Below are 57,671 nucleotides of genomic sequence, written 5' to 3'. Positions count from 1 at the left end.
TTTATCACCTCGCGGGCGAAACAATGCCCATGGGCCTTTTCGCGCCATCTTTATCTTTTCGTTATTAGTGCTTTTCATTGCCACCGCGAGCCGTATCGCTTTAGGGCTGTGGCAAGCCGATCGCGTGGCCGCTGTTGATGGTTGGTCGCATCTCTTAATCCAAGGTTTACGCGTCGATATCGCTACCCTGTGCTGGTTATGGGGTATTGCCGCCTTAGGGACTGCATTATTTTCAGGTGATCATTTTATTGGCCGTCTATGGCAGCCGATTCTACGGGTGTGGTTAACCGTCGGCTTGTGGATCATACTGTTTTTAGAAGCATCGACCCCCGCCTTTATTGAAGAATACGGTTTTCGTCCGAATCGTTTGTATGTGGAATATCTGATCTACCCGAAAGAAGTGCTTTCTATGTTGTGGGCGGGTCGTAAGCTTGAGCTTATTTTCTCAATATTATTAACCATAGGTACACTCTGGGGCGGTTGGGTTCTCAGCGGTAAACTGACGAGAAACCTGCGCTTTCCACGCTGGTATTGGCGTCCAGTATTAGCGTTAATTGTTATCGCAATTACGATATTAGGTGCCCGTTCAACCTTGGGTCATCGTCCGCTTAACCCCGCTCTGGTGGCCTTTGCTGACGATCCATTAGTGAACTCTTTAGTTATTAACTCTGCTTATTCCTTGGTGTTTGCCATTAAGCAGATGGATAGTGAAGAAGACGCTTCTAAAGTGTATGGCAAGCTAGATAACACGGAGATTATTGCAACGATTCGTCAGGAAAGTGGTCGCCCTGAAAGTGCCTTTACTTCAACGGATATCCCATCACTGAGCTTTAACCAAGCCAGTTATACTGGTAAGCCAAAGAACTTAGTGATCCTACTGCAAGAGAGCTTAGGCGCACGTTTTGTCGGCAGTTTAGGTGGGTTACCCCTGACCCCGAATATCGATGCCTTGTCTAAAGAGGGTTGGTATTTCGATAACTTGTACGCTACTGGTACACGATCTGTGCGCGGAATTGAAGCCGTGACAACAGGTTTTACGCCAACGCCAGCTCGTGCTGTGGTGAAGCTAGGTAAGAGCCAAGTTGGCTTTTTCAGTATTGCTGAATTACTTAAAAATCATGGTTATACAACGCAGTTTATTTATGGTGGTGAGAGCCATTTCGACAATATGCGTAGCTTCTTCTTGGGCAACGGCTTTAGTGACATCATAGATCAGAAAGATTACAAATCTCCGGCCTTCGTGGGCTCGTGGGGCGCGTCAGACGAAGATTTAATGCGCAAGGCCAACAGTGAGTTTGAGCGTCTGCATAGCGAAGGTAAGCCTTTCTTTAGTTTAGTGTTTAGTTCGAGCAACCATGATCCATTTGAATTCCCAGATGATCGTATCGAACTTTATGAACAACCTAAGCAAACTCGCAACAATGCGGCGAAATATGCTGACTATGCGGTTGGTGAGTTTTTCAAATTGGCGAAAAACGCGGACTATTGGAAAGATACGATTTTTATCGTGGTTGCCGACCATGACAGTCGAGTGGGTGGTGCGGATCTGGTGCCAGTATCGCGTTTCCGTATTCCGGGATTAATTCTTGGGGATAATGTTGCGCCAAAACGCGATCATCGTATTGTGAGCCAGATTGATTTACCGCCAACACTGTTATCATTGATTGGTATTTCAGATTCTTATCCTATGCTGGGCCGTGACTTAACTCAGGTCAGCGATGATTGGCCAGGGCGTGCTCTGATGCAATACGATAAAAACTTTGCGCTGATGGAAGGTAAAGATGTGGTCATTCTGCAACCAGAGAAAGAGGCACAGGGTTTCGAATACAATGAAAAAACTGAGCAGTTAACGCCTCATCCACCCGCTGCTGCCGCGCTAGAGAAGAAAGCCTTAAGTTGGGCATTGTGGGGCAGTTTGGCCTACCAGCAAGAGCTGTATCGTTTGCCTAAATAAGCGTTAAACAGAATGGAAAATGCCGCTATTTTTAGCGGCATTTTTGTTTATCACTCATGCTAATTTTGTGCGCAAACGGATTCATACGATTGGAATAGGTTAAATCCACGTCGACATAATAGATTCTTGTTCTGGCTGAGTCTGTTGTTGATAGAACTGACTAATGCGTTGCCCAAGTTGTTGATAAAATTGACTCGATTCGCCTTGAAGCGATTGCCTTGCCGTACTGCTGGTATTCGCTTTGGCGTTACTGCTGGCATAACTTGTTGCACCTTGACTGACCTTTAAGCGTATATCCTTACGTTGCAGCGCCGCTTGGCCTCTTGCTGCAATTTTTAGCGTTTTAGGTAAAACACGCTCGGCCACTACAAGGGGCGCTTTTTTCTCTTGCTGTTGTTGGTTCTGTTGCTGCGAGGATTGCTGTTGCTGCTGTTTTTCTTGAACTTGCTGCTGATTATGCTCGAGCGTTTTCGCCTGTTGTTGGGCTTGATCCGCTGTGCGTTCATTCTGTGGATTAAAGGCGCGTTCTTCGTGACCTTTAGTTGCCGCTTGTGGTGGGATGACCACAGGTTTCAGTTGGTTGTCGACCCGAGCCGAGTCCGTCGCGACATTACTGGTCGCTAGCGGGACTTGGGGGTAGTTACTGACAACTAACATGGAAAATTCCTTGGCACATTAATGGTTAAATACTAGTCATTAATCGCTCAAAGATAAAGCGTTAACGTGTCTGTAACGTTAACCAAGGCATAAATACCTGCAAAAACTCCTGCTGATGGGAAATAAAGGGCGCGTGAGAGGCTTTGGCGAGCATCACATCCTCACTTTGAGCTGTGATGGGCATTTTAGGTGGTACGCGTTTGGGCACTAGCCCGTCGAGTCGGCCCCAGATCCTTAGCCAAGGTTGTTGCAACTCTATCAGTTGCTGCCTTAAGTCGACGTCGGTTAGCATATTTAGGCCTTGAGTTAAGGCTCTGGTATTGGGTAAAGGACGTGCGAGGACAAGATCGCGCAGTTGTTTGATATCTTCCTTGGCGGTTTCGCTACCCATGGCTTGAATTGCCAGAAATCTCTCTATAGTTTTAGGTAAATTTTGGCCGAGTTGTTCTCTAAATTGATGAAGGACTTGTGGCGGAATGCCCGGCCATGCTTCGTCTTCCCTTGCCATAAAGCAAGGGGATGAGGCAATGGTAATCAAGCCTTTGATTTTTTGTGGATAACTTAACGCTGCCTGAGTCGCAACGAGCCCACCGAGTGACCAGCCGGCCCAAATAGCGTGTTCAGGCAATGCAGCGACTAAGGTATCTACCCAGGTTGATAGGCCACCTTCAACCATTTGGCTATGGCCGAAGCCCGGCAAGTCTACATAGTGCACCCTATACTGAGACAGTGACTCATGTAATGGCGTAAACACAGCGCTATTCACTCCCCAACCGTGAAGCATCACCAGATCTGGCCCTTGGCCGCTGATTTCAATATGCAAATTTGCTTGGTTTGTGGATGTCACTTTGCTCACTTGAGTGCCTCAAAAATGGATTAGGTGAATGTATGCCGCACTTTGTCAAAAGGATTTGGCCGCAATCTGCTTTGCGGATAATGCGTTTAGGCTATCAACTCGGCACAAGGTGGTTGGCGGGCAGTTTACCTAACCGTTGCCTGCTGTGCCACCAATCCATATCACTTCCCGAGACTGGCATTTGTGCCGTTTGTCTTCAATCTGGCTTATATCATGGGTCTATTTGCTTAGGTTGCGGTAAGTCGATGCAAATAGAAGTCGATTATTGCGGTGAATGCCAAAAGCGCCAGCCACGTAAAGTTATTGCACCTTGTAGTTATCATCAAGGTTTGGGGGCTTGGGTTGGTGCGATTAAATATCAAGGTCAACTTGCCGCTTTGCCCGTTCTGTGTCGCGCCTTAGTGGCACGACTTAAGGTATTAGAACAGCAAGGATTAATCTCGCTGCCTCAAGCGATAGTGCCAGTTCCATTGCATCCAAAACGTTTGCAACAACGGGGATTTAATCAGGCGTGGTTAATTGCCCATGAGTTATCACAGCTCTTGCAACTGCCGTTAGTGAGCGAAGGGTTAATACGCCAACAAGACACTCGACCGCAGGCGGGGCTTTCGGGGGCACAGCGACGACGCAACTTACATGATGCCTTTATGTTAGCGGATGATTTTGCGTTCCAGCGTGTTGCATTGGTGGATGATGTGGTGACCACTGGCACTACAGTCTCTGAAATTGCTCGCTTATTCGAAGCGCGTTATGTGCATGTTCAAGTATGGTGTTTGGCAAGGGCTGAAGCGCCAGGCTTGTTGGATGACATTTAAAAACGGTTAAAAGCATTGCTCCATTATATCTTTGTGTATGTCAAAATTATGTCAAAAATACTGAGTAAAAATGAATAAGTTTTAATTTTGCGACAAGATGTAAGTATCTGTATCAATGGGTTTTGTTTATTTTCTGTATTGAGATACCTTCCTATGTTATTTCGTTTGGAGGGTATTTATGGACGCTAAACTGGCGCGATCAAATGCAGATACGGCATCAACGCTGAAGGACGTTATTCAGGCGATAAACTACTCTTTAAAGCTACATGGTTTTTGTGGTTTCTGGTTTCAAGGAGTTCCACATTGTGCGTATGAAAATTATCACTTTCCAAAAGATACCAATCTGTTCTCTCCTACGGCACTAAGAAAACCTATCGCCAGCATAGCTTCTTCCCCTGTTACGGCTGAATTACAGCGTTTTTATTTAAATCAGATAGCCTCCCATGATTTCAATTTTGGTTTTTCATTGGATACTTCAAAATCTTATATGTATAGATTCACGAGTGAAAAAAATGATAAGACCAGCCTACTGTTTAGTAAGCATAATATTCAAAGTGTTTTGAGCTGGCCCATCTCATGCCACTCTAATCGTCATTGGACAGGCCGGTTTATACTACTTAGCCATCTTAGTGCTTCGGAGGTGGTGTTAGAGGGATTGGCAGGCACTTTAAAGGAAGCTCAAAACAAGTTTTTTGAATGTAATAAACAATTGTTCAATCCATTTCTACAAAGCTCTCTGCTTAAAGATAATGCGAGAGATATCCTACTTATGGTCGCAAACGGTCTTCAAAACGACGAAATTTCAACTCAGCTCCCGATAAGTGTCAGAGGAGTTGAATATCATATGGAATCCATGCGTAAGAAATTTGGGGCTACAAATAGAGCAAATTTAATCCATTTAGCCCATCAATATGAGTTGATTTAAAAATGTTGATATTACTGGTTGAAGATAATCGACTTCTTTCTAACAACATCATTCAATATCTTGAATTGAGTGGTATAGAGTGTGATTACGCTTTCAACTTGGCACAAGCGGATATGCTCATTAGTCAGCAGCAGTTCGACGCTATTATTCTCGATCTAAATTTGCCGGATGGTGATGGGATTGAAGCCTGTGAACGCTGGAAAGCACAGTGCATTACCTCACCAGTAATCATGTTAACTGCACGTAGTAGTCTGAATGATCGCTTGAGTGGGTTTGCTGTGGGCGCGGACGATTATTTAGTAAAACCCTTTGCAATGGAGGAACTGGTCGCGCGATTGAAGGTGGTTGCTCAGCGTCGTCCCGCACCCCAAAGGTTGACTATTGGCGACCTAGAAATCGATTTTGCAAACCACATGGTGTATCGGCAAGGGCAACAGCTGGCTTTGTCTAAAACCGGATGGCATATCCTGGCTTTATTAGCTAGGCGTAGTCCAGAAACGGTGAGTAGAGAAGAGATTGAGCGAATGCTTTGGCCCGACAGCGTACCTGATAGTGACAGCTTGCGCAGCCATATTCATCTTTTACGTCGAGTGATCGATCGCCCCTTTGAACGGCAAATATTACATACGATTCGTGGTGTCGGTTTAAGCCTTAGAGATGATACCAATGCAAGCGCCTAAACTTAGCCTCAAGCGTAGCTATCAAGTGTGGGGAGTTATTTTTCTATTAATAACTTTAGGTGTAAATAGTTTTATCCCGCTTTGCATGATGTGTGCAGGTATGATTTCTATGCATGAAGTCACAATGCACAATGCAGGGCAAGCGGCCGAAGCATTACTGAAGCTGGCGGAGCCAACTCAGCAATCATTAGTTCATCAACCACTTCTAAAAACCGATAACTTAACTGTCTATCCTCATTGGCGAGATATTCCGCTGCAAATTCGTGAGTTAAGTAACAATGAAGTCTTAACTGATGCGAGCAAAATTCACTATGAGCATGCAGAAGGTCCCATTGTTAACGCGTTAAGTGTGTACTACACCCAAACTGGCCAGCCGCTATATGTTTGGCTGCAGTTTAGTGTTACCCATGATTTGCAATTTGCCCCTAAAAATATGACGGCGATCTTGCTGCTTGTCTTGATAACCTTTTGTGCCAGTGCAAGTTTAGCGTTTTATATGCAAAGTAAAGTGATTACGCCTGTTCATCAAATTAGTCATGCGATTAAACAACATGATTGGGAAGGAGGAGGAAAACTGAGTTTACCAGAACAAGAATATGCTGAATTAAAAGCTATTGTTGATGCTTTAGATAACTCGATTTTACAACTTCAGGAGGCTCAGCAGCGAGAACTCAATTTTTTACGTTTTGCTAGTCATGAGTTACGTACGCCAGTCGCCATATGCCAATCTTCATTTGAAATCCTCGCATTACAACAAGGTGAGCTTACGGGGGCAACTCTGTATGCTTCCCAAGCGACCAATCAAATGAAGTCACTCATTGAAACCCTACTATGGTTAACTAATAAAGAGTGTTCAAACCTAGAAAAGGAAAACGTAGCATTATCGCCTTTACTTACCAGTATTATCGAGGAGCAGCAACGGGTACATGGTTATGAGCAAAAAATTCAATTATTATGTGACTATACTTGCTTGCCAGTTCAGCTTCATCCGCTAAAAATCATATTAAGCAATTTATTAAGGAATAGTATTGAGCATGGTGGGATGGATATTAGTATTACTCAAGATGCTTGTTGTATAGCAATAACCAATTCCTACAATAGTAAGGGCCGCCATGGATTTGGTTTAGGGCTTTTACTGGTGAAACGTCTCGCGAATCAACTGGGTTGGATTTTTACTAGCTCATCTGCAAATAATTTATTTACTGCTAGGCTGGTAATATCTAATAACTAAAGAATGGGAACTATAGATTTACTGCATTAAACCACACACTTTTAAAATGCAAAAGCGCCGTTGGGCTTAGATCACATAGTCATCATGCTATTCGTAGTAACTTTATTATATAAAGTTTACTGGTCGATAAGTATTTTAAAATACTTCCTAGAATACATGGTTGAGAGGGACTCTATGTGTAAAAAAAGTGTGGCATCTATTTTAGTCAGTGCAATTATTTTTAGTGGTTCAGTATATGCTGATGTGAATAAAACGAGCGTGGATTTAGGTTATAAGTTTTATACCAGTGAAGCAAAAAATGATAACCCGGGTGTTTTTAATCAACCTTTTGTAAAGTTGAATCATTTAGGTATTGCTGATTGGGGTACTTACTTTGCTAATCTTAAGCTCGAAAACCCTGCTGAAATCGCGGAAAATCAGAAGAACCTTGATGGTAAAACTACCATTAAGTCATTATTGATACTTGAAAATAAGCTGGGAGAGTCGCAGTTCAACTTTTGGACTCAGAACTTTATCTCTGCGAGTGAAACGCTAGTTGAAGATAATCTTTACTTAGGTATTACCCATAATGCAAAAATTCAAAATTTATCAGTAAACTATGGTGTCGGTTTAAATTATACCATTGGTAGCTTTTCCCCCACATCAGAGAAGTTTAATGATCTGTCAGGTTATGCCGTGGTTTTAAATGCAAAGTACCCATTTGAGTTACTAGGGTTAAAACATAGTTTAAGTTTGAATTATGAAGCACAAATTGATAGAGATGAAGCGCATCAATCATTATTTTCATATGACAGCTATGGCCATCAGGTAATTACAACGTTACAAACAAACCTCACAGATTCAATATTTTCAAAGTTATATATCACCCATTATGATAGCTGGGGCTCGCAATATAACGATGGGATTGAATACGGTATATCTGTTGGTTATCAGTTTTAACGGTTTATCAAATAGGTTGAATTTTTGATAAGTAGAATCTCATTTAATTTGATGCTGTTCTAGTTTTCATTAAAAATAATAAGGGAATTGTAATGCATTATAAAAAATCCATTATTGGTATTGCTGCCACGGCAACAGCAATTATTGTCGGTTGCCAAGTTACCCATCAAATAGTAAAAAGCCAGGGAACCGCTCAAGGCAAGCATGGCGAAGTGCAGGTCGAAACCACATTCAAAGACGGACACATTGTGGCGATTGATGTACTAAAGCAAAAGGAAAATAAGGTCCTTGCTGGTGCCGTATTTAAAGATGTTAAACAGGCGATTATTGATAATAACTCTATCGAGGTTGACGGTATTGCAGGCGCAACCGTAACGTCTAAAGCGCTTAAAGAAGCTGTGGGTAAAAGTATTGAAGCCGCAGGTGTTACGTTAGTTGCTGTCGCTTCAGCTAAAAAAAATGAAGCATTAACACCAGCAGAATATACCTATGATGTGGTGATTATTGGCTCGGGTGGTGCAGGTTTCAGTGCTGGTTTAGAGGCTATGGCCGCAGGCCGCTCCGCCGTTATTATTGAAAAAATGCCAATTATTGGTGGTAACTCATTGATCTCGGGTGCTGAGATGAATGTGGCTGGTAGTTGGGTACAAAAAAATATGGGTGTTACCGATAGCAAAGACCTGTTTATTAGCGACACGCTAAAAGGCGGCGATTTCAAAGGTGACCCTGAAATGGTTAAGACCATGGTCGATAATGCGGTTGATGCAGCTGAGTGGTTAAGGGATTACGTCAAAGTAGAATTTTACCCAGATCAATTATTTCAGTTTGGTGGACACAGCGTGAAACGAGCGCTAATCCCTAAAGGTCATACCGGAGCAGAGGTGATCAGCAAGTTTTCTATTAAAGCTGAAGAAGTTGGCTTACCAATTCATACCAATACTAAGGCTGAAAAGTTAATTCAAGATCAAACGGGCCGAATTGTGGGTGTAGAAGCGACTCATAATGGCAAAACGGTAACCTATTATGCAAAACGCGGTGTTGTGATTGCCACGGGTGGCTTCTCGTCTAACATGGAAATGCGTAAAAAATATAACCCAGAGTTAGATGAACGTTATGGCAGTACTGGTCATTCAGGTGGTACTGGTGACGGTATTGTGATGGCAGAAAAAATACATGCAGCAGCTAAAAATATGGGATATATCCAGTCATATCCCATTTGTAGCCCAACCTCGGGTGCGATTGCCTTGATTGCAGACTCTCGCTTCTTTGGTGCGGTGTTAATCAACCAGAAGGGTGAGCGCTTTGTTGAGGAATTGGAACGCCGAGATGTGATTTCACAGGCCATTCTAGCCCAACCAGGCCGTTATACTTATGTGCTCTGGAACCAAGCTATTGAAGATGTTGCCCATACTGTTGAAATGCATCAAGGTGAACTGAAGGAATTCACAAAAGACGGGCTAATGTATAAGGTCGACACCCTAGAAGAAGCCGCCAAAGTCTTTAATATTCCTGAAGACAAGTTGTTATCAACGATTAAAAACGTGAATCGTTATGCCGCAACAGGAAAGGATGAAGCCTTTAATCATCGCTCAGGATTGGTTGATTTAAGTAAAGGACCTTATTGGATTTTAAAGGCTACACCTTCTGTGCACCATACAATGGGTGGACTAGCGGTTGATACACGTACTCGTGTACTTGATGAACAAGGAAAAGTGATTCCGGGCTTGTTTGCTGCGGGTGAAGTGACTGGTTTAACCCATGGAACCAATCGACTCGGTGGAAATGCTTACACTGATATCATTGTCTTTGGTCGTATCGCGGGACAAGAAGCGGCTAAATAGTTTGTATTTTATGTCTGGCTTAAAGCGACCCAATTGGGTCGCTTTTGTTTGTAAATGATGCAGTTCACTCGCGTACAACACATTCGTTTAAAGCTTGTTTATGATGAATAAATCGTGATCGCTATGGCAAAAATCCATAAACTTGCTATCCAAAGGACTACAAAGCGAAGGTGAGTCGGAGTATCATACGGCTAATTCTTACTAAAACACTCAGGTATCCCCTGACGGAGCAGGTTTTCATGATTACCATTTCCGATGCGGCTCAAGCCCATTTTGTTAAGTTGTTAGCAGATCAACCTGAAGGCACTCATATTCGCGTATTTGTGATCAGTCCTGGAACCTCGCAAGCCGAGTGTGGTGTGTCTTATTGTCCACCGGATGCAGTGGAAAGTGATGATATTGAAATCGAGTTCACTGGCTTCAATGCTATGGTCGATGAGAAGAGTGCACCTTTCCTTGAAGATGCCACTATCGATTTTGTGACTGACCAATTAGGTTCACAACTCACGCTCAAAGCGCCTAACGCAAAAATGCGTAAAGTGTCTGGCGATGCTCCATTAGTCGAGCGTATCGAATACGTGATCCAATCTGAGATCAACCCTCAGTTAGCCGGCCATGGTGGTAATATCATGCTGGTTGAAATTACCAAAGAAGGTGTAGCTGTACTGCAGTTCGGCGGTGGATGTAACGGTTGTTCTCAAGTTGATATCACCCTGAAGGATGGTATCGAAAAACAACTGTTAGACATGTTCCCAGGTGAGTTGACTGGCGTACGTGACGTGACAGATCACCAACACGGTGAACATTCTTACGCTTAATCTTGTTGGTTGAGCGGAATAAAAAAACGCGATCTTAGAGTCGCGTTTTTTATATTTGGCTTTAGCTTAAACTGCTGTTGTTCAGTTATAACTTTGGGTTGAGATTATCAGCTAAGAACTTATCTAAAGCTTTAAACGTCGCGAGTCTGTTGTCGTTATTGCTCAGGTAATGATCGCCATTTTCCAGCTCAATATACTCCACCGGTTTTTTCAGTGATTTGAGTTCGTCATACATTTCTCGGCTATGTTGAACCTTCACCACTCTGTCCTTATCACCATGTAGCAGCAATACTGGGATGTTAATTTTATCGGCTTTACTGATCGGGGAGCGGTCATAGAGCGCATCAAAGTCATCCCCTATTTGCTCTTTAACCACTTTGTAGTTAGTAAATCTTCGGCTCGATTTAACTAGATAGGCCACATCGGTCACACCAGCTACACTGATGGCGCAACGGTAAAGATCGGGAGTCATGGCAGCCCCCATTAAGGCCGCGTAACCACCATAACTCGCACCGGCAATACAAATGCGTTTGGGATCGCTAATCCCTTGAGCTATTAGGTAACGAGTCCCGTCTTCTACATCGTTTTGCATTTCGAGTCCCCAGCTTTTTAGGCCAGCCTTCATAAACTCATAGCCGTAACCTGCCGACCCCCTGAAATTCATTCGAAATACCGCATAACCCCGATTAGCGAAAAACTGTGCCCAATAGTCAAAGCCGTTACTGTCGTAACTGATCGGGCCGCCATGGGGGAAAATAATCGTCGGTAGCTGTTTAGCTTCGAGTCCCTTTGGCACTGTTAGGTAAGCATCGATTTTGAGCTTATCCCTTGCTTCGTAAGTTAGATGTTGGGTGTTGGCGAGTAGCTCACTATTGAGCTTGCCGTATCTGTTCGCGATGGGATATAACGTTTTTTCGTCCCTATCGCCGAAATAATAAGTGCCAGGCTCGGTCGAGCTGGTGGAATACACTATGTAGCGGCGTTCATTTGCACTGAATTGAGTAATATAGTTGTGAGCATCGGGTAATACAGCCTTAAGACCATTTTGTAGTCCGACATATTCTGTTTCCCAGAAGGTGTATTCCTCGCCGTCGCCTTCACTGATACCAATGACTTTTTTCTTTAATTGCGAGTAGAGTAAATCCCCTTCGACGTCAGTTGCTTCATTGGCGTAAACTAACTCTTTTCTAAGATTAGGGTCGGTCAGGTTCACTTTAAAAATGGCTTCGAAACCTTGGTGATAGGCGCGAACGTAGAGGATATTAGGGTCTGCATCAAAACCTAATGGCCAAACCGTGTCCTCAGAGAAGGCTTTAAAGGTCCAAAGCAAGCGTGAATCACTCTTTTGCTCGGCCTGTTCATAAATACGGTACTCAGTATCATCGTTGTAGATAGAAATTCGGACTTTGTGCTGCCTGTCGGTAATCCAACTTATAATCTTCTTTTTAGCATTTTGGGTGTAACTGGATTTCCCCTGCGCTAAATTGACTTTCAGAACGCTGTCTTCGCCTACGTTTTCGCCCATTCCGTCTAATGACAGTAAAATATTATCGGGATCATCTGGCATAAGATCGATAATTTGCCCCTGATGTTGCGGGATCCAATTAAGACGGTCTAAGACGCTGCGCGGAAGGACACTCGAGGTCTTTTTCGTGGTCAAATCATACTTAACAAGGCGGGTTTCGGTTGTAGGTGTACCGTAACGGTTAGCCGGAAACTTAGCACTAATCAGTAAGATATTATCGTTTGCCCACTGCAGAGACAGGATGACAAATTTTTGGTTATCTGTGTGTAGCGGAATGCTTTTTTCGCCTGTTTCTATATCTTGGATACTAACGACAGTACCTTTGAGTTTGGCTTGATCGACCCGTACAACAGAAGCGATTTTTTTGCCATTAGGCGAGAGCTGCACAGAGCTAACATCTGGGATGCTTGCAAAGGCTTCAACGGGTAATTGTGGCGCAGTGTCGGCAACCGTATAGTTACATAGCCACAGCAATAGCAGCGGTAAAATCCTTTTCATTATCGATTCACATCTTTGTTACAATTGTAAAATCAACATAATAATGATTTTGAGATTAGTAAACTACTGTCTTTACAGATTTATTTATGTAAAAAGGCCTGACTGAAATAATAATGCCCCGCGAGCGTTAGGCTTCTGACGATCATAAAGACACTCATCGCGGCCCAGAGGGCATGGTTGCCTTGCTCTGGTAGTAATAGCAGCTGCAGTAAATACCAGGTCGGGAAAAACGCGCCAAAGGTGGCGAGTATCATGCTATTGCGCATCACTTTTCCTTTAGCGGCACCTATGTAAACACCATCGAATAAATACGAGCTAAAGGACCATAAAGGCAAGAATATTAGCCAGATAAGATAGGTTTGCGCAGTGGCTCTGACCTCATTAATGCTGGTCAATAACGCGATAATATTACTGCCAAAAAGACTAAATACAGCGCAGAATCCTAGTGCCGTTATGGCCGACCAGCACCAAGCTAAGATCACAGCTTCCCTTAATTGTTCTGCCTGTTTTTGCCCATAAGCTCGACCGACTTCTGCCTCGGCATAATAGGCAATGCCATCTAGAGCGTAGGAGATTAATAGCAGTAAATTCAATAACACGGCATTGGCCGCAACGGTATTATCACCTAGACCTGCACCATGGAATGTCATAAAGGCAAAAGCTGCCTGCAAGCAGAGGCTACGGACAAAAATATCTGTGTTGAGCCTCAGTAATTTGCCATAACCAGTCAGGGTGACATGGGGGAATAGGTGGGATAAGTGAAACTCTGGTGCGCGCTTGAGTTGTTGCAACACCATAGTGAGTGCGACTGAGAAAGCGGTGATATCGGCAAAGACTGAGGCGAGGGCAGCGCCTTTAACGCCCCAACCCAAGCCGAGGACAAACACCACATCGAGAATAATATTGGCAAGGTTGGCTAAAATCAGCTGCCACATGGCGGCTTTAGGTTGTTGTCGCCCTAAGAGCCAACCTAACATCACTAAATTGAGCAGGGCGAAGGGCGTTGACCAAATCCGTACCTGAAAATACTCGCGGCAATAACGTTCGACCTCGCTACTCGCTTCGGATAATCCTAACGCTAAATTCAATATCGGGACTTGCAGTGCGATAACGCCTGCGCCCAATAACATCGCTAGCATAGCGCCTTGGACTAAGAGCTTGTGCTGGGCGTGAAGATCGTCAGCACCAAAGGCTTGCGCGACTAAACCTGTCGTCGCCATACGCAAAAATCCCAATAACCAAATGATTAATGTGATAATCGTTGACCCGACAGCGACTCCCCCTAAATAATAGGCCTCACTCAGATGACCTATAACAGCCGTATCGACTAAGCCCAACAGCGGGATAGTGATATTGGAGAGTACCATCGGCAGGGCGAGCGCTAGTAACTGGCGATTTTTCGCGCCGTTGAGCATGAGGTCGAGCCAAGTTGATTTAGCAGTATTCATTAATTTCAGAGGTGTTCACATTATGGTTAAACGTGTGCTGTTGGCACTCATAGGGCTAATGACGTTTTCTGCCCATGCCGTGGTCATTCTGCAATATCACCATGTGTCAGAAACCACTCCGGCGGCAACCAGCGTTACGCCCGCGCAATTTCGTGAGCAAATGCAGTTTCTCGTCGATGACGGCTTTAAGGTGATCCCGCTTTCTAAAGTGGTTGAAGCGATCAAGCAAAAACAAGATTTACCGGCTAAAACAATCGCAATTACCTTCGATGATGGTTATCGCAGTATAGCGACTACGGCGCATCCTATCCTAAAGGAATTTGGATTCCCCTACACCTTGTTTGTGGCAATTGAGCCGATTAAACAAAAGTTTACCGAGATGATGACTTGGGATGAACTCATCACACTATCCAAGGAAGGCGCCGATATTGCTAACCACAGTTGGGCGCACGAACATTTGATCCGCGCCTTAGAAAATGAATCACAGGCGCAGTGGTTAGCGCGGATAAAAGCCAATATCTTAGATACAGAAAAAGCGATTGCAGATGCCACAGGGCACAATTTTAAAATGCTGGCGTATCCCTACGGTGAGTACAATCAAGCGTTGCAGGATATGTTAACTGAGAACGGCTTTGTCGCTTTTGGGCAACAGTCCGGTGCCGCGGGGCCCTATTCGCCATTAACGGCACTGCCGCGTTTCCCCGTTGCAGGACAATATGCTGACCTAAAAAGCCTTAAGGCAAAGTTATACAGCTTAAATATGCCTGTGATTGCACAAACCCCAAGTGATCCTGAGTTAAAGGGCGGTCATTGGCGTCCAGAGCTTAAAGTGACCCTCGATATGAGTGATATCTCTGCTAAGCAAGTGATGTGTTACATCCAAGGGCAAGGTTCAAAACAGCCGACTTGGCTCAATGAAAACGAGTTTAGTGTTCAAGCGGATTTAGCCTTGCCCGCGGGGCGCTCGCGTTATAACTGCACAGCGCCGAGTAAGGCGCGTAATGGCTACTATTGGTTTTCTCAGCCTTGGGTGAGGCCAAAGGACGATGGCTCTTGGGTCAAAGAGTGATCAACTGCTAGGTTTGTATTGCGCCACTATTTTTCTAAAATCGCTAATCATTTCATCATTTAACACCTGCGGCGGTTTGCCTAACGCTGCCGTAGGCTTAAACACTGCGACTCGCGTTCCCTGCGGCGACACCAACACATAACCCGCACTATGGTCGACTTGGTAGTTTTCCCCTTCACCGACCATGGCATAGGTCAGTCCTAAGCTGCGGGTGAGCGGGAAGATTTGTGTCTGCTCGCCCGTGACCGCTTTAAATTCTGGATTGAAAAAATTAACATAAGTCAGGAGTTTATCCGGTGTGTCCCGTTTGGGGTCGACGGATAAAAACACCACCTGCAATGGCGCAATTTTGTTTAGATCGGGATAAGCTGCCGCGAGTTTATTTAAGGTCGTCGGGCAAACGTCGGGGCAAAAGGTAAAACCGATAAAGAATAAGCTCCATTTTCCCTGCAAACTGGCGTTGGTAAAAGCCTGCTTATGTTGATCAATCAATTCAAAGGGCGCTAATTCATAGGCCTGTGGAAACAGAAAACCGCTCTCTAACTCGATAGGTTTTGGTGGATTAAATTTCACCGCAAATAGGCCGCCAAGACCGAACAACAAAATGGCGATGACTAAAATTCTTTTCTGCATTATTCGCTCCATAAATACAGGTTAGCGCGACAAACTCGTTCCATACACTAGTTCCACAAATAGTGGTCTAGCAGTAATGTCATAAATAACAACATTAAATGGTAGATAGAGAAGCGGAACACTTGCATCGCTAAGCCATCATGATCCCGATATTTAAGTTGCCATGCTTTATAGATAAATCCCGTACTGAGTAAACTCGAGCTGACGAAATACACTGGCCCACACATGCCAACCAGCACAGGTAACAGGCAAGCAATCGCCAGCAATACTGTGTAGAGCAAGATGCAGGTTTTAGTAAATTCGACACCGTGGGTGACTGGCAGCATGGGAATATCTACTTTGGCATATTCGGCGCGTCTGTGAATGGCCAGTGCCCAAAAATGTGGTGGCGTCCACGTAAAAATGATGATCACTAGCAATAACGCATGGCCGTGAAATTCGTTCGTCACTGCCGTCCATCCCAGCAAGGGTGGCATAGCTCCCGCAAGGCCACCGATCACAATATTTTGTGATGTTGCGCGTTTCAAATAGGCAGTATAAACCAAGGCATAGCCAATCAGGCTGGCAAAGGTCAACCAAGCTGTGAGTGGATTGACTAAGGAATATAAGACGATAAAGCCAAAACTACCTAAGCTAGCGGCGAAAATTAACGCGCGCGTGGCCGAAATGCGTCCCTTAGGCAGTGGGCGATTGTAGGTGCGCGCCATTAAGCCATCGATACGGCGATCGATCAGATGATTCAACGCCGCCGCAGAACCCGCCATCATAGCAATACCCAGCATACCGGCGATTAAAGGTTGAACGGGGACTGCATGGGGCACAGCAAGACACATGCCGACTAAGACTGTGAGCAGCATCAGTGCAACCACTTTAGGTTTGGTCATTTCAAAATAGGCGCGCCATGTTACGCTGAAAGTGGGCAGGCTACTGGTGATTGAGAGTGGTTTTGCCATCTTGGATCCCTCGCTTATGCTTTGCGCCATAAAAAATAGTTGATTGTGACTAAGGTCAGTAGCAGTAGTGCCGCACCACCGTTGTGAGACACGGCAATACCGAGTGGTAAATGCATCACTACGTTAGAAATACCTAAGCTCACTTGTAGTATGACTAGCCCCACTAATAAAAGGCTTAAAGCCTTAAGTTCCGTAGCGCCAACAAATAATCGGTAGGCGAGCACGAGTAACAAGCTGGCAGTGACGATAGCGCCAATTCTGTGGGCTACGTGGATAGTCATTCGTGCAGGGTAATCGAGCACACCAAATTCGAAGCTAGGGTGTTGGCCTTGGAACGGTGAAAATGCCTCGGCTATTGCTAAGTTATCTACCCAATTTCCCTCACAGATGGGTAAAGAGGTGCAGGCGAGCGCCGCGTAATTCGATGATGTCCAAGCGCCCAGCATGATCTGACCCACAAGGACGAATAGGCTCACCAATGCTAACGGTGCGAGATGTCGAGCATGAGTTTCGCTATTAAATATACGCCGAGGTCGGGTTCGCAGGTAAAGGAGTAACAGCAGCGAGATTAGGCTAAAGCCACCAATAAGATGCGACATCACAATTATTGGCATGAGTTTCATGGTCACTGTCCACATACCTAGCGCTCCTTGAAAAAGGATCAGCAGCACTATGATGATCGGCAACTTTTTGGGTGCTTCCGGTGTTTTTAAGCACAAAATTAAGATGAACAACACCAGTAAGCCAAGTCCGCCTGCGATATATCTGTGGATCATTTCCAGCCAAGCTTTCTTTGGATTGATATCGTGATCTGGGAATATAGTTTGCGCATGGGCGATTTCATGGTCTTGGGTGGGCACTTTAATATGGCCGTAGCAGCCTGGCCAATCGGGGCAGCCGAGCCCTGCATCCGATAGGCGGGTGTAAGCGCCCATTAAAATCACCAATAGGGTAAAGACTAAGGTTAAGCGTAGGGTCCAAGTTAGTTGCATCAATCTACCCTCGACAGTTTTAACAACTTACGCAGATCCGCAATCAGTGCCTTGCCTTGAGCTAAATGTGCTTCTTTGCCCTGCACTTGAGGGTAGCGCAGTACTAAGCTGCCTAAGGGATCGACTATGATTAGCTGCTGTTCATCTAACCATTTGCTTAAGCCTGCATTGGCGGGACGAGTATTGAAGTTAAAGGTGCTTAAGGCGTTAAGATCGCTGTCGGGATGGGTGAGGATGAGCGGTTCTACTCGCGCCTGATCTGGCCCTAGCGCTGTGTGGCTTTGGCGCAAAATATACAGGCGTTCGCGGCAAGTATCGTTGCATTTGGCGGGCAATAAATACAGTAGTTGCCATTCTTTGGGATTAGAATTTTCAACCCCAAGGCTGGCATAACTGGTTTCGGGACTGATCAGCTCGCCATGATTGGTGGCACCGCCATGGTATAAATTCAGGCTCAGCACTAGCTTAGCAATCACTACGGGGGCAATAAACGCCAGCAGTAATAGCCCTAATGCTTTGTGTTTAGATTTGTTCTGGGAGTTCATGCTTGCTCCTCTCATTCAAATTATCCCTAATTTATTGTTTTATATTTATTTAGTTTTATTAGTGTCTTGCTAAGTATGGTACGAATTTCCCTATTTGCTCCTTGAGTTTGCGACTGTTTGGGTGCTATGGCGTTTTACATATTTAATCCCTTGCCACAGCATTAGCCCTGCAAATACGGCTGCCATCGAAAACCACTGCAATGCATAGCCCCAATGTTTTTGTGCTGACAGTGGGAAAGGTTGCCAAGGATGGGGCAATGTGAGGGAAGGTAATTGCTCTGGTTGCAACACGACAGGTAACACTGGGTGCCCTAATACCTTAGCCATTTCGGGCATATTTAAATTTTGAAAGCGAATACTTGTCCCTGTTTCTGCCATTAAAGCTTGGCTCAAGGGATTGATTTGCTTTTGATAAAGCCTGCCTTCGATATTTAATGCCCCGCTTAGGGGAGTGATGTGGGGCAACTCATCCCGATGGGAGCCTGCGGCAACAAAGCCTAACTCGACCAGCAACCAAGGTTTTTCAACTTCTACTTGCAATGGTTGGAAGGCTAAATAGCCCACTTGACCTTGATAGATTTGATTATCCAGTAGCCAGATTTGTGAGCTTGCGGGAGTGGCGCGTACTTGCAGTCGATAACCCGTTACGCCTTCTTTGCTGACCTTGAGCTGGAGCTGCTCAAAACTTAATGGCAGCAAAGCTTGCCTTGCTTCCATTTGGGCTAAAAGCGTCGTTTTATCTTCACCACGGGCTAACTGCCATAAACCCAACTTGACCAATATAGTTAATACAGCCACAGTCAATATCAGTAGAAAAACCGTTAATTTATTCAGCAGAACATGAGGATATTGTATGAATAGCCTGTTCATTTTTAAGTTGGTCTTAGTTCTGCTGTTGCTATTCATCATTTTTAATCTAGGTCGCGCCTTGTTTATTATGGGGAAAGGTGATGAAAAAGTGTCTATGAGCCGTTATCTTGGGCGGCGAGTGATTTTCTCCGTGCTCGTTATCCTGTTATTGCTGGTGGCCTTAGGGACTGGGTTAATTAGCCCCAATCCCACGCCTTACTAAAGCACTAGAGAACGTAAACGAAAATAAACAGACACAGCCAGACCACATCCACAAAGTGCCAATACCAACTCCCCGCTTGGAACGCAAAATGTTTATCTGCGCTAAAGTGCCCCTTCAACACTCTGAAAAACAACACGAATAAAAAGAGAGTCCCCAGAGTGACATGCATGCCGTGAAAGCCAGTTAACAGGAAGAAGGTGTTGCCATAAATCCCAGAGGTCAGAGTGAGTCCCATTTCCCGGTAGGCATGCATATATTCTTCTGCCTGTAAGGCAAGGAAACCCATACCCAAGAGTATGGTGATACCGAGCCAGAGAGTAATGGCAGAACGTTTACCTTTTTCTAGGCTGACATGGGCGAAATGTAAGGTAACTGAGGAGGTTAGCAGTACGATAGTGTTGATTAATGGCAGTCCAGTCCATGGCATAGCTTGGGTTTTAGTGCCATCTGGCGTAGTAATGAGCGGCCAAATAGCTTCAAACTGAGGCCAGAGTACTTCGTGGGTCATGGCATTATTCGATGCGCCACCGAGCCAAGGCACTGCGAACATGCGGGCATAAAATAGTGCCCCGAAAAAAGCCCCGAAAAACATAACTTCCGAAAAAATAAACCAGCTCATACCTTGGCGAAACGATCGATCCATTTGGCTAGAATAGAGCCCTGCCATCGACTCTTGGATCACGGTTCTAAACCAACCTACCAGCATGAATAGGATCACAGCTATCCCAACCAGCAGCACATAACCGCCACCGGATGCACCTGATTTCAACTGTTGCACGAAAAGGCCTGCACCAGAGGCGATTAAGAACAAGCCAATGGCACCTACAATAGGCCAGACACTTTGGGATGGAACGTAGTAAGACTGATGTTTCGTTGTCATTTTGCAGCTCCTTGCTCTATGGCAGACGCTAACTGCTTGTCGGTAATGTCGTAGAGAGTGTAAGAGAGGGTCAGAGTATGGATAGACTCAGGTAACTGAGGATCCACATAGAAAATGAGCGGCAGCTCAGCGCTAGTGTCCGCCGCTAAGGGTTGTTGATTAAAGCAAAAGCATTCTGTTTTATTAAAATAAGCGGCACCTTGGCCGGGCGAAACTGAAGGTATCGCTTGGCCAATAGTTGCTTTAGCGGACATATTGCGCGCCAAAAATGCCGTATGGATTAGCTCGCCAGGGTGAACTTCGAGCCGTTTGGTTTGTGGCGCAAATGTCCATGGCATGCCTGTTTGTACCTGAGAAATAAATTCCACAGTCACTATTCGGCTTGTATCTACTGTGATTGCTTGATAACTACTCGCGGTATTGGAGGGTTTTCCATTGATACCGAGTTGCTCGCACAACACATCGTAGAGCGGCACCAGCGCGAATCCAAAGCCAAACATGCCAATACAGCCTATAACTAACATGCTGATAAGTTTACGATTTGACTTAGATTTATCTTGCTGGTGTTGGGTTGCCATTTCATTTCACCTCAGGTGGTGTCGTGAAGGAGTGGTAAGGCGCAGGGCTTGGCAATGTCCACTCTAAACCCTCGGAACCTTCCCAAGGTTTAGCGGGAGCTTTTTCGCCGCCACGGATGCACTTAATTACTAATACTAAGAAAATCAATTGCGATAAGCCGAAGGCGAACCCACCAATCGAGACGATTTGATTAACATCGGCAAATTGAATCGAGTAGTCAGGGATACGCCTTGGCATTCCTGCCAGCCCAAGGAAATGCATCGGGAAAAATAGCACATTGACTGAAATCACCGAGCACCAGAAATGCCATTGTCCCAGTCGTTCGTTGTACATGTGTCCCGTCCACTTAGGTAGCCAGTAATAGGCCGCTGCCATGATGGAGAAAATCGCACCAGTCACGAGCACATAATGGAAATGTGCCACAACAAAATAAGTATCGTGGTACTGGAAGTCGGCGGGTGTAATGGCGAGCATTAATCCCGAAAAACCGCCAATAGTGAAGAGTATGATAAAGGCTACAGCAAACAGCATGGGCGTTTCGAAACTGAGTGAGCCGCGCCACATAGTGGCAACCCAGTTAAACACTTTCACTCCAGTTGGCACTGCAATCAACATAGTGCAATACATGAAGAACAGCTCGGCAAACACAGGCATACCTGTGGTGAACATATGGTGCGCCCACACGAGGAACGACAGAATTGCAATACTAGCCGTAGCATAAACCATGGATGCATAGCCAAATAAGGGTTTACGACTGAAGGCTGGGACTATGGCAGAGATGATGCCAAAGGACGGCAAGATCATGATGTAGACTTCAGGGTGGCCGAAGAACCAGAAAATATGCTGGAACATCACAGGATCGCCGCCGCCAGCCGCATCGAAGAAACTCGTGCCGAAAAACTTATCTGTCAGCACCATAGTCACTGCGCCAGCGAGTACGGGCATAACCGCGATCAGTAGGAATGCCGTGATAAGCCAAGTCCACACAAACAATGGTAACTTCATCCATGTCATGCCTGGCGCGCGTAAATTCACTATGGTCACAATCACGTTGATTGCGCCCATGATCGAACTTATCCCCATGATGTGAATAGAAAATACAAAGAGCGCCGTGCTATCTGGACTATAAGTTGTTGATAGTGGTGCGTAGAAGGTCCAACCAAAGTTAGGTCCGCCACCTTCCATAAATAGCGAACTGAGAAGGATAGTGAAGGCGAAGGGGAGTATCCAAAAACTCCAGTTATTCATCCGTGGCAGCGCCATATCGGGCGCCCCTATCATCATCGGGATCAGCCAGTTAGCGAGCCCTGTAAAGGCTGGCATTACCGCACCGAATACCATGATCAGCCCATGAACAGTTGTCATTTGGTTGAAAAAGTTGGGCTCGACCAATTGTAATCCAGGTTGAAAGAGTTCAGCGCGGATCACCATGGCCATAGCGCCACCGGTTAAGAACATAATGAAGCTGAACCATAAATACAAAGTACCTATGTCTTTATGGTTGGTGGTTAGCAGCCAGCGCATGATGCCCTTTGGCGCACCATGATGATGGTCATCATGGGCTGCGGTTTGATCTTGAGTCGTAGTGCTCATCATTATCCCCTACTGTCCATGACTTGCGATATCAGCAGGTTGCACTGTATCGCCGGTATTGTTATCCCAAGCATTGCGTTCATAGGTAATGACTGCTGCAAGTTGCTGTGGGCTAAGCTGTTTGCCAAATGCCTGCATAGCCGTGCCCGTTTTGCCGTGCATCACAATATCGATGTGATTGGCGACTGGTCCAATGGCGATAGCACTACCCACTAGCGCGGGGAAGGCGGGTGGTATTCCTGCACCTGTCACTTGATGGCAGGCAGCACAGAAGGTCGCGTAGACAGTTTCACCTTCGGCCATGAGGGCGTCATGGCTGAGTGTGGGGAGGCTTGCGGGATCGATTGCAGCTGAGACGTCTGCAGGTGCGGGTGTCGGAGTTGTACTGCTTGGTACCGCGGCGGATGTTTGTGCAGAATTGCCGTTCATGTACTCGTTGACGTCTTTGGCTTGCACTGCATCGCCAGTATTATTGCCCCAAGCATTACGCTCGTAGGTAGTCACTGCCGCGATTTCTTGTGCAGTCAATTGTTTACTAAACGCTTGCATGGCTGTACCCGTTTTACCGTTGAGCACAATTTCAAGGTGGCCGCTGAGCGGTCCCGTTGCAATCGGGCTACCTTTAAGGGGCGGAAATACGCCTTGCAATCCTTCGCCATTGGGCTGGTGGCAGGCTGCGCAGTGCCCGAGGTAAACTTGTTCGCCTAGAGTCATCAACTCTTCTTTACTTAGGGTTTGTGATAAAGCGGCTTGAGCGGCTTCAGCCGCAGCACCTGCGGCTTGTTTTTGCTCTGTGACCCAAGCCTCAAACTCGGCTTCGGGTAAGGCTTGTACTACGATAGGCATAAAACCATGGTCTTTACCGCAGAGTTCGGCGCATTGACCACGATAAATGCCGGGTTTGTCGATGCGAGTCCAGGCCTCATTGATAAATCCAGGGTTGGCATCTTTCTTAATGGCAAAGGCGGGTACCCACCAAGAATGGATGACATCCTCTGAAGTCATCAGAAAGCGGATTTTGCGGTTTATCGGTAGAACGAGCGGTTTATCGACTTCCAATAGATAGTTTTCACCCTTGGTTTCGGTGCCTTCGATTTGTGCTCTGGGTGTTGTCAGTATGCTATAAAAATCAATATCTTGATCGAAATAGCTGTAATGCCATTTCCATTGGGAACCCGTGACTTTTACGGTGAGATCGGCGTTACTGGGATCTTCCATTGCGATTAAAGTTTTTGTCGCTGGAATCGCCATTAAGATCAAAATGATAAATGGCAGAATCGTCCAAGCGATTTCAACTTTAGTGCTTTCGTGAAAGTGGGACGCGACAGCGCCTTTGGATTTTCTGTGGTTGATCATGGCGTAAATCATGACGCCAAAGACCACTAGGCCTATTGCGCAGCAGATATACAAGATGGTCATGTGCAAGTGATAAACCTTGCCACTGATCTCGGTCACGCCAGGGGTCATGTTGAACCGCATGTCCGCGGCGGTCAACGGTGGTGCGAAAAGCACCACGAGTAAACAATACAACAATTGCTTCACAAGACTTCTCCTCTGCCAATTGCGAATAGCAACTACAAAGAAGAGCAACACAGTAAGTCTCAACTCTATGCAAACTCTTCAGTTCCCAAAAAAGCTTTTTTGACTTCAACGTGCGTTGGCGGCTGTTACTTTTAATCAAGTATTGTTACTGCTGGTAATTAGCCACGCTGGCACATACTGCTGAAATAAATCTGTTCTCTATTTTTAGTGGCGCTTCGAGTTCGATAAATACTCGATTCATTGACCACGGAAGGTGATATATCATCACCGACTTAACCAACCATACTTGCTGTTTAAATATTGATCAAGATCACTTATTTATCTAATTATCTGAAAAATTGCCAAAAAAAAGCCTCACATTCATAGGTGAGGCGGCTTTCAAGGTAAAAAATTAAATGAATATTTAATGTACAGCGCTAAAAAAAGATTGCTGACCGAAGAGATTGCCTTGCTCAATGCGTACGTCGGCATGTAAGTGACTGTTTACGTCTTCAAGCACTATGCCCATAGCTCGGGCACTTTTAGCCACGATTTGTAGGCGTCGATTATCCCGCGCATCCAATGATTGAGTCCAAGTAATGACTGCACTGGACGTACCACTTGTTAGGGCTTTCTCCATCGCCCACAGGGTTTCGACTTCATCTTTAGCATGTACCAGCAAAACTCTATCCATACGCACACCTGCGCTGGCGAGCATTTGCTTGTAGCCAATACTTGGAGGGTTGATGAGCACTAACCAACGGCCCTGTTGGCTTAACTGAGCGAGTTGTGCACTCAGATGAATTAATTCTTGGCGACCTTGAGTCTTAGTTGGCATGCAGGCGATGGGCGCATGGTGCCAGTCATAGTCAGCATCACGGACTTCATCGAGCCACAGGCCCGGATGGCGGGGGGCATTGCCAAGTAGTTTATTCATAGCCAATCTCCATTACGGATCACACCGACGGCGAGTCCTTCAATTGTTAAACTTTGGAAGCCTAAATCCACTTTAATCGGGGAGTAATCTTCATTTTCGGCATGTAGATAGACTACATTACCTTTTTTTTCGAAACGTTTAACAGTGACATCGTCATCGACTCTAGCGACAACCACTTGACCATTTCTAGCTTGTTCTACTTTATGAACTGCCAGCAAATCACCTTCGAGAATACCGATATTTTTCATGCTGTCGCCCTTTACTCGCAGTAAAAAATCGGCGGCGGGATGAAACATGCTTGGGTCGACTTGGTAGTACTGTTCAACATGTTCTTGGGCGAGGATAGGTTCACCTGCGGCCACTTGGCCGATGAGCGGTAAACCTGTTTCAGTCAAATCTTCGATTTCCGCAGGCAGACGAATGCCTCGAGATGTGCCTGGCATGATCTCAATGCAGCCCTTTTTTGCCAACGCTTTAAGATGTTCTTCAGCCGCATTGGCGCTCTTAAAACCTAAACGGGTTGCGATTTCTGCCCGAGTGGGTGGCATGCCAGTATCGGCAATATTTCGTTTAATTAGCTCTAATATTTCAGCTTGGCGTGGCGTCAAAGGTCTCATGGTGTTTCCTGTTTTTCTATACAGTTACTGTTAGTATATACAGTATTATTTGCAGCGCAAGTATTAACCACTTTTTAGCTATGTTGGAGAGAATTAGCGAATATTGCCCATAGTCTGGTATTCTATCGGGCTAGTAAACGCACTTAATTGCATAAGAATAATGCCTAAACACGACTCTCTTTGGTTGAAATCATTACGTTGGATCCAAAAACACTTAGTGCACACTATTGTGGTACCTCAGGATCCCTTTGCCGATCTGAATCTGGATGCTTCCAGACCCCTTGTTTATGTGATGAAAACAGAATCCCTCAGTGACATCGCTGCTTTGAGCGAAATAACGGCTAAGTTAGGCTTACCAAGCCCTTATGAGCCTCTAGTGGCTAATGGTGTGACTGCGCCTCGGGTTGTCTGTCTTCAAGGACGTAAGCCACTGTTTGGCGAACGTGCTGGTAATGAGCCTTTCCTCGAATGCTTTATGCGTTTGTTAGCCGTGCATAAGGAACGTCCTGAATTAGATATTCAACTGGTACCCGTGAGCTTGTATTGGGGTCGCACGCCAGGGAAAGAAGACGACACTATGAAGGCGGCCGTATTTGAGCGGGAAAACCCGACTTGGCTGCGCAAGTGCTTGATGATTTTGTTCTTAGGTCGACATAACTTCGTGCAGTTTTCGAATGCCGTATCCCTGCGTTACATGGCTGACGAACATGGCACCGACATGGGGATTGCCCATAAGTTAGCACGGGTTGCACGCGTGCATTTCCGTCGTCAACGTAAGGTAATGACAGGGCCTGTGCTGCCAAACCGCCAAGCACTGTTTCATTCGTTACTCAAATCTGAGTCGCTGCGCAAAGCGATTCAAGAAGAAGCCGCCAGTAAAAAGATTTCTGAGACCCAAGCGCGCGAGACGGCTATTGAGTACCTCGATGAAATAGCAGCCGATTACTCAGACAGTTTAGTGCGTATTGCTGAGCGTTTCTTAACTTGGCTGTGGAACAAGCTTTACAGCGGGATCAACATTAAAGGTGCCGAGCAAGTTCGCCAGCTGCACCACGACGGCCACGAAATTGTTTATGTGCCTTGCCATCGTAGCCACATGGATTACCTACTGTTATCGTATATTTTGTATTATCAAGGCATGGTTCCGCCGCACATTGCTGCTGGCATTAACCTCAATTTCTGGCCCGCGGGACCTATGTTCCGTCGCGGTGGTGCCTTCTTCATCCGCCGTAGTTTTAATGGTAACAAGCTGTACACCGCAGTATTTCGTGAGTATTTAGATCAGCTGTTTGCTAAAGGTTATTCAGTGGAATACTTCTCCGAAGGTGGCCGTTCACGTACTGGCCGTCTGTTGGCGCCGAAAACTGGCATGATCGCCATGACGATGAACAGCGTACTGCGCGGTATTGAACGTCCTGTCACACTTGTGCCTGTGTATTTAGGCTATGACCATGTGATGGAAGTGGCGACTTACCATAAAGAGTTAAGCGGTAAGAAAAAGAAAAAAGAATCTGTGTGGCAGGTGTTCGGTGCCATTCGCAAATTAGGTAATTTTGGCCAAGGTTATGTGAATTTTGGCGAGCCTATTACCCTGCAAAATTTCTTAAATGAGCGTGCGCCAAACTGGCGTGCTGAGTTGGCCGATGATCCCGAGCAGAAACCAAGTTGGTTAACGCCAGCGGTAAACGTGCTGGCTAATCGGGTGATGACGCGTATCAATGATGCCGCAGCCGCGAGTTCTGTGACTTTGACTAGCTTAGTTTTACTGGCGACAGATCAAAACGCCTTAGAACGTAGTCTGCTGGAGCGTCAGCTTGATTTGTATCTGACCCTACTCAAAAAAGTGCCTTACACTTCTTATACATCTGTTGCCGAAGGTGATGGTAAGCATTTAGTGCAGCAAGGTTTAGAGCTGAACAAGTTTGTTGTTAGTGCCGATCCTTTAGGGGAAATAGTGTCTATTGAAGCGAGTCAGGCTGTGTCTATGACTTACTATCGTAACAATATCATTCACTTATTTATTGTTCCTTCATTAATTGCGAGTTGTTTAACCCATAATGAACAGATCCTGCGCCAGCAAGTGGTTTCAATCGTTGCCGATTTTTATCCACTGCTAAAAGCCGAACTCTTCATGGGAATTAAAGACTTACCAGCCTATGTTGAGCAAGTGCTGGATTTCCTGATTGGGCAAGATTTAGTGGTTGAGACTGATACCTTAACTGTCGTGCCTGAGCACTCAAGCCAATTATTGTTGTTAGCCAGTTCAGTGAGTGAAACTCTGCAACGCTACGCTATTATTTTCAATCTGTTAGCGAACAGACCTAAAATGGAGCGCTCAGAACTTGAGTCTGAGAGCCATTTACTCGCCCAGCGTTTAGGGGCTTTACATGGTATTACCGCGCCTGAGTTCTACGATAAAAAACTCTACGGTACTTTGAGCGTGAAGCTTAAAGAATTGGGATATCTGGCGGATAGTGAAGATAAGTCCAATATCAATCGCATACGAGATCAGGCCAATAGCTTATTACGTCCGTCAGTGAGACAAACGATAGTGGCGAGTGTCACCGCGGAGCACACAGTTTAATGGCAAATCATATGAATGCGGCTAAGCATAAGCCCGCAGGTAAGTCCTTGCTCGGTGGTGCCATGATTATTGCTGGCACGACCGTAGGTGCTGGGATGTTTTCTCTGCCGGTGGTCGGTGCAGGTATGTGGTTTGGCTATTCGATTTTGATGTTATTGGGCATTTGGTTTTGCATGTTGATGTCGGGTTTATTGTTGCTCGAAACCAATTTACATTTCGAACTCGGTGCTAGCTTCGATACCTTAAGCAAGCAAACTCTTGGGCAGTTTTGGCGGATAGTGAACGGCGTTTCTATCGCTTTCGTGTTGTATATTTTGACCTATGCCTATATCAGCGGCGGTGGTTCGATTGTGAATCACAGCTTGCAGGGCATGGGAATTGAGTTACCGCAAAGCGTGGCAGGGCTGGTGTTCGCCATAGTATTAGCGAGCATAGTGTTGATCAGTACTAAAGCCGTGGATCGGATTACCACGATTATGCTCGGCGGTATGATCATTACCTTCTTCCTCGCGATCGGCAATTTATTGATCGAAATTGATGTGACTAAGTTGCTCGAACCCGATGGTAATAACCGTTTTTCACCTTATCTGTGGGCGGCGCTGCCCTTTGGTCTCGCCAGCTTCGGCTACCATGGTAACGTTCCCAGCTTAGTGAAGTATTACGGCAAAGATTCCTCCACCATTATCAAGGCGATTTTCGTCGGCACCTTTATCGCGCTGGTGATTTATGCCTGTTGGTTAGTGGCGACTATGGGTAATATTCCCCGCAGCCAGTTTATCGACATTATTGCCCAAGGCGGCAATATGGGGGTGTTGGTGGGCGCTTTGTCTGAGGTGATGGCGAGTAGCTGGTTAAACAGTATGTTGACCCTGTTTGCTAACTTAGCTGTGGCTTCATCTTTCTTAGGGGTGACCTTAGGTCTGTTCGATTATCTTGCCGATTTATTTGGTTTTGATGATTCACGCTCTGGCCGAATGAAAACCGCGTTAGTGACCTTTGTGCCGCCAACGATTTTAGGATTACTGTTTCCCGATGGCTTCTTGGTGGCGATTGGCTTTGCGGCATTAGCGGCGACAGTGTGGGCGGTAATTGTCCCAGCGCTGATGGCCTATAAATCGCGGCAGTTGTTCCCCGATAGCACAGGTTTTAGAGTGATAGGCGGTACACCGCTGATTATTCTTGTGGTGTTATTTGGCATAGTCACGGGTGCATGTCATCTGCTCGCGATGGCAAATTTACTGCCGCAATATTCCTAATTTGTTGTGATGATTTAAGCCCTCCATGTGAGGGCTTTTTTGTCTTTAGCGGTTGAGTTTTGTCTTACAGATCTTTTTAACCTGAATACTGGACAGAAATACAAACTCAGGCTTAACTCGAATGATTGTTAAAACAAAGGAGCCGATAATGAAAATGACTCAGTACGCACAAGGACATGCATGTTGGGTTGAACTTGCAAGCCATGATTGGCAGGGGGCTACAGCATTTTACCAAGCGTTATTTGGTTGGAACTCGGTCGAAATGCCGATCCCTGAAGGTCACTTTTCGCTATTTAATTTAGCGGGAGATGACTTAGGCGCCATGTATCAAATCCCTGAGTCGGAAGCACATATCCCCAGCCACTGGCGTATCTACTTTGCCGTCGATGATATGGATGCCAGCATTGCAGCGATTCAAGCGGCGGGCGGCCAAGTGCACATGGGGCCGCATATTGTGGGTGATGCGGGCGTGATGGCGCAGGTCAGCGATCCTGAAGGCGCACGCTTTGCTTTGTGGCAAGCGAAGAACCACATAGGTGCTCGCCGTCAGGGTGAACTCAATACCCTTTGCTGGGTTGAGCTGGCTTGCAAAGAGCCGCGTACTGAAGAAGCCTTTTACTGCAAAATCTTCCCTTGGACCAACATGCCAAGTGACATGCCTGACATTGAATACTCAGAATGGCAGCTTGATGGTCAATCCATCGGCGGTATGATGACGATAATGCCTGAATGGGGCGACATTTCTCCCCACTGGCTGCTCTATTTTGTGGTGGCGGATTGCGATGCGTTTGCTGAGAAAGCCCAAAGCTTAGGCGCGCAAGTGTGCATTCCGCCTAGTGATATCCCTGATGTGGGACGATTTTCTGTCATTGCTGACGCCCAAGGCGCTACCTTTGCGGTGATCAAGCTTAATCAGATGTGACAGCCATATTAAGGACTGTCATTAAGGTTAAAGACGGCGACGCTAAATCGCCGTTTTTTTTATTTGTCTAACTATTTGTTTAATTAGCGTTATCAATCATGATTGTTTCAGGGCAGGAGCCTTTTGAGGCCTTGTTGGCTTTGGCGAGTAGGCTAGGTAAGGAGTCAGAGGTTTTAATGACTTCGGGCAAGTTAATGCGGATTTCACTTAGTAATCCCTTGCCACATTCAAGACTCATTTTAGTGTGAGCGCCTTGACCGAAGCTGCTATCAAAACTTTGGTTTAACTCACTTTTACTGACACTCTTACCTATGTTGTCATGAATAAATTTTTGTACCCATGCCGAGGCATTGACCGCTTGGGTCAGCTGGGTTGCCAATAAAAAGTACTCGTTAGGGTCTTGGCTACGGCAAGTGCCGTGTTTCCACCATTCGTGGCGTTCTAAACAGGTGCCATATTGGGCGCTTGGCATGACTTCTTCTAAATTTTTGCGCACCGATGGATTCAGTTCAAACTCTGGATAAGTACAGAAATCATTCGGTTGCAGTTTGACTGTGCTGCAATAGCCATATCGCGTGCCGCATTGTTGTTTATTCGGCCACAGTCCGTGCAGGCTGAAGTGTTGCCATTGGCTCGCTTCTGGCGTTTGGCTGAGGGCGCGACATTCGGCTTTACGGCGGCCATAGAGTTCACAAAAGGTGCTTTGCCAGCTTAATGCGAGCACGTTAGCATCGAATTCACCACCAATTTGGCATTGATTCCCTTGGCGTTTCTCTGGGGTACCATGCTCTTTAAGGCTATCTCGGTTTTTTGCTTTGATGTCTGATGCCGTGGTGGTTTGTGCCGGTTCCGCCGCCGTTGCAGGTGTTGATAAATTACTGCCAGCAACATTAGATAGATATTGACCACAATCGCCGCTGATCCAACGCATGGGAGACTTCACCGCATTGGTGCGCACTCTTAGCCAATCAGGTTTAGCGCTATTGCCGAGGATTTCAAGTACAGGGTAGCGCTCACCAATATTGCTCTGCCATTGGTCTGGATTCGTCTGCTTATTTTTCGATTGAAATAGCTCACAGCGTTTGTCGGCAACGAATTCACCGGTTGCGGGTGCGGCAAAGGCGGGTGCTGTAATGATGAGCGCAGCGCATAAACCGAATGCAGCAAGTAACGCACGTGATGGGGTTTTAAGGGAAAGTGCTTGCGGCCATATCCGGCTGATGGTTAAACAAAATGACTTGGTCATGTGATGGGATCCTTCCTACGGCAGTGAATTGAGTCAATTCTGTGTGGCACTGAGTCAATGGTACACATAAGCGCTATAAACTTAGAGGCTTATTTTACCCAGAGTGGTATATGGCACTGTTGCAAAATTAGATTTTTAATCTGATTGAATGAAAAAATCCCCTTAAACTTTAATGGTTTGAGGGGATTTTTATCGGTGTTCTAGCGCCGTACACTCAATTACGCCGCGTCTTTCTTTAATTTACGCGAATAAATCAGTAGATAAAGCGCGGGTAGTACAAACAGTGACAGTAATGGGGCCGTAACCATGCCGCCGACCATAGGTGCGGCAATTTTCTGCATCACATCGTTACCCGATCCTGCACCCCACATAATGGGGAGTAGGCCGAAGAAGATGGTCGCTACCGTCATGGCTTTGGGGCGGATCCGCATAACGGCACCTTCCATTAACGCTTCTTTTAAGTCGCTGACGCTGTGGTAATTATCTTTCTCTTGTCTGTGCTTAATGGCGTTATTGAGATACACCAGCATTATTACCCCAAACTCGGCTGCGACACCCGCTAAGGCAATCATACCGACGGCGACAGCCACTGAGATGTTGTAATCCAGTAGGTATAACAGCCAAGTGCTGCCGACCAACGCGAAGGGGAGGCTGAGCATGATAATACTGGCCTGAATGGTGGAGCCAAAGGTCATCATCAACAGGATGAAGATGACGGCTAATGCCATAGGGATCACTTGCTTAAGTTTTGCATCTACCCGTTGCATATATTCGTACTGCCCTGCAAAAGTGTAGCTGTAGCGCGGGGGCACCTTGAGTTCGGCATTTAAAGCTTGCTTGGCGGTCGTAATATATTCGCCGATAGACGTGCCTTCAATATCGATAAACACCCAAGAGATTAAGCGACCGTTTTCACTGGTGAGCATAGGTGCGCCATCGGTGATTTCTATATCCGCTAAATTTCGCAGTGGTAGATAATTTCCCGATTTAGTGATCACAGGGAGTTCGCGCAGCTTTTCGATATTATCGCGTAGCTCACGGGGATAACGTAGGTTGATGGGATAGCGCTCAGCCCCTTGTACCGACTCGCCAATATCCATACCGCCAATGGCGTAACGCACGACATCTTGAATATCTTGTAGTGACATACCGTAACGTGCGGCGACATCCAGTTTGGGAGTGATATCGATATAACGCCCGCCACCACTGCGTTCAGCATAGGCTGATTTTGTGTGTGGCACTTTGCTGAGAATGGCTTCTATCTTAGCTCCTATGCTTTGCAGCTCGTTGACATCGGCACCAGTGATCTTAATGCCGACGGGGGTTTTTATCCCCGTCGAGAGCATGTCAATACGGGTTTTGATAGGTTGCACCCAAGCATTGGTGAGTCCTGGTACTTTGACGGTTTGCTGTAGTTGGGCAATGATGCCATCTAAGGTCATGCCTTCACGCCATTCCTCATGGGGTTTGAGCATGATAGTAGTTTCAAGCATGGTCAGCGGCGCGGGATCGGTCGCGGTTTCGGCGCGGCCTACCTTGCCAAACACGCGGGCCACTTCGGGCACGGTTTTAATCAAACGATCCGTTTGCTGTAACACTTCGGCGGCTTTGCCCGCACTGAGTCCTGGTAACGCGGTTGGCATGTAGAGTAAATCGCCTTCTTCTAACTCGGGCATAAACTCACTGCCCATGCGCGTCATCGGATACCAAGCGCTGACTAAGGCAATCAATGCTAATCCTAGGGTGATTTTAGGAAACCTAAGTACCAGATTAAGCGAGGGCTTATATAAAGCGATCAGCACGCGACTGATGGGATTTTTATGCTCACTCGGAATTTTTCCCCGAATAAAATAGCCCATTAAGACTGGCACTAATGTGATTGCTAATAATGCGGAAGCGGCCATAGCAAAGGATTTGGTATAGGCCAGCGGTGCAAATAAACGGCCTTCCTGCGCTTCGAGTGCGAACACAGGCACAAAGCTTAAGGTGATAATAATCAATGAGAAAAATAACGCAGGGCCGACTTCAATCGACGCTTCGGTGACGATTCGCCAATGTTCTTTAGTATCGGGTTCTCGGTTGTGTTCTGTGTGAAACTGTTCCAAATGTTTGTGCAGGTTTTCAATCATCACAATTGCGCCGTCCACCACTGCGCCTATGGCAATCGCGATACCCCCAAGACTCATAATGTTGGCATTCACCCCCATCTTATTCATTACGATAAAGGCAATCAGGATTGAAAGCGGCAGGGTAATGATGGCGACTAAGGTTGAGCGTGCGTGCAGTAAAAACAGCAGGCAGACCAACCCTACCACTAGCATTTCTTCGACGACCTTGCTGAATAAATTATCAACGGAATTAAGGATTAATTGGGATCTGTCGTAGGTGGGGATGATTTCAACCCCATCGGGTAAACCAGCTTTCAGTTCTTCAAGCTTAGCTTTTACGGCATCAATCGTGGATAAAGCATTTTCGCCGTAACGCATCACAATAATGCCGCCTACGACTTCACCTTCGCCGTCAAGTTCGGCTATACCGCGGCGTGAGGCAGGGCCTTTGCGTACGGTAGCAACATCTTTCAGTAATAAACCTGTACCAGAAGGGCTGGTGATACCAAGGGGAATTTCGCGGAAATCCTCAAGGGTTTGACGATAGCCTTTGGCGCGCACCATATACTCGGCTTCAGCCATTTCGATGACCGAGCCGCCAGCTTCGCTATTAGATTTTTCTATCGCATCTTTAATGCTGGCGATATCCAGTTTATAGATCGCCATTTTGTCGGGTTCGAGTACGATCTGGTAGGTCTGCTCCATACCACCGACGGTGGCGACTTCAGACACGCCAGCCACGCTTTGTAGCTCTAATTTAAGATACCAGTCCTGCAGGCTTTTGAGTTGTGATAAATCTAAACTGCCAGAGCGATCGACCAGCGCATATTCATACACCCAACCGACACCGGATGCATCGGGACCGAGTGAAGGTTGTACGCCCTGGGGCAAACGGCTGCTAATTTGACTCAGGTACTCGAGTACCCGTGAGCGCGCCCAGTAGATATCTGTGCCATCTTCAAAAATCACATAGACATAAGAATCGCCGAACATGGAATAGCCGCGTACCGTTTTGGCGCCGGGTACAGCTAACATGGCGGTAGATAAAGGGTAAGTCACTTGTTCTTCAACCAATTTTGGCGCTTGACCCGGGTAAGGGGTTTTAATGATCACTTGTACGTCGGATAAATCCGGCAGCGCATCAAGCGGCGTTTTGCGCAGCTCTTGTACGCCCCAAACAGTGATCATGATGGCGATAATCAGCACCATCAATCGCTGCCTGATTGACGCCTCGATAATATATTTCAACATAACGCGCTCCTAGTGCTGATGACCGCTGCTTAAACGCATTAAGCTGCCCTTGAGACTGGCCTCGGAGTCGAGTAAAAATTGCCCTGAGATCACCACGCGCTCGCCTTCGGTTAAGCCCGAGACAATTTCTGCCTTACCTTGACTCATCATGCCGACGGTCACGACTTTAGCGGCAAAACTATTGTCGTCTTGTTTGACTATCACGCGATTCTCTTTACCCGTTTGGATTAAGGCTTCCTGTGGGATTACTAGCGTGTCTTTATTGGGGCCGCCAAAAAGCGAGACCTTGGCGAGGGTTTTAGGTCTAAGGGAAACATGGGTGTTATTGAGCACAACACGCACTCGCAAGCTACGCGTGACAGGATCAAGTTCCGGATAGATATAATCTATAGTGCCTTTTATCCCGCTTAAGTTCATGGCGGGCACAGCCACTTCAGCCTGTTGGCCTTTGACTATCCAGCTTTGTTCATTTTCAAACACATCGGCTATGACCCATACCTTAGAGAGATCGACTAACGACATCACTTCGGTGGATGGCTCAATATACATACCATCGCGGATAGACAGTGTTTCGACTACACCATCCTGTTGTGCATAAAAGGGTACCCGATATTGGGTTTGGCGCGAGTCGGCTAATTGCTTGATTTGTTGCTCGGTAAATCCTAAAAATGACAGTCTTAAGCCTGCTCTACGAACAAGATCCTGATATCTCTGATTGCCTGCTGTTTTGGCGGTATCTAAGGCGAGTAAATAATCATCCTGAGCATTGACTAAATCCGGTGAATAGATTTCATAGAGTAGCTGCCCTTTTTTGACTGTGTCTCCCATGGACTTAACCATTAGTTTTTCAACCCAACCCGTTACTCGAGCATGGATATGCGTTATTTGGCTTTCATCGTAATCCACTTGTCCAACGGTCTCGACAAATTTCCATAGCGTATCGCGCTCAACTTTAGCGACTTTTATGGCTAGCGCTTGCTGCATGCTGCCGGAAACATTGATATTGATTTCGTGAGTGTTACCACCCGTTTCGACTTTTTCTAAATTCATACCACAGATAGGGCATGTACCGGGTACATCGCTGATGATGTGGGCATGCATAGGGCAAATGTACTTAGTTGTTGTTTCTTCGCTGGTTTTTTTAACAAGATTGTTAGCCTTAGGGGTTGGTGTGTCGAACACTTGGCTTGCCGCTTTCGTGGTCGAGGTGTGCGCATGTTCTGTCGCTAAGTGATCTGTATGTTGATGTTCAGCATGTGGATCTGCTGAATTGGTATCGGTACCTTCCTTTTCAACTAAAAACATATTGCACTTAGGGCAGCGACCAGGCTCATGGCTGAGCACTTCAGGATGCATAGGGCAAGTGTAGGTTTTTACTTGATTTAACGGATTATTCTTAGGCGCTGTTGCAGAATTTACTGCAGCTTCGGTTGCCACGGGCTCTTGTGTGCTCGCCAGTTGGGCATGGCTCAACCAAGGTGTACCTAAGAGTAAGCTACTCAAGATCAGTACGGCTTTAGGGGTCTGCTTTTTTACGGTTTTTAATGAATTCATATGCCTCATCTCCAGCCTAGCTTAGTGGTGTTTGTGGGCGTTTTTTGCCGCACCTTCAGCTGGTTTTGCTTCTACTGCCTTTGGCTCTAAGTTCATACCACATTGAGGGCAAGTATCCTCTTTGCTGCCAGTCACTTCAGGGTGCATAGGGCAAACATGGGTATGGGCTTGTTCCTGTGGATTGGCATTGTCGTGTTGATGTGCGTGCGGCGCGGCCGTCGCAAACACGCTTGTGCTGGTCAGCAAGAATGCGATTAAGGCGAGATTAGTTAGTGTTTTCATATTATTCACTCCATCGGATTAACGGCCGAATATGAGCGCATAAACGTCAGTGAGCACAGTGGATCAAAGCGGTTCGCTTCGATAGACGGATTGATGCCACAATTTGGCATTCGGCTCAGTAATCAACGTTTTGCTAGACTCGGGTGCACGATTTAATGATAAGGCACCACAATAAACGGCTAAATAGTGCGTTAGCTTAGGGCTAACAGCATTGTCGTTTTAGCTTGGTCGTTTGGCTTTTTTAAGGGTTGATTTGCCCAATAAGCACAAAGTAGGGCTAGGCTATCGGTGGTTTAAAGGCCGAAGACAAAGAGATAGAGTGGAAATGAGGCATAGGAGTGGCCATTGCAGTATCGCTCATTCTCACACTTGGCCAGAGGTGTGGGCTGAATAGAGTGCCAGCGACTGAAATCGTCAAACAATGACCACAATCATTTGAACATGATGTGGTGCCATCACAGCAATGCTGTTTCGCGCCGGGAAGCATTTTATCGTTGCAGCAATCCGCGTTGGCCATTGAATGTGAGTCAGAACTGTTCTCTGTGTCCATCTGCATCATTGTAGCGTGGTGCATTTGGGAGGAAACCTCATGATTCATCGCACTCATATCCATAGTGTGTGGCACCATGGCGTGACCATTAGACACGACACTTTGCCCGACGAGTGCGAGTAGAGTGAATATGACTAAAAAATAACGACCGAGTGTGTGATGCATAAGTCTTCCAAATGATGAACGGCTCGATTCTAGCATAGTGATGTTTAGCTGTAATGATTTAACTCACACTTCAGTTAACGCCCCAATTCAAATATCTAATTAATCTAAATTAGCAAATAGAATTTCTGACTCGAAGTTTTGTCTTCAACGGGCTTATCATGAATATGACTGCGTATTCTAAGAGACTCAAATTGATCGTAGAAAGTTTCATTTCGAACAGTATTATTCGGCTTACCTGCGTTTTACCATTTATTTCTGCTTCACTCTCAAGGTGCAATAAACATTGGCGCGATCACATTTCTGTTTTCTAGAAAATAAATTTCTAGTTCTAGATTATCAAGGGGGAACCTAACTATAAAAAATCGGTAACTTGCGATTATCGGGTGATTGCATTAGCTTTAGTTAAAGTGCATCACAGTTCAGCTAGCGGTTTTTACCAAATGACGTCCAAATAGTTAGAGCTAAGTCTCATTTTGCGCTTTTAAGGTTAATTTAATCAGCAAATTTCGGCTTAAAATCAAATTTCTAATAAATGAAAGAGCATAAACTAGTCTTATAAAAACTAATTTTGACAATTTTGGAGATAGAGTGATGAACTGGCGTGCACTATTTAAACCTAGCGCGAAATATTCAATCCTGGCGCTACTGGTCGTCGGTATTGTAGTGGGTGTTGTGGGATACTTTACCACTCAACAAACATTACACGCGACCAGTACAGATGAGTTCTGTATGTCTTGCCATAGCAATCATTCGCTGAAGGATGAAGTGTTGGCTTCTGCCCATGGCGGCGGCAAAGCGGGGATTACGGTTCAGTGTCAAGACTGTCACTTACCCCATGGTCCAGTCGATTATTTGATCAAAAAAATCATCGTATCTAAAGATTTATATGGTTTCATGACAATTGATGGCTTTAACACTCAAGCTTGGTTAGATGAAAATCGTAAAGAACAAGCGGATAAAGCGCTGAATTATTTCCGTGCGAACGATTCTGCTAACTGTCAGCATTGCCACACTCGTATTTACGAGAATCAGCCAGAAACTATGAGCAAAATGGCTGTAAGAATGCACTCAAATAACTTCAAGAAAGAACCTGACGCGAGAAAGACCTGTGTTGACTGCCATAAAGGCGTAGCACACCCATATCCAAAAGGATAAGGTTTAGCGTCTAGTTGACCATTAAAAGCCCTCTATTGAGGGCTTTTTGCTGTCTGTGTGCTCGGTTAATTCGCTTGAATCATCACCCGTTGCCTATAAGCTAACAGGCTGAAAATTCCGAAGATAAACACTTGTAGATAATCTTGTTTCGTTAATGGTAGCAAGGTCTTAAACAGCATGTGGAAAATCGCGACTTGGAAGCAATGCATCATGCAGGTGATGGCAAACAGGATATTTAAAGTAATCGCCACATTGCTTTCAAAGGGGATGACTAAGTTGTAGGCCATCATCAACCAAGCAATCAGAGTGATGGCTTTACCTAAGTTAATCAATAAGGGCATGGTTTTCATCTTCGATGGGCTCAACAGTGGTTTCTGAGTGATATTGATATAAACGGTAGCTCACTTGCCCGGCATTCTTTTCTTTTAAGGCGTGCCAGCGAGAAGGGATAGCAAGTTGCGGCAATTCAGACTCGATTTCGACATAAATCAGCGCACCATCATTAAGCCAACCTTGAGTATCTAGCAGTTGAATCGTCTTTTCTGCCAATCCCTTACGAAAGGGGGGATCGATAAACACCACATCGAAACCTTGCTCGCAGCCCCTTTGCAGTACCACTAACGTATCAGCATTGAGCACTTCGGCCTTATCGCATTTAAGGGTTTGTAGATTTTCTTTTAATTGCATGGCTGCGCCGCGTTGCAACTCGATAATTTTGGCGAAACTGGCATAGCGGGACAAGGCTTCGAGAGCTAAAGCACCACTACCGCCAAAACAGTCGAGTACACGTGCATTGACTAAATCATTAGCCAGCCAATTAAAGAGTGTTTCGCGAACCCTGTCTGTCGTCGGGCGTAAACCTTCGAGATCTTGGATAGGTAGACGACGCGAGCGCCATTGGCCTGCGATGATCCGCACTTGTCCACTGCCGGGTTTATTTTTGGCTGTTTGACCCTTGGTCACATTATTTTTGACCGTTCGATGATTAACCAAAGTGCCCCCGTGATTTTGCCTGAAGAAAGAAAGTGGTAGACTGTGCCACCTTAATAAAGGCCGCTATTTTATATCAAAGTCTCACTAAAAGGTGAGAAGGCTAACTGAGCTTAGCTAATTGCCGACTTTTTGGGCGTAATTGCCGAGGCAATCTGGTATAACATCAGGGTCTTATTCAAAATTCAATACTGAAGTAGAGCGCTGGAATCACACATGGCAAAGAAAGGTTTTTTCTCTTGGTTTCGTAAAGATAAGTCACAAGATGAGGTCGTCGCTGAAACGCCAGTTGTTACTCCAACACAAGATACTGATGCAGCACAGTGTGTAGCGCCGGAACAAGTAGAGTCACAAGGGGTCATCGAGGCCGAAGCTCATGCTGAAAAACAGGCAGCAGAACAGTTAGCGGCCGAACAAACACAGGCAAAAGCCGAAGCCGAGCAATTCGCCCTTGAGCATGCTCGAATTGAATCGTTGCATTTTGCTAATCAGCAAGCTGAAGCGACACGTTTGGCTGCTGAACAACTTAGTGCACAAAAGCATGCTGCAGAGAAGTTAGCCGAAGCACAGTTAGAAGCAGAGCAACGCATTGCAGAACAATTGGCAGAACAGCAGTTAGCGGTTGAGCAAGCCGCCGCAGAGCAATTAGCTCAAGCAGAGGCGTCGCGTGTAGTTGCGGCTCAGCTAGAAGCAGAATTACTCGCAGCGGAACAAGCTGAACTTGCCCGCTTGGCCGCTGAACAGCATGCCGCTGAAGCCTTAGCGGCAGAACAACTTGCTGGCGAAGCACTGGCACGTGAGCAAGCAGAGGCTTTAGTCCAGCAACAAGCTGAAATTGAGCAAACTGTTATAGCCGTTGCTGAATTGCAACCTGAGCCGCAGGCTAGACCCGTTAAGGAAGGGCTCTTTGCTCGCCTGAAACGTGGCTTAATGCGTACCAGCGAGAATATTGGCAGTGGTTTTATCGGCCTATTTCGCGACAAGAAAATCGATGACGATCTGTTTGAAGAACTCGAAGAACAATTATTAATCGCCGACGTTGGTGTCGAAACCACTACGCGATTAATCAAGAATTTGACAGAGCATGCCTCACGTAAGCAGCTTAAAGATGCCGAAGCTTTATATGAATTGCTGCGGGATGAGTTGCAAAAAACACTCGATCCAGTCGCTATCCCGTTAGTACCAGACAATGCTAATGGCCCATTTGTTATCTTAATGGTTGGCGTTAATGGCGTGGGTAAAACTACCACTATTGGTAAATTGGCCAAACAATATCAGAGCCAAGGTAAGTCAGTCATGTTAGCCGCGGGTGATACCTTCCGTGCTGCAGCGGTTGAGCAGCTACAGGTTTGGGGTCAACGTAATGATATTACAGTGATTGCCCAGCATACAGGTGCTGATAGTGCCTCTGTGTTGTTCGATGCTTTACAAGCGGCCAAGGCGCGTAAAGTGGATGTATTGATTGCCGACACTGCTGGTCGTTTACAGAATAAAGCGCACTTGATGGAAGAATTGAAGAAAGTCGTGCGAGTGATGAAGAAACTCGACCCAGATACGCCACATGAGGTCATGCTGACATTAGATGCGAGCACAGGGCAAAACGCGATTAGCCAAGCACAATTATTTCAGGAAGCCGTAGGTGTAACGGGTATTACCATCAGCAAGTTAGATGGAACGGCTAAGGGCGGCGTGGTCTTTGCGATTGCTGATAAGTTTAATATTCCGATCCGTTACATAGGTGTGGGTGAGCAAATTGACGATTTGCGTACCTTCAATTCGAAAGAATTTATCGATGCCTTGTTCACTCAAGAAAAAGCGGATAGCTAATTTATGATTGATTTTCAGCAGGTCAGTAAGATTTATCCTGGCGGCCAAATGGCGCTGGAGGATGTGAATTTTCATCTACAGCAAGGTGAAATGGCATTTTTAACCGGCCACTCGGGGGCGGGTAAAAGTACGCTGTTGAAATTAATCACGGTAATCGAGCGGGCAACAACGGGGCGCGTCGCGATTAACGGTCACGATATCGCCAAAGTCAGCCCTAAACATGTGCCTTATTTGCGCCGCAATATCGGGATGATTTTCCAAAACCATCACCTATTGATGGACCGAAGTGTGTTCGACAATGTGGCTTTACCACTGGTGATTGAGGGATTCTCCCATGGCGAAATCCGTAAGCGTGTTGCGGGTGCCCTCGACATGGTGGGTTTATATGGCAAGGAGCGGCATAACCCGATTATGTTGTCCGGCGGTGAACAGCAACGTGTTGGCATTGCCCGTGCGATTGTGAATAAACCGCCTTTACTACTCGCCGATGAGCCTACGGGTAACTTAGATCCTAAATTATCTATGGATATTTTGCGTCTGTTTGAAACCTTTAATGATGCGGGAACCAGCGTATTAATCGCCACCCATGATTTAGGTCTTATCGCACGAATGAAATATCGCACTTTTACCCTCAAACAGGGCCGTATGTTAGGTGCACAAGAGTTGCATCCTAATGTGCACACTCGCAGTGCACCGACGAATAGAGGTGAAGGGCAATGAGCGATAGCGCAAAATTAACTCGCAGCAAGCTGCCTCTGTCTGGTCGGATTGTGATGTTTTTTATTCGCCATGCGCAGCAAGCAATGGCGAGCATGGGAGAGCTCTGGCGCAACCCAATATCCTCTGTGATGACCATGGCAGTCTTAGGTGTGAGCCTAAGTCTGCCTGCAGCATTGCAAGTGTTAGTTAAAAATGCCGAGACCATTACCAGTTCCTGGAACAGCGCGGCAGAGATCTCCTTGTTTATCGACGATAATCGTAGTGAACAAACGATTCAGAGCCTGCTGACTCGCATTCGGACATATCCCGAAGTGGATAAAGTGCAATACATAGATAAAAATCAAGCGCTAGAAGAGTTCCAACGCTTATCTGGGTTTGGTGAGGCCTTGGCCTATTTAGATAAAAATCCTTTGCCCGCGGTCATTACCGTTACGCCTACGCCGCGTTACTCAACACCAGTGGGCGCCCGTGAACTCTTAACTAAACTAGAGCGCGAGCCTGAGATTAGCTTTGGCCGCTTAGATATTGAATGGTTAGAACGGTTACAGGCGGTAGTGCGTCTACTCGAACGTACTGTGATGGCGATTGCTGCGTTACTTGTTCTGGCTGTGGTCTTAGTGATAGGTAATACGATTCGCTTGGCAATTATGAATCGGCGCAGCGAAATTGAAGTGATGAAGCTAGTCGGAGCAACTGAAGCCTTTATCCAGCGCCCATTTCTCTACACAGGGATTTGGTACGGGGTTATTGGCGGCATATTGGCTTGGCTTATCATCAACTTATTAGTGTGGTATCTCGATTCCGCCCTTGCCGAACTTTTAGGCTTGTATGGCAGTCAGCTTGAAATGAAATCACTCACTTTTATTGAACTGCTGCAATTGGTTGGACTTGCCTCATTTTTAGGTTGGTTAGGTTCGTATTTGTCTGTACGCCAGCATTTACGGTCGATTGAACCTTCATAATAATCAGTCGATTAAACTAAAAAAAGTGACGAAAAAAATGCTGAGGAATGAACTTTTGTTCACTTGCAATGTCTACTTCAGCGAGGTAAAAAGGGTATCCGCAAACGAGCTGAGGTTGACATACTCTGTCAATTAGCCGATAGTTCGTGAGCTTATTCTTAGGGTATTTTGTTGTTGAACCTAAGAATGCACTCGTTAAGTAGTCTGAGAAATGTAGGAGAGCGAATGACCTTTCAAACGCAATCAATGGCACTGACAGTCCCACAGGGCGCCAGTAGTCTAGAAGCTTATATCCATTCAGTGACTAGCATCAGCATGCTGGACGCTGAGGCTGAGTATGAGTTAGCCAAGCGTTTACAGGAAACTGGTGATCTACAAGCTGCGAAGCAACTGATTATGTCGCACTTACGTTTTGTAGTGCACGTTGCTAAAGGCTATTCAGGCTATGGTTTGCCACAGGCTGACTTGATCCAAGAAGGCAACATAGGCTTGATGAAAGCGGTTAAACGCTTCGATCCCGATGTTGGCGTGCGTCTTGTGTCTTTTGCTGTGCACTGGATCAAAGCTGAAATTCATGAATATGTGCTGAAAAACTGGCGCATAGTTAAAGTCGCGACCACTAAAGCGCAACGTAAGTTGTTCTTTAACATCCGTAAAGCGAAAAAACGCTTAGGTTGGTTCAGCGATGCAGAAGTCACTATGGTGGCTGAAAATTTAGGTGTGTCTAAGGCCGATGTGACCGAAATGGAATCACGTATGGCAGCGCAAGATCCGGCATTTGATTTAACCAATGATCAAGACGAGGAGCAAGATTTTGCCCCCGTTCATTATTTGGAAGATCATTCATCGGATTTAGCGGAAAATATTGAAAACGACAACTGGGAATCGAATGCTCAAGGTCGTTTATTATCGGCCATCAAAACCTTAGATGAACGTAGCCAGCATATTCTGCGCGCCCGTTGGTTAGATGACGATAAAACCACACTGCAAGAACTTGCAGAGACTTATCAAGTGTCGGCCGAACGTATTCGCCAACTTGAGAAAAATGCCATGAACAAGCTAAAAGCTTGCATGGAAGCCTAAGTTGCGTCACGTGTAAAGTGATTTTAACTTACCCATAAAAAAACCTGCTGCGGCAGGTTTTTTTATGGGTGAAAATTGGCTTGATGATAAATCAGTACTTAACAAGATTAGCTATCAAGGCTTTTCTGTTTACTTTCAGTCCTATTTGTTCATTATTTTCTGGCCATGAATAATATTGTCTTGGACGTTTGAATCGGGCGATTTTGTTGGCAAGGAATAGTTCAAGCGTATTTGCAATCGACTCTGGGTGGTGGGTTAAACTGCCGCGAATGATGGCGGCAGGGAGATTGCCAAATTGTACATCTGGTATGGCGAAAACGATTGCATCGTCTATTTGTGGGTGTTGTTTAAGCGCGGCTTCGATTTCTTCTGGCTGGATGTTTTCGCCGCCGCAGATAAACATATTATCGACGCGGCCAAGAATGTGCAGATTACCATTTTCGTCCCATTCGCCCTTGTCCTTGGTGTAAAACCAGCCGTCTTGTTCAACGCACTTTTGTATTCCATCCGCGGTGAGATAGCCCATAAACAGGCATGCGCCGCGCACCAAAATTACACCGTCTTCGATTTTGAGCTCACGTTTGGGGAGTCGTTTGCCACTGCTACCGTCGCTTAAAGCGTGACCTGTGGTGATCTGCGAGCCCATTTCCGTCATGCCGTAACTGGTGTAACTGGCGATATTGCGTTGCTTAAGTTGTTGGAGTAAGTCGATTGAGACTGCGCCGCCACCAAGTAATAAGGCTTTGATACTTTTAAGCTTGCTGCTCGTATCGACGAGTAACTTGCTCAGTTGTGTGGGAACGAGAGATATGTGAGTCAACTGATCTTGGTCAACCTGCTGACCAAGGCTAAGCGCTTGATCTGGCATGACAACACTGGCACCGACTAAGGCACAGCGGTTTAATATCGCAAGACCGCCAATATGGAATAAGGGCAAGGAGAGTAGCCAGGCATCACCTTGTTCGAGTGGGATTAAGCTGCGGGCACCTTCGGCATTGGCAATATGATTCGCTAAGCAATGCACCGCCGCTTTGGGAAAGCCACTAGAGCCTGAAGTTAAAATCACATTAGCTGGACGAGTAAAGTCGACAGTCAGGGCTAAGTCACTGCTAACGCGATTGAAATTTAAGCGCAAGTGATGGCAATTCTGTAGTTCACAAACCTCAGCACTCCAAACATAGCGGATCTGATGTTCATTAATTAAGTCTTGGATCTGCGCGAGGGGGAAACGTGGTGAGATAGGAAAAAAGATTACTCCTATATCGATGCAGGCCCAATAGAGACAAATCATCTCGAGATTATTGCTAGCAATACAGGCGAGCGGCTCACCGTTTGAGATCCCCGCAGCGCTTAGCTGCTGAGCCAGTGCGATAACGCGCTGGCTAAGCTCTGAGTAGCTAATGTCTTGCCCCGCCAACTTGATGGCTGTCTGTTGTGGAAACGCAAGCGCAGCTTGGTGCACGGGTGACAGTGCAAGCGGTTTTGATAGGCTGGCATTAGACAAACTCGTTTCCCTCACTTTTGGCTGTATCATTATTTTGTTGCATTGAATCAATGGCGTGCAGTGCAATTGGCTCAAGTTGCGCGAGTGTGAGGCAGTATTTTTTACCCGATGACACGATTAAATCTTGGCTAAAGGCGCTGAGGGTATCGAGCCCAGGGATTTCATCGGGAGTGAGAATCGCGGCTAAATGGGCCAGATCATTAATGCCTAAACTGCTCTCTAGACTCGAACTGATAATGCAACGTACGCCATAGCTTTGCGCCGTATCGATTAAATTAGCTAGTTTTTCGATACTGCCGAGCAGCATAGGTTTGATGACAAGCGCAGTCAGGCCATTTTGCATTACAAACTGGTATTCTGGATCGTTGAGCGATTCATCGAGGGCGTAGGGTATACCAATTGCTTGATAAAATTCATGATTATCATGAGGATTCAGGCAAGGTTCCTCAATGTACTCTATGGTATCTAGGGGCAAGCAAGCGGCAAATTCGATTGCTTGCTCAAGTGTAAACCCTCGGTTCGCGTCCAAACGCAATTTGAGATCGGGGCGGGTACGTAAAATGCCATAAATCAGGCTTAGTTCATCTTCGATTGAAGTTTGCGCGACTTTGACTTTCACCGAACGAACATTACAGCCAAGGGCGGCAATTTTGCTATCGAGCAAGTCTCTGCTCGCATCCGTTGGATGATAAATCAAAGGGACTGTGGCCGTTTGTGGACGGATGGCATCGAGTTTGCCCATTAACTTGGCTTGTAACAGACTTAAACCAAAGGCCAAAGAAGGGTACGGACTTTGCTCGGCGCATTCTAGCAATGTATCAATATGCTGACCGCAGAGTTGGGGTAATAATCCAGTCAAAGCCGTTTGCACTTGAGTGAGTGTTTCACGGCTGAACCCCATCAAGGCTTGTTCATCGACATCTATGCCAGAGAGTGGGGAAATTTCAACTTCGACTTGTCTATGCTCGCCACCAAGATTAGCGCTGGCACAGGCTTGTAATACTAATCCCGCTCTGTGATCGATACGTTGCTTGCCGACGGGCAATAATACGTCGAGCGGTAGTCGATATTGATACAGGTTAAGCGAAGTTAATATCATATATTACCTACATTTTAATTCTGTCATTACCCTAGCAACTTCACTATTTTTGAGGTTAATGCCTCGGGAGCAGCTTGGTGTATGTTGTGGCCGGCGCCGTGAATACTATGGACGAGGATGGGCGCGTGTAATTGCCACTCTTGGGCGAGAGCGTGGAACTTGGCATCTTGGCTGCCCGCAAAGAAATGGCACTCACAGGTAAGCAGCAAAGGTACATCCCACATCGATGCTTGGTGTGCGAGTGAGGTGGCTATGAATACCTCTTTAAGCCGCAGTTTAGGATGCAGATCTAATGCTGCAGAACGATGCTCTATTAAGGTTTTTCGTTTGGTAGCCGTCATATCGGCAAATACGGGCTGCTGATACCACAAGCTTAAAAAGTCTTTGCTATTCAGATGCAGTAAACGCTCGGCCCACTGGGTATCATTTTTGATTCTGGCAAGTTTTTCTTGCGGGTCTGTAAGTCCAGGATGGCAGGATTCGAGGTTTAGGCTCAGTAGTCTTTCTGGATAGGCTTTGGCAAGGTGCAGAGCAATACGGCCACCTAGAGAATAACCATAGAGATGGAATTGACCAATATGAAGGCCATTCAGGTGTGCCAACACATCTTCAACACATTGGTTAAATCCATCTAATTCGGTTGGCTTCAACTCCTTTTGGTTATCCCCGTGGCCCGGCAGATCTAAGCAAATACAGTGAAAGTGCTGGCTTAGCGCTGGCATTAACGGTAACCAGTCGGTCTTAGTGCCTAAAAAGCCATGCAGTAACACTAAGGTCGGTAGTGAAGAATTGCCGTAACGGGCCATGGTTGGCATTAGCTTTGTTTCACCCACAAGTTGAGCTCGGCGATTTGGTCGCTGGCTTGTGTTTGACTTACATTGACTTCAATGATCGAAGCCCCCTGAAAATCCAGTGCTTCATTATAGCTATCTTGAAAATCGGCTAAATTATCCACTTGATTATAGGGCAAATTAAACATAGCTGCGGCGTAGCCAAATTCTAAACCGTGGCTGAGTCGATAATAATCGCTACGGACTTGTTCATTGGGAACGGGCAATAAGTTAAAGATGTTACCGCCATCGTTATTGAGGATCACGATCACCAGCGGGCTGGTTAAGCCTTTAGCGATGGCCAGCGAGTTAAGATCGTGCAGTTGTGATAAATCACCGATGATTAAACTCGTGGGTTTGCCTTCATGGGCCGCAATACCGCAGGCGGTGGCGAGTAATCCGTCAATACCCGATGCGCCACGATTAGTATAAGTGGTTGCCGTACAACAACTGACAGGGGCATACATGTCGTACAAGCGTACAGGCAGGCTGTTGCCGATAAAAAGCTGCTGTTCTAGCGGACGAGTATTGGCGATGGCGCGCACAACTTGTGCTTCACCAAATTCCCCTTGGTCGATATTGCGCACAAATAAGTTATGCAATTCATCGTTATAGGTGATTAGGGTATTCGCCCAGTTTGCAGAGGATGAGCGATACCAATTTAAGGCCGCAAACTGCTGTGCATTCGCGTGCCAAATGTGTTTAGCATTGTGACTAGGGTCAAGCCTGTCTTGTTCTGGTAAAACCTGCCAATAGCTGTGCCAATTTTGCTCGGCGAGATAGCCTATCAAGCGTTTTGATAATAAACGGCCGCCGAATACGAGTACTCGATCCGCTTCCTGCAATAGATTACGCGCCCTTGGATGTTGCAGCAGTTGATCAATATTACCTATTGCCGCGGGATGCTGACGCAGTTGCGACTGGGCATCAGTAAGTAATGGCCAGCCGATTTTTTGCGATAGGGCAATTAGTTGCTGTGGATCTTGTTCAGGCGTGAGAGTGCCGACAACGATCACCCCTTTACCGTGGACGAACCGCATAATGGCATCGTCACTTGGGCTGCTCACCTGTTTGCTCTTACCGTATTGGGCATACGGGCGTGCGAGCTGCAGCCAAGTTTGCAATGGTTTGAGGTAGGGTGATTCGGCATCAAGAATTGCGCCACCGAGTTCACTCGGATACAAGGGCTCACGGTACATGCAGTTGATGTGCACTGGACGAGTTTGATTCGCCACTGCTTCATCCACTGTGGTAAGCAACGCCTGCGGTGCGATATGTGTATCCGGTGTTGGCAAATTCACTTGAGTGGCATAATTCGCAAAAATTCCCGGTTGGACTATGGCTTGATTAGCACCGCAGCCGAGTAATTCTGGCGGACGATCGCCACTTAAGACGATTAAAGGTACATGGGTCAGCCACGCCTCCACAATGGCAGGGTACAAGTTGGCGACTGCTGTGCCTGAGGTCGTAATGATGGCGACCGGTGCGCGGCTGGCTTTGGCTAGACCTAAGGCCATAAAGCCGAGCCCACGTTCGTCGAAATGTAAGTGACGCTGGAGTTTAGTTTGCTGGGCGGCGGCGAGGGTTAACGGTGTTGAGCGCGAGCCCGGCGCCATACACACATGTTGCACGCCAAGACGTGCTAACTCCTCAAGAATAAGGGCGCCCCAAATAAGATTAAGAGTGGCTGTATTTTCGGTCCGCATAGCTGAATCTATTAGGATAAAGATGGGCTTAGTGTAACGTGTTTATGCTCCAAGATGTATGCTTGGTTTAACAATTCTCGAGTGGATCGCATGGGGGCTGAGGTGGAGCCTAAGCTAAGGCAGAGGATGCCTGTCACCTCGTGTATCGGTGGTTTGTTGTTTGGATATGTTGAGCTATTGCTTGGTTAGATAATACGATCGACGATTTTTTTAATCTCTCCGCTTAACCATTTCAAGTCCTCATTGATTGCATTAGGCTGATTTTTTTGCACTAAGAAAATCGTTGGGGTTTCTGTATCTGCATATAAATGTTCTGCTTCATACTGCGATAGTTGACACGTATGCAGTTCAGGAATATCGCTCACCATTTCGTAAACTATCCGATAAGGCAATAGGGAGACTGCATTACTTTCGCCTAGATATTCAAACAAACTTGAAATACTGGTAATGGTAATTTCAGTATTGAGTTTAATGCCATTCGTTATGCAAAACTCTTGGTATGGACTCAATTTGGTGCTGGGATTACCAAGATCCGTATTGACATAGGGGTATTCCGCAATCGTTTCTAGGGTGATTTCCCGTTTAAAAATAGGATGATGCCTGCTAGCAATCAGGTAGAGTTTGTCCATACGTTGTAATTCAGTCGTTAGCAGTTTATCGCCGAAGGCGGCAACATCGGCAGCACTTTTATTGCAACAAATACCTAGGGTTGTATCACCATTAATAATGTCTTGAGTCGTATGCATAGACCAAGGGTTTATATTAATGTGCATGGGTTTTTGCTCTTCTTTAATAGCCTGCATCAAGGCTTTAGGAAAGGTGTAGGCAATTAACCCTGGTGCTGCAATTTCGACATGTGTCTTAACTTGGCGAGTGTTTGCTATTCTGGCTTTTTGAAACTTATCAGTACACTCAATTGCTTCTTTTGCAATTGGATATAAATGAGTAGCAAACTCATTTGGGAATAAGCCATATTTACGACGAATAAATAACTCATCACCAAAAATTTCCCGTAGATTTTTAAGGCTACGGCTGATTTTAGGAGCTGGAATATCTAGCGCTTTCGATACATAGGTTGCTGACTTGTTCTCATATAATGAAACAAGTATTTTTAAACTCAGAATATCGAGGCCATCCATGTTACTAATGTGCATTTTTTATATTCCTTAATATTGAGCAAATACTTAAATCAATGCCTAATTATGGTGCTAATTAATAATTTTAATGTGAAACTAATCCCAAGTTTTGGATCTAGATTTTATCTAAGTGTATCAAAGGTTTTTTTGTTTTATTTTTAATATTTAAAATTTCAAAAACTGATATTTACATATTTAAAATACAAATACTGAATTATCAAGTATCAATATTTGTATTTAAGATTTACATAATTTTGCAATGTGACGAGCCATGTAAATCATTGTTTGTATTTAAGTTGTTATTTGCAAGTGTGACATGCGTCAAGAAAAGATAAGTGTTTTCAAATAATACTAAAGTTGCTTTAAAGGAGATAACAAAAAATAAATTAGTTTTTGGAGGCGTGTATGAATACTTCAGTCATTCTCAGCTATGCGTTTATGTACTTCGTACTATTCGTAGCAGTACCATTCGTGTTTGTGATGTTTGTCATGACTTGCATTAAGTTTTTTAAAGCAGGTCCTGATGAAGCCGCACATCATGAGATGAAACTTAAACCAGTATTGTTTGATAAACAAAGCTTCAATTTTTTTAAATCATTAAAAACAGTTGTTGAAGGTAAATACGATGTTTGTTGTAACGTACCATTAGACACTGTATTTGAGATGGACAAACATGATACGGAATTAAATCATGAATGCCGACTCGATTATGTATTGATCGACCATGATTCATCTGAAGTGAAAATGGTTATCAGTGACTTTGGCAAAGAAACTAACTCACCACTGAAAAAACTGTTTAGCAAATTCAATATCAGTTTCATTGAAATGAACCAGCATAAGCAGTGGGATACTCAGAGTCTTAAGCAAGCCTTGGCTGTGTGATCTTGACCGTCGGGTTCGGAATTATCCGAACTCGACCCCTTCTTTACCTTCCTACGGATAAATGTGAGGACTTCCTATGTCCAAAAGACAATGGCTGTGGTCGTTACGCTTAGGTGCTGCTGCGTTGCTTTTAAGCTTTTCTGCAATGAGTGCTGAGCCAGCCAATCAAATTAACAGTGATGCTTGTATGAAGTGTCACAAGCGTAATGGTCAAATGTTAGGGCATCATGGTCAAGATGCGATGAAAATGAGCTGTTCTTCCTGTCATGGAGAAAAGGGCGATCACCCTAAGAAACCGAATGATATGGTGGTCTTTGGTATGGAAGAATCGTCGGATCTGACGGTTCAGCTGAGAGTGTGTCAGAAGTGTCATACCAAGAAAAAACTCAGTGGTGCAGATTGGACGCATAACGTACATGCTCAAAAAGTGCCTTGTGCCGCCTGCCATAAATTACATAGCCCAACGGATCCAATGGCGGATATGACGCCGAAGGTTCGCAGTGAGCTATGTAGCAGTTGCCACACTGGCAAGCAGGAGTAAGGTTATGGAAAATTCAAAAAGAAGATTTCTAAAAGGCACCTGTGCCTTATTTGCCGGCGCTACAGGTGCATCATTACTCGCCACAGTGAATGCATCGGATAGCGTTAAAGCAGAACCTGATGTCAAATATGCACTTATTCATGATGAAACTAAGTGTATAGGTTGCCAAGCGTGTGAGGTGGCTTGTCGTGAAGTGAATAATGTACCCGAAGGTGTTTCTAGGCTTCAAATTAAGCAAGCGGGTCCCTTTGGCGAATACCCTAATCAGTTTTATCACTTTAGTCGCAAGTCTTGTCAGCATTGTGAAGACGCACCCTGTGTAAATGTATGTCCAACGGGAGCTGCATTTATTGATAAAGAAACGGGTATCGTTTCTGTCGATGCATGGAAATGCGTAGGTTGCCAATACTGTATTGCAGCTTGTCCTTATCAAGTCCGTTTTATTAATCCTGTCACCCATGCGGCGGATAAGTGTGATTTCTGCCGAGAAACTAACCTAGCTCAAGGTAAACAACCTGCCTGTGTTGCTGCTTGCCCAACAAAGGCACTCGTGTTCGGTAATTTAAAGGATCCGACTTCTGAGGTTGTTCAAGTTCTGCGGTCTAATCCAACCCAGCGCACTAAGGTTGATCTTGGAACGAGACCTAAATTGTTCCGTATCGTTGCAAAATCAGGGGAGGTGATACTATGAGTGCCCTACATTTTGATACCTTAGTGTGGCATTGGCCGATTGCAATTTACCTGTTTTTAGCGGGTGTATCTGCGGGAGCCATGTTCTTCGCCGTACTGTTGAAACATTTTGTTTTGAAGCAAAACGCCTATCAGTCTGGTTTTGTGCGAGCCGCTTGTATCGTCGCGCCTGTAGCTGTGATGGCCGGGTTAGGGATATTGGTCGCAGACTTAACTAAACCTCTCGATTTTTGGAAGATTTTGGTGTTCTACAACCCTAAATCTGTCATGTCGATGGGCGTGCTTATTCTGCTGATTTACCAAGTATTTATGTTTATGTGGATTGGTTTGACCTTCCGTAAACCTGTTGATGCTTGGTGTGAAACACGCTTTCCTATTGTGCTTAAGTTGACCGCATTATTGGCTCGATTTGAAGCGACAATTACAGGATTGCTCGTGATTCTATCCTTGGCATTGGGCGCGTATACAGGCTTCCTACTCTCGGCCTTGCCAGGCTATCCCATGCTTAAAAACCCTGTGTTACCTCTGCTGTTTTTGGCATCTGGTTTGTCTTCCGGTGCGGCATCATCTTTACTCGGTGGCGTGTTGATGAATGGCAAGCCTAATGACAAAGAGGTGCACTTTATCCACAAGGTTGAAATCCCACTGATTTTAGTCGAAATTGTGCTGATTTTTACCTTCTTTATGGGCTTAGTGCTAACAGGTGGACAGAGTAAAATAGCCGCCTTTAATGCCTTAGGGTATGGCTTCTGGGGATGGATTTTCTGGCTTGGTATTATTGGACTCGGTTTGTCTGGACCATTGGCGATGAATCTGTTTATGACGGCGACATCTAAACGGAAATGGGCCTATGTGGCGGGGACGGCTTGCTTGAGCTTGATCGGGGTATTACTGCTACGTAACTTCATACTCTATACAGGACAAATGACGATCGCTTAAGGCGTGCCGTTAATTAATGACGAAAAAATCATAATAATCAATGGAATCGACGGATCGCGGAAACAATGTCAAAGGAAAACATTGTAGATGAGGCCCTTGCGGCGCTGGCTGAGCTCTCAAGGGTTAAGTCTAGCCGCGGTTGGTTGTGTAACAGGGAGGTCGCTGGGCAAGGATGCCATATTTTACACTTCAATATTTTGCCCTGCCTCCAAACGGGCCTCGCCACCTTATTCCTAAGGGTGGCGTTTCTTGTTTTAGGGAGGCACGATTTACTCGCCGAGGTTATTAATCCATTCACTCATTACCACATGGGTTTTGATCTTGATGATGTCAGTGTGAGTGTCGATATACTCACGGATCTCATGCAGGCGGCGCATCGAGGGCGCATGCACGTACACGAGTAAATCCATATCACCAGAAATACCACGGCAGGTAATCACTTCGGGAATCGCTTGGAATACGTGTACCACATCGGCGCAACGTGGACATTGATGCTGGATTTCGAAATAAGCCGATACTCCTTCTTTTTGCGACTCACTCAAGAGCACTTGATAGCCACGGATCACTCCAGTTTGTTCGAGCTTTTTTATGCGCTCGGCAACCGCACTACGGGATAGATTGACCTGTTCGGCGATATTCGACACGCTCTGGCGCGCATCCTGACGCAAACTATGAATGATGGCCGTATCGAATTTATCCAAGGGTGACTCCAGTGAAAATGGCTATATTGAATCTGTGTGTTATTTTGCCATTGGTTTGAATAACCACAGAATTTGCTGAGTATTTTTGCTTAAAATTTTACCAAAATTTAAGCTGGCCGTCATTTTGATGGAAATAACGTTATTTGCCGCGATTTTGCCGGTATTGGACGTGGAGAACACTGAAATTAACGGCAGATTGTAGGGCGAAATCTCATTATACTGACAGCTCAAAAACCACAGAATATTAACAGATGAATTCAAATAGCGGAACTATAGGTCGTTGGCAAGGTGCGGGTTTAATGGCGACCACTTTGCTCGGTACAGGGGTATTTATTTTGCCTCAGATGACTATTGAAAAAGCGCATTCTGGCGCCTTAGTCGCATGGATCTTGTTAACCTTGGCCATTATTCCAGTGGCACTGGTCTTTGGTCGTTTAGCGAGTGTATTTCCCCATGCCGCAGGCCCCGCTTACTTTGTCGAAAAAGCCTTTGGTCGCACTGCTGGTCGAACAATTGGACTGATCTTTTTACTGGTTGTGCCCATGGGGGCGCCGGCCGCGATTTTGATGACCTTCCAGTTTGTGAATGCCTTAATACCGATATCGGGTTGGTCCAAGGTTGGTGTTGAAATACTCGTGATTTTTGGCTTGTTTCTGATTAATTTAAGAGGCATCCAAGTGTCGGCTAAGCTGCAATTTGGCCTGACACTTTGCATTGTCGCCGTTGTTGTGGTCTTGTTTGGTGCGAGTAGTTTTCAGCAAGGTCATCTCACGACACTTGCTAGCCATGGTATGCCTGAAATGCCGACCGTGATGATTGCCGCTGGCATCGCTTTTTGGAGTTTCTTGGGTATAGAAGCTATGACCCATCTTGCCGATGATTTTCGTCGTCCGCAGCAAGATATGATCCCCGCTATGATGATGGGCACAGTGCTGGTGGGCGTGATTTATGTGGCTTGTACACTTTTACTGCTATTAGTGCCGACAGATAAAAGTGTCGCCATGATCGGCGTGTTTGACCAACTGCTCGGTGGTTACGGCGCACAAGTGATTGGTGTGTTAGGTATTGCAAGTGGATTGGCAACCGTTAACGTGTATGCGGCCAGTGCGGCACGTTTAGTGTGGAGCTTTAGTTGTGAAGGCATTTTACCGCGCTTCTTTGCCGTTAAGAATGCCCACGGAGTGCCCATTCGAGCACTTGCTGCGCTGTTATCTGTGATGGCAAGCGTGATCGTACTGACTTACCTTACCGGGCAAGAGTTAGAGCACCTTATTGCATGGAGCAACGGCGTATTTGTGGTGATCTATTTGATGGCTATGCTCGCTGCCGCTAAGTTATTACCACGGCACAATTGGCCGCTGGTGGCGCTGGGTTGTGCGTTTTGCTTAGTATTAGGTTTTGCCCTAGGTGCAAGTATGTCCTATGTGCTTGTGTTGATCTTAGTGGTCGCGCCATTTTTGTGGTGGCAAAAGACCCATATTAGTCGCAAACAAAGTTTGGCGTTACCTGAGTAATATTCGACCCCTCTGGGGCTCAATCAACATGATGGGTTAATTAAGAAAGCCCCGAACTCTTTATTGTCATAAGAGTTTGGGGCTTTTTTGTGTGGCTTAGTGGATTTCGAAACTGGATATGATTGAGTGCGACTAAATTGAATGAAATACAGAGGTAAACCTTAAGTCTGATGGCCGCCAAGCTTTGTTGCCGAAGGACTGCACATTACTGATATTTAATGTATCTCGGTGAGCGAGGCGATAACTTGTGTTCTATATTTTGATCATTCATACGGAAGGAGAATAAATATGGATTCAGCCGCGTTGCTCAATCGTGTCGATGAGTTACCTAGGTTACCTAAGGCGATCAGTGAATTGTTAGATGCGGTCAATGATGACAATGCGACAGTAAAAAGCATTGCCACTAAAGTTTCACACGATCCCTTAATCAGCGCTAGGGTGTTACGCCTTGCTAATTGTGCCCACTATGGACGCAGTCGAGAGGTTGGCACTATCGATGAAGCTGTTGTGCGTCTTGGGATGCAAACCCTACGAACCTTAGTGCTCGCATCGGCGGTGATTGGTGCAGTCCCTAAGTGTGAAGGAATAGATTTAGCCCAGTTTTGGGGACAAACCTTTGAGATTGCGCTTTATAGTCAAGAAATGGCAAAGCGTTGTGGCGCAGTCCCAGAAGAGGCTTTTACTTGCGGTATCTTACATCGTATTGGCGATCTATTGATTGCGGCAGTATCGCCTGAAGATGCGGCGAAAATTGCCGAAGCTGTGGCGCAGGGTAAAGATAAGCATCAGTTTGAGCGCGAGTTACTCGGATATGATTCCCCGGATATTGGCGCATTGCTAGCGAAGAATTGGAAGTTTACACCAGCGTTAGTGCAAGGCATTTTGTATCAAGACCACCCTAAGGATTCAAACCCATTTTCAAAACTTGCTGCGTTATTATGCTTATCTTACAAAGTTCTAGATGAGTGGGATACGATTGAGGATGAGGAGAAAACCAGTTGGTTATCTCAATTAGCGACTAAGAAAGGATTGAAGATGGAGATGGGCGGGCTAAGGACTAAGTTGACTGAATTACACGGTTCGGGATATGAGATCGGTAAAGCGTTAGCTTAGAATTTTGTTTCGCTTAGTGTTTTGGTGAGTAGGGCTGCAGTAAAAATATTTTTAGCCAAAGAGCGATATCAATTTAGTCTTAAGAAGACCATCGCGTGAATGGGGAACAGGTGTTTCGCATTCACGCTTTTTTTATGGGCTTTTGTTGATTTACACTTTGACTGAATAGCGGATGTGGCTAGCCAGTTTGTTGGGTTGCAGCTATGGCAAGATTACGCATTTGGATCAACTCGCTGTGTTTGAGGTGCAACAAATCGGCGGTACGTCGAATGATCTGGTCTTCATATTGGGATAGCTGGCCATCGGCGTAGGCCAGTTGCCACATTGCGAGCAACAATTGCTGCTTTTGCGCTAGGCTAAATTCAGCGTTAATGGCTGAGGTGAATTCAAAGAGTGAGGTCGCGCTGCCTTGTACGCTTTTAGCTTCATCAATCAGTATCTTAGCGTCTATTTCTGACATTGATAAGGTATCGGTTAGCAGCTTAGGTAATAAGGCTTCTTCCTCTGCCGTTAAGGTCTCATCGGCAAATACGACTTCAAGTAACATACTCGCTGCGGCCAGTTTAAGTTGATGTGCCTTGTCTTCAGTGGAGACTGCTTGAGTATGAGCTTCAAAAAATCGTCTTAATTTCGCAATCATATTTGGCGGTTCTCATGCTGGAGGGAATATAAAGTAGAGTCGATTGGGAAGTGAAAGTTCACCCTAAACCTTGTATTGCTTAGGGTGAGGTAAGACTGAATTACAGTAGCGAGTTCAGACCTTTCACCAGTAAGTCTGAGGTG

General features: G+C 45.8%; 54 protein-coding genes (2 of these 54 cut by a window edge). 24 read left to right on the top strand and 30 right to left on the bottom strand.

Annotation, left to right across the window (positions count from 1 at the left end):
- Positions 1-1,954 carry the 3' portion of an LTA synthase family protein gene (locus L5L97_RS15420; RefSeq protein ID WP_263173416.1) on the top strand. Its footprint begins 11 nt before the window's first position, so only the last 1,954 of its 1,965 coding nucleotides appear in the window; the start codon falls outside the window, past its left edge; the stop codon is at positions 1,952-1,954.
- A 99-nt stretch (positions 1,955-2,053) separates the two neighbouring features.
- On the opposite strand, the gene L5L97_RS15415 is transcribed toward L5L97_RS15420, so the two are convergent.
- Both L5L97_RS15415 and bioH read right to left on the bottom strand, forming a co-directional pair.
- Positions 2,054-2,611 (bottom strand): hypothetical protein, encoded by a 558-nt coding sequence (locus tag L5L97_RS15415; RefSeq protein WP_263173418.1) that lies wholly within the window; start codon positions 2,609-2,611, stop codon positions 2,054-2,056.
- 61 nt (positions 2,612-2,672) lie between these two features.
- Positions 2,673-3,467, bottom strand: a complete 795-nt coding sequence (gene bioH / locus L5L97_RS15410; protein ID WP_263182706.1) for a pimeloyl-ACP methyl ester esterase BioH — start codon at positions 3,465-3,467, stop codon at positions 2,673-2,675.
- A 32-nt stretch (positions 3,468-3,499) separates the two neighbouring features.
- On the opposite strand from bioH, the gene L5L97_RS15405 reads away from it, so the two are divergent.
- From L5L97_RS15405 to nfuA, 7 genes are all read left to right on the top strand, one after another.
- Positions 3,500-4,282 (top strand): ComF family protein, encoded by a 783-nt coding sequence (locus L5L97_RS15405; RefSeq protein WP_263182703.1) that lies wholly within the window; start codon positions 3,500-3,502, stop codon positions 4,280-4,282.
- A gap of 178 nt (positions 4,283-4,460) precedes the next feature.
- Complete coding sequence (locus L5L97_RS15400; RefSeq protein WP_263182701.1) at positions 4,461-5,207, top strand: helix-turn-helix transcriptional regulator; 747 nt, start codon at positions 4,461-4,463, stop codon at positions 5,205-5,207.
- A gap of 2 nt (positions 5,208-5,209) precedes the next feature.
- Complete coding sequence (locus L5L97_RS15395; protein WP_263182698.1) at positions 5,210-5,887, top strand: response regulator transcription factor; 678 nt, start codon at positions 5,210-5,212, stop codon at positions 5,885-5,887.
- Positions 5,874-7,118: a sensor histidine kinase gene (locus L5L97_RS15390; protein ID WP_263182696.1), complete on the top strand. Its 1,245-nt coding sequence runs from the start codon at positions 5,874-5,876 to the stop codon at positions 7,116-7,118. The genes L5L97_RS15395 and L5L97_RS15390 overlap by 14 nt, the downstream gene beginning before the upstream one ends.
- A gap of 174 nt (positions 7,119-7,292) precedes the next feature.
- On the top strand, positions 7,293-8,057 hold the full coding sequence (locus L5L97_RS15385; RefSeq protein WP_263182694.1) for an outer membrane protein OmpK: 765 nt from the start codon (positions 7,293-7,295) through the stop codon (positions 8,055-8,057).
- A 92-nt stretch (positions 8,058-8,149) separates the two neighbouring features.
- Positions 8,150-9,898 (top strand): urocanate reductase, encoded by a 1,749-nt coding sequence (gene urdA, locus L5L97_RS15380; RefSeq protein WP_263141477.1) that lies wholly within the window; start codon positions 8,150-8,152, stop codon positions 9,896-9,898.
- Between the two features lie 239 nt (positions 9,899-10,137).
- Entirely contained in the window at positions 10,138-10,716 is a 579-nt protein-coding gene (gene nfuA / locus L5L97_RS15375) for a Fe-S biogenesis protein NfuA (RefSeq protein ID WP_006079591.1), read from the top strand.
- A gap of 85 nt (positions 10,717-10,801) precedes the next feature.
- Here nfuA and L5L97_RS15370 read toward each other — a convergent pair whose 3' ends face one another.
- The gene (locus tag L5L97_RS15370) at positions 10,802-12,739 is read right to left on the bottom strand and encodes an alpha/beta hydrolase family protein (protein WP_263182692.1); all 1,938 of its coding nucleotides are present in this window, start codon (positions 12,737-12,739) and stop codon (positions 10,802-10,804) included.
- A gap of 80 nt (positions 12,740-12,819) precedes the next feature.
- Positions 12,820-14,187: an MATE family efflux transporter gene (locus tag L5L97_RS15365; RefSeq protein WP_263182690.1), complete on the bottom strand. Its 1,368-nt coding sequence runs from the start codon at positions 14,185-14,187 to the stop codon at positions 12,820-12,822.
- Between the two features lie 22 nt (positions 14,188-14,209).
- Between L5L97_RS15365 and L5L97_RS15360 the strand changes: the two genes are divergently transcribed.
- Complete coding sequence (locus tag L5L97_RS15360) at positions 14,210-15,256, top strand: polysaccharide deacetylase family protein (protein ID WP_168827212.1); 1,047 nt, start codon at positions 14,210-14,212, stop codon at positions 15,254-15,256.
- On the opposite strand, the gene L5L97_RS15355 is transcribed toward L5L97_RS15360, so the two are convergent.
- From L5L97_RS15355 to L5L97_RS15335, 5 genes are all read right to left on the bottom strand, one after another.
- A complete protein-coding gene (locus L5L97_RS15355; RefSeq protein WP_263182689.1) occupies positions 15,257-15,889 on the bottom strand; it encodes an SCO family protein in 633 nt (210 codons plus the stop codon).
- 47 nt (positions 15,890-15,936) lie between these two features.
- The gene (cyoE, locus tag L5L97_RS15350; protein ID WP_263179127.1) at positions 15,937-16,842 is read right to left on the bottom strand and encodes a heme o synthase; all 906 of its coding nucleotides are present in this window, start codon (positions 16,840-16,842) and stop codon (positions 15,937-15,939) included.
- A 14-nt stretch (positions 16,843-16,856) separates the two neighbouring features.
- Positions 16,857-17,834 (bottom strand): COX15/CtaA family protein, encoded by a 978-nt coding sequence (locus L5L97_RS15345; protein WP_263182677.1) that lies wholly within the window; start codon positions 17,832-17,834, stop codon positions 16,857-16,859.
- Positions 17,834-18,379, bottom strand: coding sequence for a hypothetical protein (locus L5L97_RS15340; RefSeq protein ID WP_263168575.1), 546 nt, complete (start codon positions 18,377-18,379; stop codon positions 17,834-17,836). Before L5L97_RS15340 ends, L5L97_RS15345 begins: the two co-directional genes overlap by 1 nt.
- Before the next feature lie 90 nt (positions 18,380-18,469).
- Positions 18,470-19,234 carry an SURF1 family protein gene (locus L5L97_RS15335; protein ID WP_263182724.1) on the bottom strand — a complete coding sequence of 255 codons (765 nt, stop codon included), beginning with the start codon at positions 19,232-19,234 and terminating at the stop codon, positions 18,470-18,472.
- Here L5L97_RS15335 and L5L97_RS15330 point away from each other — a divergent pair.
- On the top strand, positions 19,233-19,451 hold the full coding sequence (locus L5L97_RS15330) for a DUF2909 family protein (protein ID WP_263182675.1): 219 nt from the start codon (positions 19,233-19,235) through the stop codon (positions 19,449-19,451). The two genes, L5L97_RS15335 and L5L97_RS15330, sit on opposite strands and share 2 nt — an antisense overlap.
- 4 nt (positions 19,452-19,455) lie before the next feature.
- On the opposite strand, the gene L5L97_RS15325 is transcribed toward L5L97_RS15330, so the two are convergent.
- The 6 genes from L5L97_RS15325 to lexA all read right to left on the bottom strand — a co-directional run bounded on the left by L5L97_RS15325 (position 19,456) and on the right by lexA (position 25,578).
- A complete protein-coding gene (locus L5L97_RS15325; RefSeq protein ID WP_105250644.1) occupies positions 19,456-20,331 on the bottom strand; it encodes a cytochrome c oxidase subunit 3 in 876 nt (291 codons plus the stop codon).
- Positions 20,328-20,909, bottom strand: coding sequence for a cytochrome c oxidase assembly protein (locus L5L97_RS15320; protein ID WP_198572399.1), 582 nt, complete (start codon positions 20,907-20,909; stop codon positions 20,328-20,330). Before L5L97_RS15320 ends, L5L97_RS15325 begins: the two co-directional genes overlap by 4 nt.
- A 1-nt stretch (position 20,910) precedes the next feature.
- Positions 20,911-22,503, bottom strand: a complete 1,593-nt coding sequence (gene ctaD, locus L5L97_RS15315; RefSeq protein ID WP_105250642.1) for a cytochrome c oxidase subunit I — start codon at positions 22,501-22,503, stop codon at positions 20,911-20,913.
- 9 nt (positions 22,504-22,512) lie between these two features.
- On the bottom strand, positions 22,513-24,045 hold the full coding sequence (gene coxB / locus L5L97_RS15310; RefSeq protein WP_263182674.1) for a cytochrome c oxidase subunit II: 1,533 nt from the start codon (positions 24,043-24,045) through the stop codon (positions 22,513-22,515).
- Between the two features lie 403 nt (positions 24,046-24,448).
- On the bottom strand, positions 24,449-24,961 hold the full coding sequence (locus L5L97_RS15305; RefSeq protein ID WP_131524817.1) for a cell division inhibitor SulA: 513 nt from the start codon (positions 24,959-24,961) through the stop codon (positions 24,449-24,451).
- Positions 24,958-25,578 carry a transcriptional repressor LexA gene (lexA, locus tag L5L97_RS15300; protein WP_105250639.1) on the bottom strand — a complete coding sequence of 207 codons (621 nt, stop codon included), beginning with the start codon at positions 25,576-25,578 and terminating at the stop codon, positions 24,958-24,960. Before lexA ends, L5L97_RS15305 begins: the two co-directional genes overlap by 4 nt.
- Positions 25,579-25,738: 160 nt before the next feature.
- Between lexA and plsB the strand changes: the two genes are divergently transcribed.
- The 3 genes from plsB (at position 25,739) to L5L97_RS15285 (ending at position 30,340) form a co-directional block, all read left to right on the top strand.
- Complete coding sequence (gene plsB / locus L5L97_RS15295; RefSeq protein ID WP_263182672.1) at positions 25,739-28,162, top strand: glycerol-3-phosphate 1-O-acyltransferase PlsB; 2,424 nt, start codon at positions 25,739-25,741, stop codon at positions 28,160-28,162.
- A complete protein-coding gene (mtr, locus tag L5L97_RS15290; protein WP_263182670.1) occupies positions 28,162-29,418 on the top strand; it encodes a tryptophan permease in 1,257 nt (418 codons plus the stop codon). The genes plsB and mtr overlap by 1 nt, the downstream gene beginning before the upstream one ends.
- Before the next feature lie 148 nt (positions 29,419-29,566).
- Positions 29,567-30,340, top strand: a complete 774-nt coding sequence (locus tag L5L97_RS15285) for a VOC family protein (protein ID WP_198572397.1) — start codon at positions 29,567-29,569, stop codon at positions 30,338-30,340.
- A gap of 79 nt (positions 30,341-30,419) precedes the next feature.
- Here the strand turns inward: L5L97_RS15285 and L5L97_RS15280 are convergent, their stop codons facing one another.
- The 5 genes from L5L97_RS15280 to L5L97_RS15260 form a co-directional block, all read right to left on the bottom strand.
- Positions 30,420-31,586 carry a ribonuclease T2 gene (locus L5L97_RS15280; protein ID WP_263182667.1) on the bottom strand — a complete coding sequence of 389 codons (1,167 nt, stop codon included), beginning with the start codon at positions 31,584-31,586 and terminating at the stop codon, positions 30,420-30,422.
- Between the two features lie 218 nt (positions 31,587-31,804).
- On the bottom strand, positions 31,805-34,945 hold the full coding sequence (locus L5L97_RS15275) for an efflux RND transporter permease subunit (protein WP_263182666.1): 3,141 nt from the start codon (positions 34,943-34,945) through the stop codon (positions 31,805-31,807).
- 9 nt (positions 34,946-34,954) lie between these two features.
- Positions 34,955-36,499, bottom strand: coding sequence for an efflux RND transporter periplasmic adaptor subunit (locus L5L97_RS15270; RefSeq protein WP_263182665.1), 1,545 nt, complete (start codon positions 36,497-36,499; stop codon positions 34,955-34,957).
- A 21-nt stretch (positions 36,500-36,520) separates the two neighbouring features.
- Positions 36,521-36,781: a heavy metal-binding domain-containing protein gene (locus tag L5L97_RS15265; RefSeq protein ID WP_113940264.1), complete on the bottom strand. Its 261-nt coding sequence runs from the start codon at positions 36,779-36,781 to the stop codon at positions 36,521-36,523.
- 277 nt (positions 36,782-37,058) lie between these two features.
- Positions 37,059-37,496, bottom strand: a complete 438-nt coding sequence (locus tag L5L97_RS15260; RefSeq protein WP_263182662.1) for a hypothetical protein — start codon at positions 37,494-37,496, stop codon at positions 37,059-37,061.
- 591 nt (positions 37,497-38,087) lie between these two features.
- Between L5L97_RS15260 and L5L97_RS15255 the strand changes: the two genes are divergently transcribed.
- Positions 38,088-38,651: a NapC/NirT family cytochrome c gene (locus L5L97_RS15255; protein ID WP_105250630.1), complete on the top strand. Its 564-nt coding sequence runs from the start codon at positions 38,088-38,090 to the stop codon at positions 38,649-38,651.
- Positions 38,652-38,716: 65 nt separating this feature from the next.
- Here the strand turns inward: L5L97_RS15255 and L5L97_RS15250 are convergent, their stop codons facing one another.
- Together L5L97_RS15250 and rsmD are read right to left on the bottom strand one after the other, a co-directional pair.
- Entirely contained in the window at positions 38,717-39,001 is a 285-nt protein-coding gene (locus tag L5L97_RS15250; protein ID WP_263182659.1) for a DUF1145 domain-containing protein, read from the bottom strand.
- Positions 38,976-39,644, bottom strand: a complete 669-nt coding sequence (gene rsmD / locus L5L97_RS15245; RefSeq protein ID WP_263182657.1) for a 16S rRNA (guanine(966)-N(2))-methyltransferase RsmD — start codon at positions 39,642-39,644, stop codon at positions 38,976-38,978. The genes L5L97_RS15250 and rsmD overlap by 26 nt, the downstream gene beginning before the upstream one ends.
- Before the next feature lie 213 nt (positions 39,645-39,857).
- Between rsmD and ftsY the strand changes: the two genes are divergently transcribed.
- From ftsY to rpoH, 4 genes are all read left to right on the top strand, one after another.
- On the top strand, positions 39,858-41,468 hold the full coding sequence (gene ftsY, locus L5L97_RS15240; protein WP_263182656.1) for a signal recognition particle-docking protein FtsY: 1,611 nt from the start codon (positions 39,858-39,860) through the stop codon (positions 41,466-41,468).
- A gap of 3 nt (positions 41,469-41,471) precedes the next feature.
- The gene (gene ftsE / locus L5L97_RS15235; protein WP_105250626.1) at positions 41,472-42,188 is read left to right on the top strand and encodes a cell division ATP-binding protein FtsE; all 717 of its coding nucleotides are present in this window, start codon (positions 41,472-41,474) and stop codon (positions 42,186-42,188) included.
- A complete protein-coding gene (gene ftsX, locus L5L97_RS15230; protein WP_113940269.1) occupies positions 42,185-43,150 on the top strand; it encodes a permease-like cell division protein FtsX in 966 nt (321 codons plus the stop codon). Before ftsE ends, ftsX begins: the two co-directional genes overlap by 4 nt.
- A gap of 225 nt (positions 43,151-43,375) precedes the next feature.
- Positions 43,376-44,233 carry an RNA polymerase sigma factor RpoH gene (gene rpoH / locus L5L97_RS15225; protein ID WP_263182654.1) on the top strand — a complete coding sequence of 286 codons (858 nt, stop codon included), beginning with the start codon at positions 43,376-43,378 and terminating at the stop codon, positions 44,231-44,233.
- Positions 44,234-44,324: 91 nt separating this feature from the next.
- Here the strand turns inward: rpoH and menE are convergent, their stop codons facing one another.
- The 5 genes from menE to L5L97_RS15200 form a co-directional block, all read right to left on the bottom strand.
- Entirely contained in the window at positions 44,325-45,767 is a 1,443-nt protein-coding gene (menE, locus tag L5L97_RS15220) for an o-succinylbenzoate--CoA ligase (RefSeq protein ID WP_372834152.1), read from the bottom strand.
- On the bottom strand, positions 45,730-46,836 hold the full coding sequence (gene menC, locus L5L97_RS15215; RefSeq protein ID WP_263147462.1) for an o-succinylbenzoate synthase: 1,107 nt from the start codon (positions 46,834-46,836) through the stop codon (positions 45,730-45,732). Before menC ends, menE begins: the two co-directional genes overlap by 38 nt.
- Before the next feature lie 26 nt (positions 46,837-46,862).
- Complete coding sequence (gene menH / locus L5L97_RS15210; RefSeq protein WP_263182650.1) at positions 46,863-47,651, bottom strand: 2-succinyl-6-hydroxy-2,4-cyclohexadiene-1-carboxylate synthase; 789 nt, start codon at positions 47,649-47,651, stop codon at positions 46,863-46,865.
- A complete protein-coding gene (gene menD, locus L5L97_RS15205) occupies positions 47,651-49,372 on the bottom strand; it encodes a 2-succinyl-5-enolpyruvyl-6-hydroxy-3-cyclohexene-1-carboxylic-acid synthase (protein WP_263182648.1) in 1,722 nt (573 codons plus the stop codon). The genes menH and menD overlap by 1 nt, the downstream gene beginning before the upstream one ends.
- A 185-nt stretch (positions 49,373-49,557) precedes the next feature.
- A complete protein-coding gene (locus L5L97_RS15200; protein ID WP_263182646.1) occupies positions 49,558-50,526 on the bottom strand; it encodes a LysR family transcriptional regulator in 969 nt (322 codons plus the stop codon).
- A gap of 387 nt (positions 50,527-50,913) precedes the next feature.
- Between L5L97_RS15200 and L5L97_RS15195 the strand changes: the two genes are divergently transcribed.
- The 4 genes from L5L97_RS15195 (at position 50,914) to nrfD (ending at position 53,560) form a co-directional block, all read left to right on the top strand.
- Positions 50,914-51,390 (top strand): DUF2726 domain-containing protein, encoded by a 477-nt coding sequence (locus tag L5L97_RS15195; protein ID WP_105250596.1) that lies wholly within the window; start codon positions 50,914-50,916, stop codon positions 51,388-51,390.
- A gap of 76 nt (positions 51,391-51,466) precedes the next feature.
- Positions 51,467-51,931, top strand: a complete 465-nt coding sequence (locus L5L97_RS15190) for a cytochrome c3 family protein (RefSeq protein ID WP_105250595.1) — start codon at positions 51,467-51,469, stop codon at positions 51,929-51,931.
- 4 nt (positions 51,932-51,935) lie between these two features.
- On the top strand, positions 51,936-52,622 hold the full coding sequence (locus L5L97_RS15185; RefSeq protein WP_105250594.1) for a 4Fe-4S dicluster domain-containing protein: 687 nt from the start codon (positions 51,936-51,938) through the stop codon (positions 52,620-52,622).
- A complete protein-coding gene (nrfD, locus tag L5L97_RS15180; RefSeq protein WP_105250593.1) occupies positions 52,619-53,560 on the top strand; it encodes a cytochrome c nitrite reductase subunit NrfD in 942 nt (313 codons plus the stop codon). The genes L5L97_RS15185 and nrfD overlap by 4 nt, the downstream gene beginning before the upstream one ends.
- A 269-nt stretch (positions 53,561-53,829) precedes the next feature.
- Here nrfD and L5L97_RS15175 read toward each other — a convergent pair whose 3' ends face one another.
- Positions 53,830-54,261: an Lrp/AsnC family transcriptional regulator gene (locus L5L97_RS15175; protein ID WP_006079646.1), complete on the bottom strand. Its 432-nt coding sequence runs from the start codon at positions 54,259-54,261 to the stop codon at positions 53,830-53,832.
- A 251-nt stretch (positions 54,262-54,512) separates the two neighbouring features.
- Here L5L97_RS15175 and yjeH point away from each other — a divergent pair, with 251 nt between their 5' ends.
- Together yjeH and L5L97_RS15165 are read left to right on the top strand one after the other, a co-directional pair.
- Positions 54,513-55,775, top strand: coding sequence for an L-methionine/branched-chain amino acid transporter (gene yjeH, locus L5L97_RS15170; RefSeq protein WP_113940284.1), 1,263 nt, complete (start codon positions 54,513-54,515; stop codon positions 55,773-55,775).
- A 288-nt stretch (positions 55,776-56,063) separates the two neighbouring features.
- Positions 56,064-56,888: an HDOD domain-containing protein gene (locus L5L97_RS15165; RefSeq protein WP_131525752.1), complete on the top strand. Its 825-nt coding sequence runs from the start codon at positions 56,064-56,066 to the stop codon at positions 56,886-56,888.
- A 178-nt stretch (positions 56,889-57,066) separates the two neighbouring features.
- On the opposite strand, the gene L5L97_RS15160 is transcribed toward L5L97_RS15165, so the two are convergent.
- Both L5L97_RS15160 and L5L97_RS15155 read right to left on the bottom strand, forming a co-directional pair.
- Positions 57,067-57,528, bottom strand: a complete 462-nt coding sequence (locus tag L5L97_RS15160) for a TerB family tellurite resistance protein (protein WP_263182644.1) — start codon at positions 57,526-57,528, stop codon at positions 57,067-57,069.
- Between the two features lie 100 nt (positions 57,529-57,628).
- Positions 57,629-57,671: the 3' end of a DUF2780 domain-containing protein gene (locus L5L97_RS15155; RefSeq protein ID WP_263182643.1), read on the bottom strand. The gene runs 488 nt beyond the window's last position; 43 of the gene's 531 nt are visible here — the last part of the coding sequence; its start codon lies off the right edge, out of view — the gene reads right to left on this strand; the stop codon is at positions 57,629-57,631.

The organism is Shewanella sp. SM71 (genome assembly GCF_025653905.1).
GTDB classification, from domain to species: domain Bacteria; phylum Pseudomonadota; class Gammaproteobacteria; order Enterobacterales; family Shewanellaceae; genus Shewanella; species Shewanella oncorhynchi.
This window is presented reverse-complemented; position numbering and strand designations above follow the sequence as displayed.

Coding starts and splice junctions, on each gene's coding strand:
- L5L97_RS15415 (WP_263173418.1), bottom strand. CDS start 2,611: ATGTTAGTTGTCAGTAACTACCCCCAAGTCCCGCTAGCGACCAGTAAT.
- L5L97_RS15405 (WP_263182703.1), top strand. CDS start 3,500: ATGCCGCACTTTGTCAAAAGGATTTGGCCGCAATCTGCTTTGCGGATA.
- L5L97_RS15400 (WP_263182701.1), top strand. CDS start 4,461: ATGGACGCTAAACTGGCGCGATCAAATGCAGATACGGCATCAACGCTG.
- L5L97_RS15395 (WP_263182698.1), top strand. CDS start 5,210: ATGTTGATATTACTGGTTGAAGATAATCGACTTCTTTCTAACAACATC.
- L5L97_RS15390 (WP_263182696.1), top strand. CDS start 5,874: ATGCAAGCGCCTAAACTTAGCCTCAAGCGTAGCTATCAAGTGTGGGGA.
- L5L97_RS15385 (WP_263182694.1), top strand. CDS start 7,293: ATGTGTAAAAAAAGTGTGGCATCTATTTTAGTCAGTGCAATTATTTTT.
- urdA (WP_263141477.1), top strand. CDS start 8,150: ATGCATTATAAAAAATCCATTATTGGTATTGCTGCCACGGCAACAGCA.
- nfuA (WP_006079591.1), top strand. CDS start 10,138: ATGATTACCATTTCCGATGCGGCTCAAGCCCATTTTGTTAAGTTGTTA.
- L5L97_RS15370 (WP_263182692.1), bottom strand. CDS start 12,739: ATGAAAAGGATTTTACCGCTGCTATTGCTGTGGCTATGTAACTATACG.
- L5L97_RS15365 (WP_263182690.1), bottom strand. CDS start 14,187: ATGAATACTGCTAAATCAACTTGGCTCGACCTCATGCTCAACGGCGCG.
- L5L97_RS15360 (WP_168827212.1), top strand. CDS start 14,210: ATGGTTAAACGTGTGCTGTTGGCACTCATAGGGCTAATGACGTTTTCT.
- L5L97_RS15355 (WP_263182689.1), bottom strand. CDS start 15,889: ATGCAGAAAAGAATTTTAGTCATCGCCATTTTGTTGTTCGGTCTTGGC.
- cyoE (WP_263179127.1), bottom strand. CDS start 16,842: ATGGCAAAACCACTCTCAATCACCAGTAGCCTGCCCACTTTCAGCGTA.
- L5L97_RS15345 (WP_263182677.1), bottom strand. CDS start 17,834: ATGCAACTAACTTGGACCCTACGCTTAACCTTAGTCTTTACCCTATTG.
- L5L97_RS15340 (WP_263168575.1), bottom strand. CDS start 18,379: ATGAACTCCCAGAACAAATCTAAACACAAAGCATTAGGGCTATTACTG.
- L5L97_RS15330 (WP_263182675.1), top strand. CDS start 19,233: ATGAATAGCCTGTTCATTTTTAAGTTGGTCTTAGTTCTGCTGTTGCTA.
- L5L97_RS15325 (WP_105250644.1), bottom strand. CDS start 20,331: ATGACAACGAAACATCAGTCTTACTACGTTCCATCCCAAAGTGTCTGG.
- L5L97_RS15320 (WP_198572399.1), bottom strand. CDS start 20,909: ATGGCAACCCAACACCAGCAAGATAAATCTAAGTCAAATCGTAAACTT.
- ctaD (WP_105250642.1), bottom strand. CDS start 22,503: ATGAGCACTACGACTCAAGATCAAACCGCAGCCCATGATGACCATCAT.
- L5L97_RS15305 (WP_131524817.1), bottom strand. CDS start 24,961: ATGAATAAACTACTTGGCAATGCCCCCCGCCATCCGGGCCTGTGGCTC.
- lexA (WP_105250639.1), bottom strand. CDS start 25,578: ATGAGACCTTTGACGCCACGCCAAGCTGAAATATTAGAGCTAATTAAA.
- plsB (WP_263182672.1), top strand. CDS start 25,739: ATGCCTAAACACGACTCTCTTTGGTTGAAATCATTACGTTGGATCCAA.
- mtr (WP_263182670.1), top strand. CDS start 28,162: ATGGCAAATCATATGAATGCGGCTAAGCATAAGCCCGCAGGTAAGTCC.
- L5L97_RS15285 (WP_198572397.1), top strand. CDS start 29,567: ATGAAAATGACTCAGTACGCACAAGGACATGCATGTTGGGTTGAACTT.
- L5L97_RS15280 (WP_263182667.1), bottom strand. CDS start 31,586: ATGACCAAGTCATTTTGTTTAACCATCAGCCGGATATGGCCGCAAGCA.
- L5L97_RS15275 (WP_263182666.1), bottom strand. CDS start 34,945: ATGTTGAAATATATTATCGAGGCGTCAATCAGGCAGCGATTGATGGTG.
- L5L97_RS15270 (WP_263182665.1), bottom strand. CDS start 36,499: ATGAATTCATTAAAAACCGTAAAAAAGCAGACCCCTAAAGCCGTACTG.
- L5L97_RS15265 (WP_113940264.1), bottom strand. CDS start 36,781: ATGAAAACACTAACTAATCTCGCCTTAATCGCATTCTTGCTGACCAGC.
- L5L97_RS15260 (WP_263182662.1), bottom strand. CDS start 37,496: ATGCATCACACACTCGGTCGTTATTTTTTAGTCATATTCACTCTACTC.
- L5L97_RS15255 (WP_105250630.1), top strand. CDS start 38,088: ATGAACTGGCGTGCACTATTTAAACCTAGCGCGAAATATTCAATCCTG.
- L5L97_RS15250 (WP_263182659.1), bottom strand. CDS start 39,001: ATGAAAACCATGCCCTTATTGATTAACTTAGGTAAAGCCATCACTCTG.
- ftsY (WP_263182656.1), top strand. CDS start 39,858: ATGGCAAAGAAAGGTTTTTTCTCTTGGTTTCGTAAAGATAAGTCACAA.
- ftsE (WP_105250626.1), top strand. CDS start 41,472: ATGATTGATTTTCAGCAGGTCAGTAAGATTTATCCTGGCGGCCAAATG.
- ftsX (WP_113940269.1), top strand. CDS start 42,185: ATGAGCGATAGCGCAAAATTAACTCGCAGCAAGCTGCCTCTGTCTGGT.
- rpoH (WP_263182654.1), top strand. CDS start 43,376: ATGACCTTTCAAACGCAATCAATGGCACTGACAGTCCCACAGGGCGCC.
- menE (WP_372834152.1), bottom strand. CDS start 45,767: ATGATACAGCCAAAAGTGAGGGAAACGAGTTTGTCTAATGCCAGCCTA.
- menC (WP_263147462.1), bottom strand. CDS start 46,836: ATGATATTAACTTCGCTTAACCTGTATCAATATCGACTACCGCTCGAC.
- menH (WP_263182650.1), bottom strand. CDS start 47,651: ATGCCAACCATGGCCCGTTACGGCAATTCTTCACTACCGACCTTAGTG.
- menD (WP_263182648.1), bottom strand. CDS start 49,372: ATGCGGACCGAAAATACAGCCACTCTTAATCTTATTTGGGGCGCCCTT.
- L5L97_RS15200 (WP_263182646.1), bottom strand. CDS start 50,526: ATGCACATTAGTAACATGGATGGCCTCGATATTCTGAGTTTAAAAATA.
- L5L97_RS15195 (WP_105250596.1), top strand. CDS start 50,914: ATGAATACTTCAGTCATTCTCAGCTATGCGTTTATGTACTTCGTACTA.
- L5L97_RS15190 (WP_105250595.1), top strand. CDS start 51,467: ATGTCCAAAAGACAATGGCTGTGGTCGTTACGCTTAGGTGCTGCTGCG.
- L5L97_RS15185 (WP_105250594.1), top strand. CDS start 51,936: ATGGAAAATTCAAAAAGAAGATTTCTAAAAGGCACCTGTGCCTTATTT.
- nrfD (WP_105250593.1), top strand. CDS start 52,619: ATGAGTGCCCTACATTTTGATACCTTAGTGTGGCATTGGCCGATTGCA.
- yjeH (WP_113940284.1), top strand. CDS start 54,513: ATGAATTCAAATAGCGGAACTATAGGTCGTTGGCAAGGTGCGGGTTTA.
- L5L97_RS15165 (WP_131525752.1), top strand. CDS start 56,064: ATGGATTCAGCCGCGTTGCTCAATCGTGTCGATGAGTTACCTAGGTTA.
- L5L97_RS15160 (WP_263182644.1), bottom strand. CDS start 57,528: ATGATTGCGAAATTAAGACGATTTTTTGAAGCTCATACTCAAGCAGTC.